Below are 57,671 nucleotides of genomic sequence, written 5' to 3' on the forward strand. Positions count from 1 at the left end.
CCACAAATACTTTTCAGTAATGCAACAAAAATACATTAACGGTGTATTGCATCAATTGTCATTTCGCAAATCTCGTGTGGTAAACGGGAGACGCGTTTACTATAAGAAGCCATTTCCTATATGGCTTCTAGTAGTATAAAAAACTAAGAGGCAGAGATAATTGTCAGGAATTATCTCTTAACCTCTTTTAATCTTACAACATCTATACCAATGATATATGAGACTACTATCTAACATGGAAATTTTTCTTTAACATTCGTGTTCAGGCTTCGTCCAACATTATATAATATGAAAGGGTTTCCAATTTATTGCGTGCAGTAATAAATATTTAGTAGTCTTTTTATTTTTAATAAAACCAAGCACCTAAGTAAGATGCTTGGAAAAAAAATACTTAAAAATTTCAAAAATAGAAAAAGAAAAATACTTTGTATATATTGTTAATGTATTATAATTTTATATATCTATATAATACACTTAAACTAATAAATCTCCTCAAATTCAATTAAATCTTTATATTTTAATCGTCTTCCTATAATCTTTAGAACTTCATTAAATCGTTCACCATCACTTAATGTTCTAGTATTGTATCGAAATGTAAACTCATTACAATACCCTTCCAAATGTTTAAATGATACATAGTGATAAATACCGATGATACCTCGTTTTAATTGACTCCAGAAACATTCAATACTATTTGTGTGATATTTACCTTTAGTGTAAATGCCTTTGTTATGTTCAATTACTTCATGCTTGTAATAATCATTTAATCCTTTGTAACCTTTCCATCCATCAGTTATTAAAGTGCTACCCTCAGCTACATGATTATGAATAATATCTTTTAATGTTGAACCTTTGGCATTTGGTATAACTCGTGTATACACAGAGCCCTCTGATATCATACCAAATACAGGTTTTTTAGTTTTAAGACTACGTCCTTGTGTATTTGCTACTTGTTTATATCTTTTGTTTCTTGTTTTCCCTCCAACATATGTTTCATCAGCTTGAGTATCTGTATCAAACATAAAATCTGTATCTTGAGCGAAATTATAACGAATTCTACTAAGCATAAACCAAGCAGTTTTTTGAGTAACATTTATGAATTTATGCAACTGAATACTACTAATCCCTTTTTTGTTAGAAGCAAATAAATAGATTGCCATAAACCATTTTCTTAATGGAATATGTGTAGATTCAAACATAGTACCTACAGTAATTGTAAATCGACTTTTACAATCTCTACATTTATAAAGACCATTGAAATGGCCTCTATTTTTAAGTTGATAATGCTTATGAGATTGACTGCCACAATGTGGACATACTGGTTCATTATTCCATCTTAAAGATTCTAAAAGTAATCTACAATCGTCATCAGTTTTTAAAGTGTCAATTAAATCAATAATAGATTTGAAAATAATATTATTTGAGTCCATTTTACTGTCCGTTATTAATATTATTATACTAATCGAGGCTTTATTTTTAAGCACTTAAATACAATACTTTATAAAATCAAAATCGACTATATTGTTGATTTATATTGAATTAACTAAAATATATTATTGTATTCAATTTTGAAGCTTTAACTAAAAAATTAACACAAAAAACCCCTTTGCATATAGTGCAAAGGGGTAAAGCAATTAACTTATAATTACTTAAATACAAGAATTAAAAACTTAACGTAAACTTAATATTGAAAACATCGTTTTAGAGATGCTCACTTACTACATATTTGATGAATAACAAAAATGTCAAATTAAGAAGATTTGTTGCTTTAGTAGAGCAGCTACTTCGTAGTAAGTTAGTCAGAGAATGTCTAATAGCTTTGATGTCAAGTCTGCTTTGCGATTTAATAATTAAGTTGTTGCAAATAGTTACTAAAAACTTAACGTAAACTTAATATTGAAATCATCGTTTTATAGATGCTCACTTACTACATATTTGATGTCCAAAACAAATAAAACTAGAAGATTGACTGTTCTGATGAAACAGTTACTTCGTAGTAAGTTAGTCAGAGAATGTCTACTAGCTTTGATATCAAGTATAGTTATTGAGTTGATAAAATTTGTATTATTTTTTATTTATAATACACTTAAGTAAACAAAAATCCAGCATTTGCTGGATTTTTTATGATATTATATTGGTACATTAATGTATATAGAAGCCATAATTATTTCATTATTAATCTTATTATAAACCTGAACTTTATTAATCTTTGGACGATTATATTTATTATTAGGATTATAAGTGAATTCTAGAATATTTCCTTCAATAGCATCTTGTTTTAAAATCTTTTTGCGAATATGTTGTTTTATAACATATCCATAATTTTTCATTTGCAATTCTCCGTATTCTGAAAGAATAACAGCTGAAGCATCTGACTCAAATGGAACATTTGTGTAGTTATATTCTTCTTCGGATATATTTCCGAATTCAAATTTAGTTGATTGGGCTAAACTTAATTGAACCAATAAAAAACTAAAAATAAAATAAATATTAAATTTCATACATAGTGTTATTGTATAAATATAAAAAACAAATCCCGCACTTAGAAATTCAGTGCGGGATTTTGTTTTATTTCTTTTTCATTAAAACTTCTTTCAGAGATTCTGTTTTTATTTTCTCAAAAAACTGTTTCAATTCATTGTATTTATCCGCTTCATAAACACCTTCTGGTAATAAAAATTGAATCGCTAACGTCAATTGTCCATCTTTCACTTTTACTTCTTGATAATATTCTAAACCAAGTTCAGTTTTGTGATGTGCTTTGTATTTTTCATCAATTATCACTTCGTAACCTTCTGGAATCTTAGATTTAACCTGAATATTAAACAAATAAGGATAATTAAATTCTATTTTGCGTTGACGATTAGTATCTTCAAAAGTATATTGTTTTAGAAATTCGCGCAAAGGATTAATAAATGTATAAAATGGAGCATTCGGAATTACAGTTTTTGCTTTATAGTTTTTAACGTAAGAATCAGTATCAAAAATCGTTTTATCATTAATTTCTTCGTCCAAACGCACATCTAAAGATTCAGTCAAATATCTATTCAAAACATTTTTTTCTTCTACATCATCATCATAAAAATAACCATTGAATTTGTCTTTACGATTGAGAACTAAATTTCCATTACTCAAAAAATCATACTTTAATGATGATTCGTAATAAGACAATTTTTGATTCAACTTTACAAACGAAGCATCACCTTTTTTGATGACAATTCCATGATAATTAAACACATCTAAAGGTCCAAATTCAATTTGCTCTTTATTTAATTTTGAAGCATCCAAAATAATATTTGAAGCGCCATTATTCAATTTCACAACCGTCAAAACAGAATTGAATTGATTGACAATTGGATAAGAAAACAAAATTTGTCCATGATGACGACTACTAAACATAACCATCGAAGTTTCGAAACCTTTGGCTGTTAAAATTTCATTCAATAAAAGATTCATATCTGCCGTAGAACCAGACTTTTCTTTCAATAAAGTTTTATTTGAACGCGTTGGAATAATTCCATAAAATCTGTTCCATTTTACATTTGAATCAATATATTCAATCACATTTTTCAAGGTTTCTACCTCATCTTTTCCGTTCGGAATATTTTGCGCAACATCTCTGATTGCAGAAGGATTTCGATACAAATCATATTGTGCATTTATATCTTGAATCAAATCTCTCCACGCGCTCATCGTAGTTTTCTTTGCACCATCTGTATGATAAGTTGCTGCCTGAATTTTGATACGTTCACTTTGATCTTCAGGATTATAAACGTATTTTAATTGATTATAACTTTGGATATTATGTAATAACCATTCTGTTGAACTTGATTTGCCTTTATACTTTGTATTCAAAGCATCACCAATTGTAATAATCGAATACGTACCATAAGCTTGATTATTTAATCGGAACTTGCTCGAGAGTGTAGGTATGTCGTGTTGAAAATTCCATGCATCAATAGAAAAATTGTATTCACTACTTTTGATATAAGTATACTCGATAATAGAACCAACTTTTACGTTTGGAAAAGTGAAACGTTTTGCAGCATACAATTCATTTAGAGAAACATCAAAAATCTCTTTCTCATCAATCGGAGTCATTTGCTCTACTCCATTTACAATATTAATTGTAACTCCCTTAATTCCGCTTATAGATTCATTTCTATTCTTGCTGTAATAATTCAGTTGTATATTTGCTTCATCAAGTCCTTTATCAGTCAGTATTTTGATTCTTCGTTTTACAGTCAAATAATAATTAGACGAAGTTAAATCCATTTTTCCTTCTTCCGAAAGAATAACAGCATCTGCATTTTTCTCAAAAGGAACTTGAGTTAAGTTAATTTCTTGTTCCGAAATTTTTCCGAATTTTAAATCTTTCGATTGCGCATTTGTATATAATGCAATAAATAAAAAGAGTAAAGTAATTTTTAATTTCATTTCAATTTGTAATTCCTGCAAAAGTACGATACACAATAATACATAAAGAATAATCTAAATAAAATTTTCGTTACTTTTCTATCAATTCTTCTAACGCTTTTTCTAAGGTAGGATATTGAAATTTGAAACCTGTTTCTTGAATTTTAGTTGCGTCAATTCTAGATCCATTTAGGACTAAACTACTCATCTCACCTAATGCTAATTTCATAACAAAAGCAGGAATATTTGGCATAAAAAAGGGTTTATTCATTTTTTTCGCTAACGTATGATTGAAAGTTGAGTGATTGATATTTTCTGGTGATGAAGCATTATAACTTCCTTTTATTTTATCATTACCCACAGCTTCCGCATACATTTGTAATAAATCTGCAATATGAATCCAAGGCATCCATTGTTTTCCGTCACCTAGATTTGCTCCTACACCAAGTTGAATAGGCTTCTTCAATAATTTGAAACCTTCGCCGTTTTTTGACAAAACCAAAGAAGTTCTAAGACAAACCACTCTTGCACCTATTTTTTCGAACTGATAAGCAGCATTTTCCCATGCGACACAAACTTTACCTAAAAAATCAATATTCGGTTCATCAGACTCTTTGAAAATCATATTCGAAGTAATTTGTCCATAATAAGCTGTTCCAGACGCGGAGATAAAAAATTTCAAATCAATATTCAATTTTTTGACATACTCAAAAAGTAAATTCGCTGTATCAACTCTACTCGAAAAAATTTCTTTTTTGTAAGAATTTGTCCATCTTTTCGCAATTAAGCTTCCAGCCAAATGAATAATTCCATCTAAATTTTCAAAAACTTTTTCATCAATTGTATCTTTATCCCAATGATAAAAAGGATGTTCAATCTCTTTTTCTCTTGTCAAAATGCGAACTTGATGTCCATTTTCAATTAAAATCTTTGTTAATTCTGAACCAATTAATCCACTTCCACCAGTCAATAGAATATTCATACTAAAATTTTTTCCTAATTTAGCTCATTCCAAAAATATAAACCAATGTTTAAAGGTAGATTTCCTTATCTAAAAAGAATGGGGGCTGATGAAGAAAAGAAGCTAAAACAAAAAATATTCGATATAGTTTTTGAAGCTGATACACCTTATGGAAAACTTTTTGACATCTCGTTATTACTTTTAATTTTATTAAGTGTAGGTTTGGTTATGTTGGAGTCTATTCCAGCAATTAATGCGAGACACCATACAGTTTTAGTATCTTTAGAATGGATTTTAACCTTTTTGTTTACTATAGAATATTTATTAAGAATCTATTGTGTTAAAAATCGTTGGCGATATATTTTTAGTTTTTATGGAGTTATTGATTTATTGTCTATTTTACCATTTTATCTTGGTTTAGTTTTACCTACAAGTAAGTACTTAGCAAGTATTCGTATTTTAAGATTGTTACGTATTTTCAGAATTTTTAACCTTACACGATTTACACGTGGGAAAAATGTGTTGGTGTTAGGGCTGAAAGAAAGTAAAGATAAAATCATCGTTTTCTTATCATTTGTAGTATTAATTGTTGTTGTAATTGGCTCTATCATGTATATGGTGGAACATGATCATCCTGAATCTGGTTTCACAAGTATACCAATCAGTATTTATTGGGCAATTGTCACTTTAACAACAGTAGGTTATGGCGATATTTCTCCTGTCACTGGTTTGGGACAATTTTTAGCGTCTGTTGTTATGATTATAGGTTATGGTGTAATTGCTGTTCCCACAAGTATTGTAACAATGGAAATGAATAAAGCGGCTAGACACAAAGAAGACATTCCTACAAACACACAAAGATGTCGCAATTGTGGCGATGATTATCACCTAGATGGTGCTATTTATTGCAAAACTTGCGGACATCTTTTAAATGAGCCTTAAAATTTATCCAAATTAATAAATCGATTATTGTCAATATGATTAACGTATTCGTAATTTTTGGTGTAATTAATTGACATATTCAATTCATAACCAACCAACATCAAAATCACATTGATGTATACAAAAATCATCATAATCATCACTAATCCAAGCGATCCATACAACAAATCAATGTTTGTAAAATAACTTAAATACGAATTAAAACCAATCACAGTTAACAAGAACAAAACTGAAGTCAAAATAGCACCAGGTAAAACTGTACTACGCGATTTTTTGTGATTTGGTCCGAAATAATACAGCATACACATCGAAACAAAGTAGAAAAGAAATACCGAAAAATAGTTGATTAAATATGAAAATTGACCAAGTTTACTTAGGAATGAAACGTTGGTTAAGTATTTCCAAATAATTGATGTTGAATACGATAAAAACACTTGCAACACGATAAAAGCTGTAAAAAACAAGGTTAAAATTATCGAAATCATTCTCGATTTAGAGTTTTTTCGCTTCACATAAACATCTTGATACGAGACATTAAATCCATTAATAATTCCTTGAATTCCGTTAGATGACATAAAAATTGTAATCAAAATCAAGAAATAATTCACTTTACGTTTTCCTTGTACAGCCGTCGTTTTATCAATATACGAAATCACTTCGTTACTTACATGTTTAGGTAAAAGTTGAGGAAGAAGTTGCGTAAACAGTAAGTTTTTTATCTCTTGGTAATAAGCCAAATGCGGTAAAACACTGAACAAAAAAAGCAAAAATGGAAACATACTAAAAAATAAAATCCAAGAAACTGCTGCCGAACGCAACGGAAAATTACCTTTCATGACGCGAATCCAAAAAACTTTCAAGAAATCATATACCGTGATGCCCGTATTTTTGTTCATCAATTTTGTTTTCGACCAATCTCGAAAATAATTTATTCCTGTATATGTTTTAAAATCTTGTAGAATGCGCATATTTTTGTCTCAATAAATAATTTTGAATGAATATTACGACCATTTGTATCGGTAAAACAGACGAAAAAGCCATCGAAATGCTATTACAAAAGTATGAAAATCGATTGCCTTCGCACATTAATTATCAAAGAATTGAAATTCCTGACATCAAAAATCGTAAAAATTTGTCCGAAATTCAACAAAAACAAAAAGAAGCTGAGCAAATTTTGAGTAAAATCGTCAATACAGATTTTGTGATCATTTTGGATGAAAAAGGAAAACAGCCTACTTCGAAGCAATTTGCAGATGATATTCAAAATTACATGAATCAATCTGTCAAAAATCTTGTCTTTGTGATTGGTGGTCCTTATGGTTTTGACGAATCTGTTTACAATCGTGGAAATAAAAAAATGTCTTTATCCAATATGACATTTACGCATCAAATGGTTCGCTTATTTTTAACAGAGCAAATTTACCGAGGATTTAGTATATTGCAGGGTAAACCTTATCATCATGAATAACACCTCTCCGTTTGAAGAATTTGTTCCAAAGCAAGAAAATAAACTAAGTTTTGGCATTGGAAAAGCACTTTTGTATAGCGCGATTGCAGTGATTATGATGCAATTTGCTGGCGGACTTGTTTCTGCTCCTGCACTTTTTTACAAACCGCTTAATCACGTTCTTTTACCATTAGGATTTTTAACAGGAACGGTTTGTGCAATTGTTATTTTATTGATGTTGACACAAACTAAATTTGCATCAATTTTAAAAGATATCAAACACTCTTTTACACCAATTCAGCTTATATTATCAATAGCTTGTTGGTTATTTCTTTTGCCTTTAGCCGAAGTTGCAACAAGTTTAATCCCAACAACTGGACCTTTAGAAGAAATCTATAAAATTTTTCAAGCTTCTTTTGAAATGATGTTAGATTATAAAATCGCAGGGTTTATTATGATTTGTATTTTAGCTCCAATTTTCGAAGAAATTATTTTTAGAGGAATAATCTTGAAAGGAATGCTAAATTTCAATATAAATCCAACCACTGCAATCTTAATCAATGGATTTATTTTTGGATGCGCACACATGAATCCTTGGCAATTTATAGGCGCTGGACTTTTAGGAATCATTTTTGGAGTAGTTTATTACCGTACAAAATCGTTGTTTTTGCCTATGTTATTACATTTCTTAAACAACACACTTTCTTACTCGTTAATGCTGATACAGGGCGATATGGAAGGCGAAGTTTTTGCGCAAAGAGATTATTTATTAATTGGAGGAATGACACTTATCGGAATTTTATCTGTCTATTTATTAATCAAAAAAACAGAACAAAAAACAATATAAATGGAATTAATTTTTGCCACACATAACAACAATAAAGTAAAAGAAGTTACAAAAATGTTACCTTCTTACCTATCGATGAAATCGTTGACTGATATTAATTTCTTTGATGAAATTGAAGAAACTGGAACAACTTTCGAAAAAAATGCACAACTGAAAGCGAAAACTATTTTTGATAAAACTGGGAAAAATATCTTTGCAGATGATTCTGGATTAGTGATAGAAGCCTTAGATGGCGCGCCTGGTGTATATTCTGCTCGATATGCAGGAACAGGAAAAGACGAAGATAATATTGCAAAAGCGTTGAAAGAATTGGAAGGAAAAACGAATCGAAAAGCGTATTTTATTTCTATTTTCTGTTTAATTTTGGATGGAAAGGAATATTTTTTCGAAGGACGAGTGAACGGAACTATTGCAACTGAAATTATGGGTGACAATGGTTTTGGCTACGATCCGATTTTTATTCCTGATGGTTTTTCAAAATCTTTTGCACAAATGTCTCCTGAAGAAAAAAATGCAATTAGCCACCGAGGAAAAGCTGTCGAAAAATTAAACGATTTTTTAACTAATCTAAACGTAAATTGAGTTTACAACTAACAATATTAGGATTTAATTCGGCATTACCAACAGCTTTTACGCATCCGACCGCTCAATTATTAAATATAGCAGAACGCTATTTTTTGATCGATTGTGGCGAAGGAACACAAGTACAATTGCGAAAAGCGAAGGCTAAATTCAACCGAATAAATCACATTTTTATATCGCATTTGCATGGTGATCATGTTTTTGGATTGATTGGATTAATTTCTACACTTCAATTGCTTGGTCGCGATATGCCTTTGCATATCCATGGTCCGAAAGGAATTGAGGAATTTATTACGACACAATTGCGCTTAACAGAATCTAATAATTCATTCGAGATTATTTTCAATGAATTACATACAAAAGAATCTGTTTTAGTTTTTGAAGATGATAAAGTTGAAGTTTATTCTATTCCACTAAATCACCGAGTTTATACAAATGGTTATCTTTTTCGAGAAAAGCCAAAACCTCGAAAATTGAATATGGATACAATCGAGGAATTTCCTGAAATTGAAATCTGCGATTATCAAAATTTGAAAAATGGAAAAGATTTTACGTTAGAATCTGGAAAAATAATTCCGAATGATTATTTAACGTTTGATGCTCAAAAATCATTGAGTTACGCGTTTTGTTCAGACACAAAATATAAACCGGATATTGTTCCTATTATAAAAGATGTCGATTTGTTGTATCATGAATCAACATTTTTGCATGAATTGAAAGATTTAGCAGTTTACACAGGACATACAACTGCAAAAGAAGCTGGAATGATTGCGAAACAAGCCAATGTAAAAAAATTAATTTTAGGTCATTTTTCTAATCGTTATCACGATTATAAACCTTTATTAATCGAAGCGCAAGAAGAATTCACGAATACCTCTTTACCTGAGTTGTTGAAAACAATAAAAATAGAAAGTCTCTAATCAAAATATAAAAAAATCCGTTCGATGATTCGAACGGATTTTTTGTTTAGGAAACAACTTCTATAAAACTACCTTTTTCTTCATCTTTTGTAATTTGAAGCGCTACTGGAATTCGATCTTTTAATTCGTCAACATGAGAAATAATACCGACAATTCGGTTCTCTTTTTGCAAACTCATCAACGTTTCAAACACGATATTTACCGCATCCGCATCTTGCGTTCCAAAACCTTCATCAATAAAAAAGAAGTTTTTATCTGACTTCGCATTTGTTTGCACACTCTCTGCCAAAGCCAAAGCCAAACTCAACGAAACTTGGAAAGATTGTCCTCCAGAGAGCGTTTTAACACTACGTGAACGACCTTCATTCAAATAATCAATAATCTCAAAATCATTGTTGTCATTCATTTGTAAACTCAATTGATTTCTCGTCATTCGATGAAATCGCACATTTGCGTTATCACATAACTGTTTCAAATAAATAGACGAAACATATTGCACAAATCCTGCTGAATTAAACAAATTTCGCATCGTTTGTAAATTCGTCGCTCGTTTTTTCAATTTTTCCAATTCAATTAACAAATCTTTCTTTTCTGCAAAAGATTTATTCAATCGCTCAATTTCAGTTTTTGTTTTGGTTAAAATTTCGCTCGCTTCTTTCAATTGATTTGTCACAAAAATTAATTTTTCTTCTTGAGTTTTATAAATCGTTTCATCAAAAGAAACTTCCGCTAATTTTTGCTCTAATTCTTGAATTGAACTTTTTAATGTTTCGAACAAAATTCTAAAATCTTCTAATTCTTTTCTGATTTCAGAAACATTAAACTGTTGATTTAAAACTAATTGAACTTCTTCAATATTTTGTATTTGATTTTTTTCTAATGATTTTTCTAATTGATTTTGATTAATAGCCAATTCTTCTTTCAACTCAATGATTTGTTTTTCAATCAATTCGATTGAAGTTTTTTGAGAAGCTAATTTTGGATTTAATTGATTTAAACTTTCTATAAATTGAATATAATTTTGTTCAATTTTCGCATTATTAAGTTTTAAATCATTCAAATTCTGTAGCACATTTTCTGTTGTTTTACTTTGAAAATCTTCAAAATTCAATACTTTTAAATTTGCTTGATTTTGCTTGATTTGCGAAGCTTTTTCAGTTTCTTCTAATCTAAATTTTTCTAAAGCATTTTTATATTTTTCAACAGATTGACGTTCTTTTTCTAAAGTTTCGCGAAAAGTTTCAATCTCTTTATTTTTATCCGAAATTGTTTTATCCAAAGCAATAGCTGCTTTCTTTTTTTCTTCAAACAATTCAACATTTTTTGGATCAAAATCTATCCAAACAAACAAATTCAAATGATTTTCTTGTTCAATTTTCAACTCATTCAAAACTTGATTTTCTTGTTCAATTTGTTTTTCAATAAACTGTTTTTGATCAATATTTTTTTGAACTTCATTTTGTTTTTTCTGAAGTGATTTTAACTTTTCATCAATTTGATTTAATTCATTATCTACAATTTCAAATTTCGTTGAAATATCATCAATCTCAACAATATTTGGATGCTCTAAAGCGCCACAAAGCGGACAAGATTCACCTTCGTGTAAATTATGTGCAAAATGTGCCAACTTTTGCTGAACTTCTAGTTCATTTTTCTGTTTTTCAGTTGATTTTTTAGCTAATTCAAGCTTTTCAAATTCAGAATTAAACCAATTTTCAAAACTTGAAATCTCAATATTTTTTGTTTTTAATTGAGTTTCAAAAACATTAATTTGTTGCTTTTGTTCTTCTATTTTAGATTGTTGTTTCTGAATAGATTGCTGTAAATTTTGATTCTGAACAAACCAATTTCCTACTTCCATCAAAGTCTGAGAATCTATTTTTGACTCAGCTAAAGTTTTGACTTCTTTTTCAGATGATTTGATTGAAGCTTCAATTTTTTGTTCATTTTTCTGAACCTCTTCAACTTCTCTCAAACCTTTTGCTGTTCTCACTTTTAACTTTTCTATTTCCTCTGAAAAAGTTAAAATCTGAACAATTAATTCTAAATCCGTTTCTTCTTTTCGTTTTATTGGTAAAGCTTCATAATCAGTTTTAATCGCTTCAATTTGGTTCGAAATTTCTTTGATTTGATTTTCGATTAAAGCCAATTGTTTTTGTTGATTCTCAACTGAAATTGACTTTTCTTCAATCTGATTTGAAACTTTTTTATGATTTTCTAAAAGTTGAGAAAACACATTAAAAATCAATTCATAGCGCTCTATTTCAACTTTACGTTGATCCATCTCATTTTTCTGAACTGAAACTTTTTCGAATTCAATTTTCTTTTGATTTAACGTCTCAAAATCTGATTTCAACGCTTTTAAACGTTGAAATGATTCATTCAATTGATTATATTCTTCTTGAACTTGATTGGTAACTTTTGTTTGCTCAATCAAATTATCTTCAAGCTCTTTTATTCTTTCTTCCGAAACTTCTTCAAATCCAGATAATTTTCCTTCAAATTGATTCAGATTCGTTAAGTTTTGAGAATTTAAAGCCGCAACTTTATCTTGTAAATCATAACGATGAAGTCCAAAAATTTCCTTCATCATTTGTGTTCGATCTTTAGCGCCCAACTCAATAAACTCCTTGAATTGTCCTTGCGGAATAATAATTGTTCGCTTGAAATTTTCGTAGCTCAACCCAATTATTTCCTCTGCTTTTGAATGATTAAGCGGAATCCATTCATTGTCTTTTTGCTCATAAAAAACAACTGTTGGCGATTTTACATCTTCAAAACGTTTCGAATTTCGTTTAAATTCGCGCGTTGCTCTAAATAATTTTTGTTCAAAATTATAGAAATCAAACTCGATATATGACAAATTCGATTTCAAATTCATCATATTATAAGCGCGTTTATCTTTGGAATTTAAACGCTCTGTTTCTCCATACAAAACGTACATAATCGCTTCCAAAATTGACGATTTCCCTGAACCTACATTCCCAAAAATTCCAAATAATCCTGCTTCAGTTAATTCAGAAAAGTCAATTGTTTGGCGCTCTTGGTATGAATAAAGTCCTTCTATGGTTAATTTTACTGGAATCATTTTTTAAGTTTAAGGTTTAGATTAAGGATAAGATTTCTTGATATCATAATATAACTTCAAAAAATAATCAATTTAACTATTTAAAATTTCGTTAAACAAATCCTTTATTTCGTCGTTTGGTTCTTGATTTCCATTCTTCGATTTGAAATAATCTGTAAACAATTCTTTCATATCTTTTGATTGATCTGCAAACTTATATTCAATCGTTTCAATTTCTTGATTTTTAACTTTCGGAATCAAATGAATAATTCCATCATGTGATTGATAAATCAATTTTCGTTCATCAGCTTTCAAAAAAGAATCACTTTCTAAAGTCAATTCAACCAACGCATTTTGATTTTCATTCAACCATTCTACAGCAATATTTATATCATCAAAAGTTTTTCGAATAAGTGGTTTTCCGTTCTTTAATTCAACTTTATGATAAGAAATAGTTTGATTTGGCTCAGCTTCAATAATCGAAACATATTTGGTTTGACCAGCTTCGGAAAAGCTATAACACAAAGGCGAAGAGCTATACACAACAGGCTTTATTTCCGTTCCGATATTCTTAAAACCATGCAAATGTCCCAAAGCTGTATATTGAATTTGAGGCGGAATAGCTTCGGAAAAAATCATGTCTGCATTTCCAATTTTAATCGGTTTTTCACCTTCTGGTTCCTCTAAAATTTCAGCACCTTTTTGGTTCATATACAGATGCGCCATCAACAAATTAACTCCATTTTCGTCACAATATTCATTCGCAATATTTTTCCAATTTGTCGCTAAAACTTCATTCAAAGCTTCTTCTTTATTCTCTCCAAAATATTGTTTCAAACAGATTTCATTTGCATAAGGCGTATGAATGATTCGAATCGGAAAATCGAAAGAATTTAATTTCAATTCAATCATTCCTTCAACTGATTTCGAAATTTTGAAATCATTTAATTCAAATTCCTGAATTTTTGCATTTGGATAACCAATCAAAATAATTCCACATTCACGTGCCAACGGATCTGGCGCATCAATCAAACTTGGAGAATCGTGATTACCAGAAATCGCTACAACAGGACGTTTTCCGTTATTCGAAAGTCTTTTTAATGTTTTATAAAATAATTCTACAGCTTCTACACTAGGATTAAAATTATCAAATAAATCGCCCGCAATAAGTACCAAATCGACTTGTTGTTGATCTGCAATTTCGACAATTTCATTCATCACTAAAATTTGCTCTTCTAATCGTGAAAAACTATCCAATTTTTTGCCCAAATGCCAATCGGCTGTATGTAGAATTTTTATCATTATTCTTCCGTTTCTGGTTTATTTTTATCGTTAAATTGCTGATTAATTGCTTTCAATCTAGCTTTTCGTTCGGCCTCAGCTTCTTGCGCTTTACGCTTCTTTTGATCTAACTTTTTCTTGTGTGCCTTTTTATTTGCGTCTGTATTTCTACTCATTTCTATTTGGTTTAAAATTAATTATTCTCCACGCCAAATGATGTCGCAAAGTTAGATTAAATGATAAAGAATTGTAAAACTTTTGTCCAACTAAATTGAAATTATTAACTTAGGTAGAAAGTAATCGAATTTATTAATTTTAAAACATTTATAATGGGAAAAGGCGATAAAAAATCGAGAAGAGGAAAAATTGTGAATGGCTCTTATGGTGTAAAACGTCCGAGACATAAGTATTATTATGAGGAAGATGTGGTTGAAGAAAAACCAACCAAAAAAGCTAAAAAGTAATTTTAAAAAGCTGAAAATCATTCTTGATTTTCAGCTTTTTTATTTTATTGAATTTTTAGACATTCTAACAAAAATCATTAAATACAAAATCATCAGCCTCGTTATCTTTGCCGAAACAAAAACAACATGAAAGCAATTTTATTTGCCTTATTTCTATTATTGAATACTACAATTTTTGCTCAATCTCTTGAAATAAAATCACCAAATGAACTTCCTAAAAATGATCAACGTACAAAGATATTTTTGGGAGGAACGATTGATATGGGAAATTCTGAAGATTGGCAAGCAAAAGTTTCAAAAGAATTGAAAAATGAAAAAGTCATCTTGCTAAATCCTCGTCGTGATGATTGGAATACCGCTTGGAAACCTGTAAAAGAAGAGCCCGAATTTCGAAAACAAGTGGAATGGGAATTGAATGCATTGGAAAATGCAGACTATATTATTATGTTTTTTGGGAAAGATTCTAAAAGTCCGATTAGTTTGTTGGAAATGGGATTGTATGCAAAAAGTGGAAAACTTTTGGTGATTTGTCCAGATGGTTTTTGGCGAAAAGGGAATGTTGATATTACGGCAGAAAAATATGGTGTGAAACAATTTGATTCAATAGAAAATGTGTTGGATTATTTAAAAAATATTCTAAAATAAATAATTAAAAAAGAGAGATTTAAGTTGAAACATGAAAGGTTTAACATATAATTTTATTTCTCAAAATCTTATTTTAAAAATTTATGTTTTAGCTTTGAAACCGCTTTAATAGTAAGTTTTAGAGATTATGAAACATAATGATTTGGAAATTAATCGGTTGATTGAACGATTAGAATCTTTAGGAATTTTGGTCGAAAAAATCGAGAGTTCTGGTTTTGGTAGTATGTTAAATTTTGAAATGATTTATCAACTTCCTGAACAAAATATTTCTAACGCTATCAATTTTAGACGTTTTGATATACAAGATGTTTATCTTTATTTCAAAGAAGCTGTTAACCAAAAAGGAGATTTACTTTTTATAGAATAAACGAAAAATGCTCAAGAATTTTGAGCATTTTTTTATTTCAATTTTTGTAAGTCATTAACCGTATAAAACTTCATATCATTATTCTTCACAAACTTGCAAATCTCTTCTAAGGTTTTAAATTCAGTTTCATAATTATTACTTGCTTTTGCAACTGTTTTATGCGCATAAAAAACGACTATCTTATTGTTATCTTTTGCATATTGCAACAACGAAATAAAATAAGGCACACTAAAATGCGCGTAACTATTATCGATTCCTAAACCAAAAAATAACGGTTTATTTTGATAATAACAGTTCTGAAAATTAGGTGCTTCGTTTCCATAAGTTGTTCCTCTTAATGTTTTAAAATGATTGAAAAGTAATTGATCCGATTCTACACTTCGATCGCCATAAGGATAAGAAAAATCGGTTACATCAAGTCCTTTGTTTTTCATCAAACTTAGCATTGGAGCGATTTCTTTATCAATAAATTCTTTTTCTCCAAATTCTTTTATATACTTTGTTGTATGAACGTGATTTAAACCATGCGCAGCAATCTCGTTTCCGTTTTGTTGCAGATAAGTCAACTCACGAATTTCATTCTCCGAAAGCTTATCAAAATGCGTTACATAGAACGTTCCTTTCCAATTGTATTGTTTCAATTTTATATTCGCATTGAACCATTCGTCCACATAATCATCATCAAAAGTAAGCACCACTCCTCCTCTATTTGTAGATTTTTTTGGTTCTTTTATCGCATCTTCTTCGTGTGTACAGCTATTCAACACAAAAATTGAAATTAAGCAAATAAAATAATAGTTAAGTTTTAGCATTCTTTATCAGTAAGTTTTAGTACTTAAATATACCGAAAAAGTAAATCTTAAAATGAGAAACTTTTAAAATTAAGCAAATCTTAATTTTAGATCATTTTGAAGCTATTTTAAACAAAAAAACCACTCAAAATTGAGTGGTTTTTAGAAGCTTATTTTTATCTATTTTAAAAAATATTATATCCTAAGACAAATGAAATCGTAGAATATTTTGAATTCCAATATACATAATCAAATAGATTACGATCAGTTAAATATCTTAATTCAACATTAAATTTATTATTATAATTATAACCTATCCCAAAGGCAAAATTTCTTCTAGATTTTATATCCATCTCTTTATAAGTCTGACCTCCTCTACTAAAATCTATTGATGAATTTAAATCTAAATTAAACATATACTGTGCATTTGCAAAAATTTTTGATTTGTTATCAATAAAAAAATAGTGTCTAAAACCAATTGGAAATTCAATATTTTTATAATTAACAGATGCAACATCATCTAAGTTATTTATCTTATCTTTCTTTTTATCATAAGATTGAAATGTAGGCTCTAAAATAACACTCCATTTCTTCTTATTAAAAGGCAAAATAAATTCTGATTCAATTCCAATCCCAAAAGAAGTTTTATTACCAAAATTAATAGCTTCATTATTACTATTAATATTTAATTTAGAATTATTTAATCTTGGTCTTACCCATAAATTAAAATCAACTCTTTTAGATTCTTTCGTAAAAGTTAAGTCAGAACCTTTACAGATATTAATTTCTGTAAAAAGTTTTATTAATTCACTTTCTCTGTAATTTACTTTTTTAATTCTATCATTAGAAATCGATTCACATTTGAAATTTTGAGCAATTTGTCCTCTAAATGTTCTGTTATAAGCAAATTGATTTGTAGAAACTTCATATTTTTTATACACTAATTGCTCAATATCTCCAGTATTATTTTTGTAAAAAAATCTCTTCAAATTATAATCATTGTAACCATATAATGAAGCATCACCTTCTATCAATACTTTCAAAAATAATTTTTCTTCTTTAAAGTCTGGTTCTTCATTCGAGCTTATTTTATCCAAATCTTCAGAAGATCGATCAATCTTAACATCCGCTCTAACATATTTGGATTGATTATCAATTCCAAATTCTTTTACTTGATTTATTGTTGCAATCTCTACTTTAGAAGTTTCATTATTTTTATACTCTATTGATTTGGGATTATTTAGCCAGTCTACATTTTTGATTAAAACAACTTGTTTTTGATTATTGTTATCAATTAAATAACCTTGTTCAAATCTGATTTGTGCTTGGATAGTAATTGACAATAAGAATACTAAGATTAATTTTAATTCTTTCATAAGTGATTATAGTGTTTAATTTGATACAAACATAAACAAAAAAACCACTCAAAATTGAGTGGTTTAGAAAATACTATATTGTAATTTATATCTGCTGATACATAAAATTTTCACCTAGATAAACGCGACGAACATCTTCATCATTTGCTAATTCTTCTGGCGAACCTTCTTTTAGGATTTTACCTTCGAACATAATATATGTTTTATCGGTAATTGCAAGTGTTTGCGATACATTGTGATCGGTAATTAAGATTCCGATGTTTTTATCTTTTAACGAACGTACAATCTTCTGAATATCCTCAACCGCAATTGGGTCAACTCCAGCAAAAGGCTCATCTAATAAGATAAAATTAGGTTCTGTTGCCAAACAACGTGCAATTTCGCAACGACGACGTTCACCTCCAGAAAGTAAATCTCCACGGTTTTTACGAACATGTTCCAACGAAAACTCTTCAATCAAAGCATCTGTACGCATTTGTTGTTCTTTTTTGGAATGTTTCGTGAATTGTAAAACAGATTTGATGTTATCTTCTACAGAAAGTTTACGAAAAACAGAGGCTTCTTGCGCCAAATATCCAATACCTTTTTGCGCGCGTTTGTACATCGCATCATTCGTGATATCTTGTTTATCTAAAAAAACTTTTCCTTGCGTGGCCTTTACCAAACCAACAATCATATAGAAAGAAGTCGTTTTACCAGCACCATTTGGTCCTAATAATCCAATAATTTCTCCTTGTTCTACTTGAAAAGACACATTTTTTACGACGTGTTTTTTACCGTAATCTTTTACTAAATTCTGACCTTTTAATACAATTCCCATATCGCTTCAAAGATAGGATTTTTGTTATTTAATCGAGTTAATAATATCATATTTTGTGATGATATGATATTTTCCGTTTTCTAATTCTATTAAAACAGCTTGATTATCCTTTGTAATTAACTTCGAAACTTCTTCGATAGATGTTCCTGCTTTAACAACTGGATAAGGTTTTCCCATGATTTCGTGGACAGGTTTTTCAGCAACATTTCTATCTTCTAAAAATGCTTGAAACAAATCTGATTCATCCAAAGAACCAACAATTCCATTCACGTCCATTACTGGAATTTGAGAAATTTTGAAACGACGCATACGATCAATCGCATGAGAAGCCAATTCCTCTGTACGAACCGTTACCAAAGGTTTATCAACATGTTCTTTAATCAAATCTACAGCCGTTTTGATTTCTTCGTCCAAATATCCTCTATCACGCATCCAATCATCATTAAAGATTTTTCCTACATAACGAGAACCTGAATCGTGGAATAAAACCACTACAACATCATCTGGACCAAATTCATCTTTCATTTGCAACAATCCTTTGATCGCAGATCCCGAAGACATTCCAACAAACAAACCTTCTTCTAAAGCTAAACGACGCGTATAAACCGCTGCATCTTTATCAGTCACTTTTGTAAATCCATCAATGATATCAAAATCTACATTTTCTGGTAAAATATCTTCACCAATTCCTTCTGTTACATAAGAATACACTTCATTTTCGTCGAAAATTCCAGTTTCTTTATATTTTTTGAAAACTGATCCATACGTATCAACTCCCCAAATTTTAATGTTAGGATTTTTTTCTTTTAAGTATTTTCCAACACCTGAAATTGTTCCTCCAGTTCCAACTCCAACAATAAAATGCGTTACTTTTCCTTCTGTTTGTTCCCAAATTTCCGGTCCAGTTTGCTCATAATTCGCTTGTGCATTCGATGGATTATCGTACTGATTTACATACCAACCATTCGGCGTTTCTTGTGCCAAACGTTTCGAAACTGAATAATAAGAACGTGGATCATCTGGTTCAACATCTGTAGGACAAACGACAACTTTTGCACCAACAGCGCGCAAAATATCCATTTTCTCTTTCGATTGTTTATCTGTAATCACACAAATTAATTTGTAACCTTTGATCACAGCTGCCAAAGCTAACCCCATTCCTGTGTTACCAGAAGTACCTTCGATAATTGTACCTCCAGGAACTAAACGACCATCTTTTTCGGCATCTTCGACCATTTTCAACGCCATACGATCTTTACAAGAATGACCAGGGTTAAAATATTCAACTTTTGCTAAAACTGTACATGGTAAATCCTTTGTAATCTTATTAATTTTAACCAAAGGTGTATTCCCAATCGTTTCTAATATATTGTTTGCGTATTTCATTTTTTTCTAACTTTTAAATTAAAACATTAAATTTTATCTAAAATTAATCGCTTTTGCAGGTGTAATTTTAGATATCATATACGATGGCAAAAGTAATACAATTGCACAAACTAATAACGCTCCTGCATTCAATAAAACAATTGTGCCAAAATCTAAATAGACTGGAGCTGTTGATAAATAATAGTTTTCTGCCGGAAGTTTGATAATTCCGAAATATTTCTGAATTAATAATAATCCAAGTCCAATTGCATTTCCAGCAATTAATCCTGGCAACATAATAAATAATGCGTAATTGATGAATAATTTTCGGATTCGCCAATTTGTCGCACCAAATGCTTTTAAAATCCCGATTGAATGTGTTCGTTCTAAAATTAAAATCAATAAAACCATTACCATATTAATTACCACAACAAATAGCATGATAAAAAGAATAATGACAATATTTTTATCAAAAATAGAAATCCAATCATTAATCTGAGCAAAAGATGCTGTTGCTGATTCTGCATATAAATTATACGGAATATTTTCTTGCACACGTTTTGCAACTGGATCTATATTTTCGACATCATTTACAAATAATTCAAATCCACCAACAGTTGTCGAATCCCAACGATTAAGACGTTGTACATGCTTGATATCACCAAACATAATTTGATCGTCAAAATTTTTGATGTCTGTTTTGAACAATCCAGAAATGGTAAATCGACGATAAATTGGTTTGGTATCTTCTTGAATAAAATACATCACAAACGAACTATCCACATCTAATTTCATTTCGTCCGCAATCTTTTTCGATAATAAAACCTCATCCATAATCGAATCTTTATTGATTCGTGGAAAATGTCCTTTTACCATAAATTTCTCGAAACGAACCGAATCATAATCTGTTCCAACTCCTTTGAACACAACTCCACTAAAGTTTTCATCCGTTCGGATAACACCACTTTTATTGGCAATTGCTTGTACATGTTCTATTTCTGGAATTGATTTAAACTTTGGATAAAAAGCTTGATGAAGTGATAATGAATCAGAGTTTAATGACGTATTACTATTGTAGTTTCTAATCGTAATATGACCATTAAAATCGGCCAACTTTTCTTTGATCGCTTTTCTTGCTCCAACACCAGTCGAAATCGTCACCAAAGAAACAATCAACCCTAATGCTACCGCAATTTGACCTACTCGAATAATAATACTCGATAAGTTATTTTTAGTATTTTTACCAAGCGCAATTTTTTTTGAAAACCACCAAGAAAAACTCAAATTATATATTTTTTATAAGATTAAAACTAACTTTAGGCTTTAAATTCGCCTAAATTCAAATGATTCAAAACGAAATGAAAAACTTTGTCAAATATACATCAATTGGTTTACTTAGTTCAGTTATTTTTTTCGGCTTTTCTACTCCAATTTTAGCTCAAAATAATACATCAAAAACGATAGATAATCATTCAACTATTTTTGTTGGAGCAGAAAATACAGCTAACTATCTTTCGAAATTAAAGGGTAAAAAAGTTGGATTAATTTCGAACCAAACAGGAATTGCAACCATTAATGGAACAACGATGCATACAGTTGATTTGTTACTAAAACATAAAATCAATGTGGTTAAACTTTATTCGCCAGAACACGGTTTTCGTGGAGATGCTGATGCTGGTGCAAAAGTAAAATCTGGTGTTGATACAAAAACTAACTTGCCAATTATTTCGCTTTATGGTGACAATAAAAAACCGAAAGCAAATCAGATTGCTGATGTAGATGTTTTGGTTTTTGATATGCAAGATGTTGGCGCACGTTTTTACACATACATTTCTACTTTGCATTATGTTTTGGAGGCTGCGGCTGAAAATGGCAAGAAAGTAATTGTGTTGGACAGACCAAATCCGAATGGACATTATGTGGACGGACCTGTAATGAAAAACGAGTACAAATCATTTGTTGGAATGCACAATGTTCCGATTGTTTATGGAATGACGATTGGCGAATATGCGCAAATGATCAACGGTGAAGGTTGGTTAGCAAATGGTATAAAAGCAGATTTGGAAATTATTTCATTGATCAATTATACCCATCAATCCAAGTACAATTTACCAGTAAAACCATCACCAAATTTACCAAATGCTCACGCGATAAATTTATATCCAAGCACCTGTTTGTTTGAAGGAACAAACGTTAACGAAGGTCGTGGAACAGATATTCAATTTCAGGTTTATGGTTCGCCATTCCTAAAAAATATGCCTTATCAATATACGCCAATTTCAAAACCTGGTGCTACAAGTCCAAAATTTAAAGATGAAGTTTGTTATGGTGAGGATTTATCGGATGTTCCGTATCAATCTTCCATCAATTTGAAATGGTTAATCAATGCATATAAAAACAATACGAAGCAACCTTTTTGGACCATGAATGGTAAAAAATTGTGGATTGATCAACTTTTTGGAACTGATGAATTGCGCAAACAAATAGAAGCAGGTTTATCAGAAGAAGAAATAAAAGCAACTTGGCAAAAAGATTTAGAAGCTTTCAAGAAGATAAGAGCAAAATATTTGATTTATAATTAAATTAATGCAAGTTAAAAGAAGCGTTCTTCAAAAACTGTCTACAAATGAATTAAATTCTTACATCAAAGATGATTCTAGATTTGTTCCTGAAGCAATAGAAATGGCTTTCGAAATTTTAAAAAATGAACGAAATGTTCAGTTTTCTGAAATCGAAACAACTCGAATTAAAAATTTAATTTCATCTAAAATTATTTATCACGAAAAAGAAGAAAAGAAGAATTCTTTCGAGCCAAATTTAGTTGAAGATATTGAAGAAAATAATGAGGTTCCGAAACTTCATACTATAACTGAAATTGTTTTTCATTCAAGCGTATTTTTTTCTTTTATTGGAGCTGTATTATTGTATAAAAATCTAAAAAAAATTAAAGACATAATACGCTTTCATTATGTTATTTTAGCTCTTTTTAGCCTTTCGATGTTAGTTTTTGATTATTATTTATACGAATATATTGTTAATCATCAAGAAGAATTATCACATATTAAATACAAACGTTTTGGTAATTTCGGGATATTTATAACAATTCGTGGAATAGCAAATTTGATTCTTATTAGCTTGATATGGAATTACTTTTTTGGAAAAGATTTTAAGTATAGAGAATTAAAATAATAAAAAAACGGAAGTCAAATTTGACTTCCGTTTTTATGTTTTAGAATGATTATTTTTCTCCGACAACCACAGAAATAGATTCACCCAATTCTTTTACTTTTTCATATAATTTTGTAGAACCTTTTTCAAACTCTATCGAAATTTTTCCTTCACGAGCCTTTATTTCTAAAGATTCTCCTTCTCTCCAAACATAGTTTTTTCCTTCAGTCGTTGGCTTTCCAAAAGATTTCTCTATTTCATTTATTGCAGCTTTAGATTTTGGTTTATCAAAAATTGCCGAATACGAATAAACTTCGTTGCTATCGCTCACATTTATCGAAACTGTAGAATGAGTTGTTGTCCCCGATGTTTTTGTTTTCGTGACCGCAGTTGCAGTCTGGGCTTGACAAGTAAAAGCTGTTATCAAAATAGCTCCAATTAATAGTATCTTTTTCATATTTTTATTTTTTATAAAATTCTGAAAAAGATTAATTTGCGTAGGTTAATGAACGGTTAACGAAGCGTTAACACAAAAAAAGCTACAAAATAATTGTAGCTCATTTTTTACGTATTCGTATTATTTATATTTTTTGTCGCAAGAATTTTGTCTCCAAGATTTTTAATTTTATCCACAACTTCTTGATTATCGGTACTTTTTTGAATCTCCATTTTAAGCGAATTATCATTCAAAATAATTTCAAAACTTCCTCGTCCAGTCCAGATATAACCAGAGTCCTCCAAAACTCCTTCGCCAAATTCTTTCTCGATTGTTTTCTTTATAATGTCTTTTTTATCCGAATTAAAAGTTCCTTTCATCGAGTAATAAGACTCCGTATTATTAGCTCTCAATTGTGCAAAAACTGCAAACGTTGATAACAATAAGAACAAGCTTAAATATTTTTTCATATTAATTTATTTAGGTTTATCGATTAAATATCACAAAAAATAAATTAATAGTCGTTTATTAAATACTTAAATTAATAATTCAATGCTTTTGTAATCGTTGTTCCTAATTCTTTTATTTGCTGATAAACGCTTTCTGTATCGCTACTTTTTACAAGATTTATTTTTAACTGATAATCTGACAAGATAATTTCATAACTTCCATTTCGATTCCAAACCAAATTTCCTCCACTCAAATTTCCTTTTCCGAATTGCGTTTCAATCAACTCTTTTACCATATCATTTTGTTGCGGACGAAAAACTGCTTTGTATGTATACGACAACGGATTGTCATTCAACGCATAATTTTTGGTTGTAATCAATGTATTTTTTGGTCCTGGATTGATAATAATTTCAGTTAATTCTTTCTCCAAATTCATAAATTGTTGATAAAATGAATCATCAGAATTATTTTTCATTAGAAAAAATTCTACTTGATCTTTCTTCAACGTGATATCATAATCTTCCGTTTTCCAACCAAAATTATCTGCTTTTAACGTTGGTTCTCCAAAATACTTCTCGATACTTTTCTTGATATTTGCTCGTTTATTCAACGTAAAAACTCCACGATACGAAAATGTATTTGCTTTGTCATTTACAACATAAAATTTCTCTGTAATCAAGCGATGTTTAAAAACGGGTTGACTGACAATTGTCGATAAATCCTTTCCTAATGCTTTTACTTTTTCATACAAAGCCTGATTATCATTGCTTTTTCCGAAGTTTATATTGACATCATTTTCTCGCACAACAATTTCATAACTTCCGTTATAATTCCAAACCAAATCGTTTTTGTTTACTTTTGGCGCTTTAAATTCAGACGAAATTCGATTGATAATTGCTTCTTTGGAACCCGAATCGAAAACCGCTTTGTACGTATAAGAAACTTGCGAATCGTTCTCTATAAATGATTTATTGTAATTTGTTTGAGCTGTGGCAAAAAGAGAAAATGATAAAGAAATTAAAAATAAATATTTTTTCATTTAAGGTTTATTATTAAATGATAAATATCTAAAATTTTCAGCAGAAAAACATCTTATAATTCGTTTAATATTTCAATTGTTAAAAATTCTCCTGTCATCGAATCAAAAGAAAATAAACAATTTAAACGACTATAATCATTTGCCAAACGATTTGGATCATTATTAATAATCCTTTGATAATCATTACTTTTACGAACTTGTGTTTCATCAACATTTCGATTCAAATCAAAAATATTTTGACCTTCGTATACCTTACAAATTGGATTTGGAGAAAGATAAAATTTAATCGAAACAATCATTTCATCAACAATTTTCACCGAAATTCCATGCTGTTTGTACAACACAATTTTTCCTTGAGGAATATTTTGCTCTGAAATATCAGATTCAAATTCAGTTTGAAATGATTGAAATAATTTGTCATTCATCGATTTTCCGATCAAAGAAAAATACTGATTTGGATTGGCTTGAAATAAGTTTGTCATATTTTATAGAATTGATTTCATAAAAAAACCTTTCCAAAAATAGAAAGGTTTTGATTAATTATTGATTTAAAAATCTTAGTTTTCTTTCAAATAAACTCCGTCAGCCTCAAAATTATATTGCAACTGAGGTTTTGTAATTTTCGCAATTTCTTCTTTCGATTGTCCTGCATCTTCTGCATAATGGCGCAATTTCTCAACAGAAATTTCATTTACAAAAGCTTTTCCGTGCACGACAACATTCGCTTTTTCACCATCTAAAGGCATAAAAAAACCATAATCTTTGAAACGCACAAACGACTGTTCTTCGCCTTTTCCAAGATCAACTTTCATCCAACAACCTTTCTTTTTGCAAACAGATTCTATCGTCGAAACAAACTGAACATTTTCCAAAGAATCACCACTTTTCATGTTATCGTATAACTTTCCAAGTTCGTTTTTCGTCAATGTATTTTTGATATCAAACGATTCTCCATACACTTGATACGCATATAAATCGTCTATTTTTGCCGTTCCGTTATCTAAAATTTTTGATTGAGATTTAGAAGCTTTTTCAGTTTTAACCTTGGTATCTTTTTTCGTTTGAGCATTAGTTGTCAAAGCAAAAGATGTTAAGGCACAAAAAGTTAATATATATTTTTTCATATTAATTTTATTTAGTTCAAATTTAAATAATTATCCATCAATAATTTAATATTTGGATAAGAATTTTCTAATAACTCAGGAATTTCATTCTCTTTTTTCCATTCAACCGACTCAATTCCTTCTTCAGTTTGTGGCAAAGGCAATTCAACACCGTCATAAAAAACTTCGAACCAAAATGTTTCTTTGATAATATATTCTCTCAAAAAATAAATGTGAAAAGTTGGCATTAAAAATCGTTTCAACTCCAAATTTGTCAAACTACATTCTTCTTCAATTTCGCGAATTGCAGATTGTTCTCTCGATTCTCCTTTCTCCATTTTACCTTTTGGCAAATCCCATTTTCCAAGTCTAAAAATGAACAAATAATCGTCTTGCGGATTACGAACAATTCCGCCCGCAGCTTGTATATGTTTGTAATATTTTAAGAATTTCGTCCAAACATCATCAATATCTTCACTAAAAATATTGACTAAAGTTGCTGCTTTTGATGATAATAAATGAAAAGATTCATCAAATTGAGCTTCATTTTGAAACAAAATATTTTTTGCTTCTGGATTAGATTGGTTGCTGAAAGTTAACAAACTTTCATTAAAAAAAACTTTGTACATTTGAACGATTTGTTACAAATTTATAAAAAAACTCACAAGGATATGAAGGTAAATACAAATAAAGTCCGTTTTGCAAAAAATCAACAAGAAGCATACACTTTTTTGTTGGATATGAAGAATTATGAGCAATTGATGCCAGAGGATACAAAATCGTTTGAAATTCACGAATCTGGAAAAGGATTTACGGTTGGTGTTGGTGCTTTACCAAAGGTTGGAATGCGTTTGAAAGAGACAGTTGAGCCATCGAAAATTGTTTTCGAATCTCCTGCACCTGCTTTTGAATATACTTTGACAATTTCTATTGATGCTGTTGATGAGAATTCGTCTGATGTTACGTTAGATTTTGATGGAAATTTCAATATGATGATCGAAATGATGGCAAAAAAACCATTAACATCTTTCATTGAAACTATTGCAGAAAATTTAGGAAAAATAGGCTAAGACTATTTTTCGATAAATAAAATTCCTAAAACTGTTAAATAAACTTTATATTTTAAAGTTATTTAGCAGTTTTTTTATCTAAATTATTTTTTATGAAACACTTTTATTCAAAAATAATTCTCCTACTCTTTTTTACTTTTACACTAAATAGTTTTTTATTTGGTCAATATATTCTGGTAGATACATCTTTATCGAAAGAAGAATTAATTGATAAATTTATTGGAACAAACACAGGTTGTATTACTATTTCTAATATTAATATTTCTGGATACAATAGATCTTATGATGAAATAAGCTATGGTTATTTTACAAAAGGAACTAGTAATTTTGATCTTTCCGAAGGAATTATTTTATCTACTGGAAAAGCAAAAGCTGCTGAAGGTCCAAATGCTACTTTACAAAGTTTTTATGGAATTAATTGGGGAGGAGATCAAGACTTAATTGATATTTTGATACAATCTAATTTACCTCATGACAAAATTTTAAATGCTACATCTCTCGAATTTGATTTTGTATCAAACCTTACAACAGATCAAATTAGTTTCGAGTACATGTTTCTTTCAGAAGAATATCGAATTGATAATTGTGATTATTCTGATGCTTTTGCCTTCTTAATCAAAAAAGCAGATAATTCTGAACCTTATCAAAACATTGCATTAATTCCAAATACAACTATTCCTGTAACAACTAAAACAATTAATGGAGCAGATAGATGTAAAAGTTTCCAAGAATATTTTGGAGGGTTTAATTCTAGGAATAGTCCAACAAATTTCAATGGACAAACAAAAGTTTTGAAAGCAAATGCACAAATTGTAGCAGGCGTAAAATACCACATAAAATTGGTAATTGCTGACCATGGAGATAGTTATGGCCTTTATGATTCTGCTGTTTTCTTGAAAGCTGGAAGTTTTGTAGGATCAAAAAGTTTAGGTTCTGATGTTGTATTATGTCCTGGAAAATCTGAAACAATAGATGCGACAACTACAAATGCTACAGCTTATAAATGGTACAAAGATGGTGTGGAAATTAGTGGTGAAACAAATGCAACATTAGTGGTAAATGAAACAGGTTATTACGAAGTAGAAATCACATTGAATACTGGTTGTTCTTTGAAAGGTCATATTAATGTTTCTGTACAAGAAGAACCGCAAATTTATCAAGATCGTTTTTCTATTTGTGATGATGATTTAGATGGAAAAACACAAATAAATTTAGACGAATATACTGATCGAATTGTAGAAGATTATTATTCTGCTCATCAAGTGAAATATTTTGATACCGAACAAGATGCTAAAGATAATATTTCTGCAGGAATAACGAATTTTGAACTAAATGGAATTCAGACATCTAAAGAAGTTTGGATTCGTGTTCAAATCGGGACTTGTGATCCAGTTATAAAAAAAATTACTTTTACATTAAATAATCTAAGTATTGCAAACATAATTCCTCCAATAGAAATTTGTGACGAGGATTTAAGTAACGATGAAGAAATTGTTTTATCCGATTATATTGATGACTTGATTACGAATATATACGGATCTCCAACTTATTATTTAAGCGAAGCTGATGCAAAAAATAGTCGAAATGCAATCAGCGCGACACAAATAATAAATTCAGATCAAACATTTTGGGTAAGATTTAAACAAAATGGTTTATGCGAAAATGTTGCTCCAATTCATTTTATTTTCAAACAATCTGGAAAATCATCAACCTTAAAAGATGTTACAATTTGCAAAGGAACAACGACTACTTTGGATGCAAGTACAGGATTTGACACTTACGAATGGTTGCATAATGGTAATAAAAATCAATCTATTACAAATGTTTCTGTTGGAACTTATTATGTAAAATTAGGATTAAATGGTTGTTTTTATACCCAAGAAGTAAAAGTTATTGAAGCCGAAGATCCAATTATTCAATCCATCGAAATTCAAGGTTCTACGGTGACTATAAAAGTTACTGGATCTACACCGCCATATCTGTATTCGTTGGATAATGGTGCTTTTCAATCTTCAAATATTTTCACAAATGTAACTTTAGGAATTCATACAGTTTATGTAAAATCTGCGGCTAATTGTACGCCTATTTCGAAAGAATTTTCGCTGATTAAACTAATCAATTTTATTTCTCCAAATGGTGATGGTAAAAATGATGTGTTGGATTATTCTCAATTAAAAAGTAAAATCAATCCGAAATTTGTCATTTATAATCGAAAAGGAAAATTATTATTTACAGGTTCTGAAGCTAATAATTATACATGGGATGGAAAACTGAATGGGCAAACACTTCCTTCTGATAGTTATTGGTATATTATCGAATGGACTGAACCAAATTCAACTCAAATCCAAAAATTTGAAGATTGGATTTTATTAAAAAGTACTTATTAATGGATAATTGGATAAATTTCCCAAAAAAGGATTTGGAGCTCGAAATTTATTTTTCGGAACAAAATATGGAAGACGAAACTTTATTATTTTGGAATGAAATTAAAATCTCTCCTGAAATATGGAAATGTAATGATGTTATTGAGGATAATTTTTGGGTCGTTGCTTTATGTGAAAATTATTTGATTTGGTACAATGATATCGAAGAAGGTTTTAATGTTTCGAGATTCAAAATTAAGGGCGAAATAATAGAATATAACGCTTCTAAAAATGAATTAGATTTAGCAATTGAAACTTTAAAAAATATAATCAATAAAAAAGGAACATCAAATTGATGTTCCTTTTTATTATTAATAGAATTTGTTATTATAAACCTCTCATTCTTAAAACTGGGTTCAAATACACTCCTCCACAAGCATCCAATTTTACTTGTAAAGCTAATCGATCTGTAGATTCGCAAGCCATTCCGCTCCCACTATCATATTTACGAGCAACATAATATGTTGTACCGCTTGAAACAATAGTTGTTAAAGGCAATGGTGTAGTTGCTGAATCTGAATTATACCATACTAAAGTAGATCCTGGTAATTGAATATCTCCCAATGTAACAACTTTATTTTTACAGAATTTATCATCAGATAATTCTGTTGGTTTAGTTGGTGTGGGATTGATAATAATTTGATCTGTAATCACACAAGAACCTGCTGTAGTTGGATCATAATTAATTTCTAATTTATATGTTCCATAACCATATAATGACAAATCAATATTTCGAGTAGTGGCAATAAGTATTGATGGGTCTGCATTGTTACCTGTTAACTTATACCACTTATATGTTGTAAATGCGTTTGGATAAAATCCGTCTGCTGACAAGAACGAAGAAGTCGTTAAATCTCTACATGCTGATACAGCTCCAAAACCATAAGTCGAGTCATCTTGAGTTTTATCAAGAAAAGTTACGTAACTTGTATTATTTCCTCCATTTGTACTATAAGTTCCAAAAACTAAAATTTGATAACTAGAATTTGCATCAATATCTTTAACAGTCAAATAATCAAAATTAGTAGGACCACTTGTTATCGTAAATTTAGCTCTAGTTCCAGCTACAGAAGATACAATAGAACGTGTCACATCACAAGCTGTTCCACTTAAATTAGCTTGTTGAGTAACTTTTAGTTCTTTTCCTGCGGCAATAGAAATTTTGTTACTTAAAGAGTTTAAAACCTCTGTTGTGATATTTGAATTTGCATTAAATGTTACACCTCTTGTTGTAATACTTTTAAAGACTAATGCTGCAGTTGTAGGTCCTAGAATTGTATTTGTAGATGCTCTAGCATCAATAAATTCTAACATAGCAGTATTAAAAGCTGTTGTGCTATTTATTGGATTAAAATAGTTAAAACTTGAAGATGAATTTGAACACAACTTAATTATAGCATTATCTGCAGTAACTAAAAAACTTGGAGATTGACTATCAAAACTATTCGTTAAATTAACTTTCGAATTATTGATATTTAATTTACCTGAAGCAATTGGTGCTGCAGTTGCAGCAGTAATATTTGCTAAATTCATTGTAATATTTGAAGCATCAATATCTGAAGTTCCTATAAAATATAAATTATTACTTGTACTTTTATAATCATCAACTAATTTATAATAAGATTCGTCCTGAAAGTTGATACGCATTTTAAGATCTGTCCCTCTTAACTGTATTTTATGTCTTGCTGTACCATCATAAGTAGCATCGGTTTGTTTACCAGAAGTAAGAATACGATTAAATCCTGTAATTATATTATTGTTTAAATACATTGAACCTGATAAATAAATATCTTTAGATCCAATTCCTTTCAGAGACATTCCGGCAGGCGAATCATTTTCAAAAATGATATTATTGATATAAATATCATTGTTAATCGCTACTTCATTTCCTTTCGCGTTTGAATATGATTTGAAATGAGCATTATCAAATTTTGTTGGAGAACATGAAGACGTATTTGCTGTACCATTTGCATTTGTAGTCCAATTGATTGAGTTATGCCACTCATTTGTTGAAGAAGTACTTCCTATCCAATATAAATTTGTAGGAGTCGCAGGATTAATAGATGTATAACCTGTCGAATTTGTTACACTTCCTGATATATTAATGCTATAACCAGCATTCTTCGTAAAATCAATTTTTCGCACATCATAACCTTTTAAAGTTAAAACATTTGGCGTATTTGTTTCATCTGTTACAGTTGATGCGACCTTAAAATTAACATTATATGTTTGTCCATCTAAGATTGTAACCAATTGACATGTTCCTGTATTAATCGTCTGATATTTATCAATAATATTTATTCGATATCCACTATCAAAAGCAATTAAATTACCTGCGTATACTTTCAATTCATTAATATTAACTTGGTTTGCGGCTGTCGAAAAAATACCTGCACCTTCAGTTCTAAAAGTCGCATTTGGCTCTAATTCTATATAACTAGCATCAAAGACACCTGATATTGTTTGACCTATAGTACTATTCGAGTTTTTTAATATAATTTTATTATACTTCAACTTATTATCGATCGTATAATCATTAGTATCACCAGCAGCATTAAAACTTTGATATATATTAAACGTACTAGAACCAGCATTTAACGTAAACTGTCCAGCAGGGTTAGTGGTATTTACATTATTATACGTCCAATATTTTGTATTGACAATACTATTATTTAAATACAAATTCGTTTTAAAAGAAGAACCTTTTGCTATTGTTCCATTGAAATCATTAAAATTTACTGTTGCTGCATCAAATATTAATGATCCATTCTCTAAGACAAATGTATTTCTATTTGCATCTGCAAAATTATAATAAGAAAAATCTGCACCTTTTAAACTTAATGCTCCTCCACCAGTTACAACTAATCTATCTCTATTTGAAGTAGAGCCTTTTAATATTCCATTATTTAATGTAATTGTTTCAGGAGAATTAATATTAGTCGACTTAGGAACAAAATACAAGTTTCTAATACTTAGTGTAGCTCCTACTTGTAATTGTAAAGAACCTCGTATTGTAAATGCATCACTTGCTAAACTAAAAATTTCAAATGTTTTCCCTATAAAATCTGGTAAAACAGTGAAGTTATGAATATCAATTACTCGATCAATATCTATTCTTCCTGAAATAGTAGAATTTGCATTAAAATATACATTATCATTTGAAGATGGTAAAGTAGCAACAGGTGATTGTATTGATCCACTAGAACTCCAGTTAGCTAAATTTGTCCATGTTTTTCCATCACCTTTTCCTCCCCAATAATAATCTATAGCAACTCCACTAGTCACATTTATATTTTTATTCAAATTTTCTAAAACTGAATTAGTAAATGTGACTACATTCTTAGAATAAATACCATTTGCAATCATATTACTGTACGCAGGCATTGAAGTTGTAGGTATATCTAAATGAGCTAAAGTATTATCTTTTGATAAATATGATTTAAACTTTGTAGTTCCTGAAGATAAAGGATTAAAATTAAGATTTGTCACCTTTACATTAGGATTTATACTTGGTGTTGTCTGTGTAGAAGTTCCATAAAATCGATACTCATATCCTTTGTCAATTGTTAAATTAGTCACTAATAAATTAGCCGTATCAAAATATGTACTCGTATTTTTTATCGTTAAATCTGTAATGGTTAATTTATTATTGTTAATAATACTAGAAACTCTCGTTGAATAATTATTAGCATTATCGATGATTACTTTTGGTAAAGTTAAATCTGTTTTTTCTATAGTTAATCCATAATAATATGTAGATATAGATGTATTATGATTCATACTACCAGTAGGGTCATATCCTCCTCCATGAATATATATAGTTGAGTTGGTTAAATCTGATTTTGCTGTACTAAAATCCACAAACCATAAAGATTCTATATTTAAAGTAGTTCCTGCTAATTTAATTCCACTGTTACTGTTCAATACTTTTAACATTCCTGCAGAATCTTCATTATTGTTAGCGTATTTCTTTAAGATAATTGACCGATTCGATAAGTCTAACGTTGTTCCATTATCTACAATAATAGACATTGCATTAAAGTTATTTGTAATAACAATGTTAGTTCCTGAATTGAAAACTAAATAAACAGCAAGTTCATTATTATTCAATATTGGATTATTCTTAAGAATTAAAGATCCAACATAACTAATATCACCTGAAGAACTACTAGAAAAACTAGCTCGAGATGATAAATTCATTACTCCATTAACAGTTAACGTTTTTGCTGATCCACCAGGAGCTGTTAATCTAAATGCAAAATCATTTGTAGTAGAATTAGATGTAAAATTATTAAAAACAATATTTGATTGACTAAAATCAACATTAAACTTTGTTGCTCCATCTGTAAAAAAAACATTATCACTAGCGCCCGGAGCTACTGTAGGTGTCCCTCCATTTACACTTCCTAAAGCCCAGTTTTGTAAAGAATTATAATTACTATTTGAGCCTTTACCTGTCCAATAAAAATCAGCTGCGAATGCTTTCGTACTAAATATACTTAGTACAAAAACAAAAAATAAATAGATTTTTTTCATATCCTATTTATTAATTTCTAACCTTAAAAACTACATTAATAAATGTCTTTTCTGTGATTGTTGGCTTAGCCGGAACAGTGTAAGTTAATTTGCCGTCAGTAGATAAATTTGGAGAAGTAAATACTGTTTCATCTATATAAGTGATAAAATAAGCTAATTGACCAACTGTGTAGGCAGTTAAAGGCGTATCTACATTTGAAGAATATTTTGGTGTGCCAAATTGATTTTTGTATTCCAAATATAAATCCACAGTATGTGCTCCGGGAGTTGTATCCAATGCAATACTTGGAGCATAAAAAACCATAGGCTTAGCTTCATTATCTGTATTCAAAACTCTATTCCATTTTGTTCCAGTCCAAAAATAAAAGCCTGGTGTTACATTATTTGGAGAAGTTCCTGTTGTCGATGTATTATATACAAACAATGATTCTGGAGCTGTAGACGTTCCTGTAATTGGTGCCAATGTCGTTGTAGATGTTAAAGCTACTCTTGGTAATAAAATTCCTTTTGTTGTAGAACTTGCATCTAAAATTGAATTCGTATCTGGCGTGAATGAAGTTGCAGAACTGATTCCAACTTGAGCAAATGAAGCTGTAGATAATAGCAAAGTTATAACACTTGCTAAAAGATAGATTTTTTTCATGGGTAAATAGATTAAAGACTGATTAATAAGCAAATGTAATTCAGTCTATTAAATCAAAAAATCACTAATTATAGTGATTTTTTGATTTAATAAATATTGACCCATAAAAAAACCAGAAGATTAACTTCTGGTTTTTTGTTATATATAATTTCAAATGATTAGCTCATTGATTTTTCGAAACGTTTACGATCTACTTCTTTTAAGTGAATTTTACGTAAACGGATGAAGTTTGGAGTTACCTCGATACATTCATCAGCTTGGATATATTCCATACATTCTTCCAAAGTCATTTCTGTTTTTGGAGCGATAGAAGATGAATCATCTTTACCAGCTGCACGAATATTATTTAATTTCTTAGCCTCAACTACGTTTACTACTAAGTCATTGTTACGAGAATGTTCTCCGATAATCATTCCTTCGTAAACTTCTTCACCTGGCTCGATAAAGAATTTTCCACGATCTTGTAATTTATCAATAGAATAAGGAGTTGATGTACCTTGATCTTTCGAAATAATTACACCTGCAGAACGACCAGCGATTGCTCCTTTGAATGGTTTGTATTCTAAGAAAGTGTGTGCCATTACAGCTTCACCAGCAGTAGAAGTTAACATTTGAGAACGTAATCCGATTAATCCACGAGATGGAATTTCGAACTCTAAGTGTTGCATTCCTTCTTTTGCTTCCATTACTAATAAACCACCTTTACGTTGAGTTACTAAGTCGATTGCTTTAGAAGAATAATCATCTGGAACATCAATTACTAATGTTTCGTAAGGCTCACATTTTACACCATCAATTTCTTTGAAGATTACTTGAGGCTGACCAACTGTCAACTCATAACCTTCGCGACGCATCGTTTCGATTAATACAGATAAGTGCATGATACCACGTCCGTAAACTAATTGTGTATTAGAATCTTCTGTTGGCTCTACACGTAAAGCTAAGTTACGCTCTAACTCATCTTCTAAACGCTCTACTAAGTGACGAGAAGTAACAAATTTACCGTCTTTACCAAAGAATGGAGAGTTGTTAATTCCGAAAGACATATTCATTGTAGGCTCATCGATGTGCATAACTGGTAATGCTTCTGGATTCTCTGGATCTGCAATTGTATCTCCAATTTGGAAACCATCGATACCAACAACAGCACAAATATCACCTGCTTTTACCTCAGTAGCTCTTACTTTACCTAAACCAGCAAATGTATATAATTCTTTGATTTTATGTTTTTTGAATGTTCCATCAGGTTTTGTTAAAGCAACCCAATCTCCTTCTTTAATAACACCACGACTTACTTTACCAACTGCAATACGTCCTAAGAATTTAGAATAATCTAAAGATGTAATTTGCATTTGTAAAGAACCTTCATAAGCTTCTGGAGCAGGAACATGTTCAAGAATACCATCCATTAATGGAGAAATATCGTCTACACGTACATTTTCTGTATTGAACCATCCTTGTTTAGATGAACCATAAAATGCAGGGAATTCCAATTGCTCTTCTGTTGCATCTAAGTTGAAGAATAATTCGAAAACTTTGTCATATACCTCATCAGGACGACAGTTTTCTTTATCAACTTTGTTAATTACAACTAATGGTTTCAATCCTAATTCTAATGCTTTACTCAAAACGAAACGCGTTTGAGGCATTGGTCCTTCGAAAGCATCAACTAATAAGATAACCCCATCAGCCATTTTCAATACACGCTCAACTTCTCCACCGAAATCCGCGTGGCCAGGAGTGTCAATCACATTGATTTTTACACCTTTGTAATCTACCGAAGCATTTTTAGAAAAGATCGTAATCCCTCTCTCACGCTCGATATCATTGTTATCCATGATTAATTCACCAGACTCTTGGTTTTCTCTAAAAACGTTTCCGCTGTGAAGAATTTTGTCAACCAATGTAGTTTTACCGTGGTCAACGTGTGCGATAATCGCAATATTTCTAATGTTTTGCATCCTTGAAAATTATGGGTGCAAATTTACGACAAATTTATTTTTTATTACTATACTTTTGATTTTATTTAATTTTAGCAATAATTAATTTAGAAAAATTTAATATTACTGAATACTTTTTACTAAAACGTTGATTTATTTGCAGATTGATTAATGAAAAACTAGTTTTTTCATTGAAAGATTTTAATGATTTCACTTATAATTCTTCATCATAATTACAAAAAACAAAAAAAATCTGCTACACTTTTGTGTAACAGATTTTTCGTGACTCGTCTGAGGCTCGAACTCAGGACCCCGAAATTAAGAGTTTCGTGCTCTACCAACTAAGCTAACGAGCCAAAATTAATAAACACAACAAACAAAATTATCTTGATTTGCTCTGCAAAGTTCTTTCAGACCAGAGGTTTTATCGAATAAAAACAATTGTATTCTTAAATTTAACCTATAAAGCAAAATGATAATCCTACTATCTTATTTTCGGATTGAGTTTTAACTCATTCTATCTTAATCAAAATTCTAAATTTTAACGTCCATATTGTTGGTAATTATCGGTTGCATATTTCTCAAAACGCTTCAATAACGCAATATTATCTTTCTCGATTGGCGACAATTTATCCTCAACATTTGTATACAACGGCACATACCAATCTACATAATCAAAAAATTGTCGTGCGCCACGATTCGCAAACGAATAGCCATGACGCGCATAAATTGTATTGCGAATAATCTCTAAATCTAACTTATGTAGATTTTTCAATTGTTTTTCCGTCAACTTTTGCGTTGATCCATTTATCTTATAAATTTCATCCGAAGCAGCACGTTGCACATCTACAAAATACTCTTCCCCATCTGATTCGTCGTATTTTTTCTTTTTAGAATTCACCCAATCTACATTATCATATTCATCCGCATACTCTTCATCTACACCATATTTTGGCTGAATTAAAATATTTTTAGGATCATAGTTAAACATTGTTTTTTTCAAACTAAATTTTCGAGAAAGTACAGGTAAATCAGTACGTTTCGAAATCCAAGTTCCATAAATTGAATCATCTTTTTCAGAAATATTAAACTTAAAAGTTCCATCATATTTTTGATCGCCAGGTTCATTCGCCATCACATAACGTGAATTTCCTTCTTTCACCAAATCACCTTTAAATGGTCTGATGTTTCCCGCTGAAACACTATAACCTTCAACCGTATTATCATTATTTATTTTCTGAATAACAATACTAATTCGATTTCGAAGCGACCAATTATCACCTTTATCATAATCAACAGAATCTGCTTCAAAAATTCCAGACCAAAGCCCGACATCTTCTTGCGTTGGCTCGATATGAATCGATGAAATCGTGTCATTAGAATCATTATTCTTAACGGCATTTTTTTTGTCATCTTTACAACTAACAACAACAAGTGTAGTGCAAATAAGTAGTGCTAATTTTTTCATATTTTAGATTGTTTAGTTTTATAAATATAATATTCTACAAGCAATAAATTGGGCACAAATCCCAACCACGCAATTATTTGATAAACATCCATCGGTGCGGGATGAAAAAGATAAACCAAAATCACTTTCCAAGCGCGTAACGTAAGCGCAGAAAGAGCCAACGCATAACTACGAAGCATAAAATTTCGGTGAGATTGAATGTTTTTCTGTTTGATTTTAACAACTGCAATTACCGTAAAAATCCACCAAAGAATACCGAGAATCACAAAAGCTGACTGCGCTATTAATTCTCCATTTGCATAAAAACCAATGTAAATTCCGCTCGGCGCAGCCAATAAAACAGTGATATAAAAATAAAATTTACCGAAAAGTCGATGTATTTTTCTGATTTGTTGATTGGTAATTTTAATGAATTGAACAATTCCAAAAAACAATGTAAATATTGCTGAATAAACGTGAATGTAAAAAATGGTTAAATAACTTGGAATTGTTGTCACCTCATCTTGTTTGATGGCTAAAAATGAAACATCCGACGAAATCGGAATATAACGCAACGTGATTTGCAGCATTAATTCGAAGAAATAAAGCCAAACAAGGAAAAGTAGTATTTTCCACCACGAGGTATTTTTTATAGCAGTTGTAAGTTTCAGATTTGGTTGATTTTGAATCTTAAAAGTACAATTTTATTCATTAACCTTCTTCATTTTTATTAGTAAATAAGCTGCTATTTCTTGCTGATTTTACAATTTCATTCAATTCAAAATATAAAATCGTCCATTCCGAAACGTCTTTCATTGCAACAATGAGATTTAGATACGCCCTCAAATCTTTTTCTAATTCTTTACGAAAAGATGATGCGCTTATCGAAGAGTATTTAAAGTAGTATTATGTGTATTGAATGAATAACTTTTGGGATAATAATCCTCACTTTTTAGTAACTATCCAAAAACTTTTTTATTTCATTTTTATCTATAGGAATTGGCGGTTCTTGCCAACCTTCTGCTGGTGCTTTTGTTATACTATCTGGCACAAATAGGAAAGGAATCAGCATTGAATTCTCAGGATTACCTTCTTCAAATACTACAAAATATCGTTTGCCTACAAAAAGGTTATTTGAGGATGACTCGCTTATTCCTGCAACTAATAGGATATTATTGTAATAATATTCATAATGATAGTAATCATCTCCTTTATAATAATTTATTTTAGAAATATTACCTATAGTATATCTAGATTTTTTTAAAATATTTGTAAATGATTTCTGTTTTTCTCTATATATAAAAGCACATACAATAACTACTGCTAATATTCCTAAAAAATATGATTGTGTTTTAGATAGTTTAATTTTCATTCATTAAGATTTTATATAATATATTTAAGTTCTAATGTTGTATAAAGCTATCCTTCGACAAACTCTGGATGACAAGGACAATGTATTATAAACAAAACGCTGTCAAAAATAAAGGTTGACCCGTTGTGCATTTTGATAATTTTAGCAATTAAACCGTCAATTCGAGTGAAATTCTGCAAGAATTTTGTATCGAGAATAAGGTTTTAGAAGATAAAATTCATCTTAATTCTCGATACTATTTTTATTCATTTCATTTCTAAAAATCACTCGAATTGACAAATTTTAATTAAAAATACACAACGGATTAAAGATAAATTTTCAAAACCTAACCCTTTCTTTTATTATTTGACTTGAGCAGCTTCTTGCTTCGCTTTTTCTTCTTCTAACGATTTTTGATATTCACCAAATTCATCATCCGTTTCGTTTAAATCTTCTTTGTGATATTTTCCCACTTCAACCTCAAACGTATCTGCTGGACCAGTAATTTTGATCGGAATTCCAATAATCCCAAACGGAGGCAAACCAAGTCGCATACCAAGATTCATATAACCATCTAATGTCACTTGACCTTCGATTCGTGGACGAAAACCTGCAATTTTAAATTTCGTACGGTTTATTGTAATTACATTATTTTCAATCTTCGTTTTGAACGTCACTTTCTTCACATTCGCATCATGCAACGCGTCTGTCGACGTTTTTTCCGCAACAGAATTGAATACTTTAAATCCTAAAAATTTAATTTCTTCTAACGTAAAATTCCCTCCACCTTTTATGGTTTTCAATTTTGGGAACATATCTGCGCCCAAATCACCTTCGAGCTGATAATCCATCGAAACTTTTCCATGCGCTTTTTCCGCTGCACTTGCCAATTCTCTAAACAACGTAATTTCGTGATAAGCACGCTGAATATCGAAGTTATTGGCTTTTACAGTAAAATTAAATTTCGCTTTTTTCGCATTTGTTGGCACATAATTTCCGTTCATTGTAAATTCAGAACCAATCAAATTAAACTTCGTATTTTGAAGTTCAAGATTCCCTTGTTTCAAACCTAAATCTCCTTCGAAATTTTGCAACGTAATATCTTTAAATAAAACTTCTTTTGCTTGACCTTTTATCGACAATTCTACATTTTTTGGCAACAAAACCACACCTTCTTCCGCAGCAACCGAATTAGTCGCTGTCGATTCGGTATTAAATGCCATAAAATCATCAATATTGACACGATTTGTTTTGAAATTAATAGTTCCTTTTAATGTTTCATTATCTTTTAACGCATAATTGATGTAATTCGAAACATCTCCATCAAATACAAAAACATTCTTTTTATAACGCGCTTTTACATCTTTAAAAGTCAAATGACTTCCTTCAAATCGGAAATCTCCTTGTTTGATAACAAATTTACTTGGAAAGAATTTTGTATTAATATTAATGTTCTGGATTTTCACAAAACCTTTGTTTTGAAAACTCTCCAAAGGCGCTCCATTATTCCCTTTTACACCAAAATTAGTTTCAATCAACCCATCAACATCTAAACCTTCGATTGGAAATAATTTGTAAATATTGGCTAAATTCAATTCACCTTTTGAATGAATTCGATAATCTAAATTATTTAAATTTTTCAGATTTGCATTCACCATAAATGGTTTTCTTGCCAATGTAAATTTGATTGGTAAAACATCTATTGATAAATCGTTAAACGAACCTCTACCTGATTTTATATGCGTTTCTACCGTAATATTTTCTAAAGGCAAATTCGGATATTCGTGTAATTTTATGTAACCATTTTTCAGAATAACGACCGTATTAGAAACTGGAACTTTTTTACGTTTTGGCTCATACGTTCCGTTTGCTTTCATTTTTACAAACAAATCGCCTCGCATATCAATATTCTTTATTGGATAAATTTTGTAGATATCCTCTAAATGAATTTTAGCACCAAAATCTGCATTAATCGGAAAATTATTCAGATTTTTCAATTCTAATCGTCCAATCATATAATTATCCATCGCTTTTGCATCAATTTTATGAACCAATACAGACGTATTTTTGATATTTCCATCTGTATTTTTCATCGTCAAATCCAAATTAATATGATCCAAAGCAGCGGGCATTTCATTCATTTTGAAATAACCATTTTCAAGATTAGCTTTTAGATAAAATGTTGGAATTTTTTGCAAAGGATTTTTTGCATTCTGAACGATAGAACCTTTCCAACTTCCTTCCATATCAAGAATTCCTTTTGCATCAAATTGGTTGAAACCTGTTGCATTTTTCAAAGCTTCCAAATCAATACTCGATTCGATAACTCCTTCCGAAAACATTGTTTTTCCAGCCCAATACGTGAAATTAGTTTTAGTTGTTCCATCTAACAATTTGAAATCAAGATTCTCGACTTTGACACGCATTTTATCAGGATCCAACGCTTGCAAATCAATTGTAGAAACAAGATTTATATTTTTGATTGGAGAAGATGATTTCTTATAATTCATCCATCCATCATCAATTTTTGCATCAATATGAATATCTGGATTCTGATTTGTTGTCGCATTCATAATACCTTTCATCGTAAAAAGAATCGTAGAAGAACCTTTCAATTCCACATCTTTTGCCCATTCTTGGTACGCTTCTGGAATAATCGCAGGAATATATTGCAGATCATTTTTCTCTGATGAAATCGTCAAATCAAAAACTTTGCTTTCATTTGGCATCAACAAAGAACCTTTCAACGAAAAAGGAAATTGACCTAATTCGAGGTTATTTTCAGTAAAATAAAAGGATAAATTATTTAAATCAATTTTCGAATTAATCTTTCCTTTTAAAGGTAAATTCTTAACATATTTCTCTTCATCAAAACTAAAATTGACATTTTTGATATCCGTTTTTGCATTTAATGTTAATTGATTTTCTGTAAAATCTATCAGTCCATCGTAATCAAATTGATCTAATTTTAGATAAGTTTTAGATGATTTATCGTCATATAAAAAGTTAGAATTCGCGATTTTAAAATTATTCAACGCTAATCCTACACTTGAGTCTTCTTCTTTTTCAACCTCATCAGAAGACTGCATAATATCAAAATTATTACGACCTAAACTATCTATTTTCAGATTGATCGTTGCATCTGTAATAAATAATTCATTGAAAATTATTTTATCATCAAACAACGTTTTGACATCTACACCAAGTGCAATTTCTTTCGCAGAGATTAAATTTTCGGTTTGATATGGTGTAGAACCTTTGATTGAAGAATCCGTTAAAGTAACTGTTAGCTTAGGAAAATGATTGAAAAACGAAATATCCAAATCCTTAAATTCAATTTCAGTTTTTACATAATTTTCGGCAACGCTTTTTATACCTTCGTTAATTTGATCCTTAAAAAAATAAGGCGAAACATACAAAACCAATGCAATTCCACCCAAAGAAAATCCAGTAATCTTGACTACTTTCATTAATTTTGAGAGAACTGTTTTTTTCTTCTTCATAATCACTAAAATCGGTTGAACAAAGTAACTGAGAATAGAAGTTAATCGGAAACAATACGATATTTATTTACCGCAACATTTATCATGTTCACCTCAATTATTTTGCATAAAAAAAGCCAAACATTTCTGTTTGGCGTATCGAATTGTGACCTGGCTGGGGCTCGAACCCAGGACCCCAACATTAAAAGTGTTGTGCTCTACCAACTGAGCTACCAGGTCTCCATTTTGGAGTTGTTATTGTTTTTAGACTTCTCAATAACTAGAAGTTTGTGACCTGGCTGGGGCTCGAACCCAGGACCCCAACATTAAAAGTGTTGTGCTCTACCAACTGAGCTACCAGGTCTCCGTTTTGGAGTGTTATTGTTTTTAGACTTCTCAATAACTAGAAGTTTGTGACCTGGCTGGGGCTCGAACCCAGGACCCCAACATTAAAAGTGTTGTGCTCTACCAACTGAGCTACCAGGTCTCCGTTTTTTCGGACTGCAAATATACGATTATATCTGAGTTTACAAAACGAAAGACGTTTTTATTTTTCTTATATAAAAAAGAACGTTTTGACTAAGTGACCTGGCTGGGGCTCGAACCCAGGACCCCAACATTAAAAGTGTTGTGCTCTACCAACTGAGCTACCAGGTCGGTTTCTTAAATCGAGTGCAAATATAGGGCGTTTAATACTAATTTAACAAACGTTTTGTGAAGTTTTTTACAATTTATTAATTAATCATTTCGGTTTTAAGAACTTAAATTTAGATAAATTTTTAGTTTTTTTTTGAAAGATAGAATTTCGAGTAAGAAAACTGAAAAAATAAGCCATAGAAACATCATTTTATACATTTGATAAATGATTTATATACTATATTTGTCAACCAGCAAATCTAAATCTATGTGAACCGAAATTATTTTCGGAACGCTATTTAAAGATTGAAATTTTAGAATGAAGAAGAATATACTATATATTATTATTGCTTTGTTTTCGGTAGTGTCGTGTAAAAAATCTGATAATCCAGAGGCAGACGTACCCGATTCTGAATATGCAAACAATTGTAATCAAGAAACAAAAGATGCACATTTGTCTAATTTTGCATTGAAAGAGTTAAAGGAATTGATAAAAGATCAACCACAGATTATTCATCAAAAATTGAATGATCGTTGTTTCAAAGTTTCTAAACTTGGGAAAAATTTATACATTCAAAATTCTGATCGTTTAGATTCTTTGAAAATCAAAAACAATAATCAAGGAACGATGTTTTTGAATAAAATAACAGCAATACAGGTTTCGCAAGAGATTGTTTACAAATTAACGTATTCTTTTCCGATTAAATTCTTGAATCAATATAGAGCAGAAATCAAAAAAGATGCGCCAAAATCTAAATATCATCATTCAAATTCTATTGTTACCAACGAAGATTATCAGGTAACATATAATGTAGAGCGTTATGATGCAAGACGTTTGGAAAATACGTATTCGTATCAAATTGATACGTTTGATGGATATGCGAGATTAACTATTTTTTATTCAGAAGACTTACCAGTAGACTAATCATGATTATTTCTTTAGTAGGATATATGGGTAGCGGAAAATCGACTACCGGAAAAGATTTAGCCAAAGCACTTGGTTTCGAATTTATCGATCTTGATGATTTTATCGAAAATAAATATCAAGCAAAAATTAGTGAGATTTTTGAAAAAGAAGGCGAATTAGGTTTTCGAAAAAAAGAAAGAGAAGCCTTAAAAGAAGTTTTGACTTCAACAAATATTGTGCTTTCTTTAGGCGGTGGAACTCCTGTTTATTACGATAATATGGATGAGATTGCCAACAATTCAATTTCAATTTTCATGCGTGTGCAATTACCGCAATTGGTCAAACGATTGGAAAATAAAAAAGAAACTCGACCTTTGATTGCTCATCTTTCTGATGAAGAAATGATGGAGTTTATTGCGAAACATTTGTTTGAGCGCAATCAGTTTTATGAAAAGGCAAAATATACAATCAGTATTTCAAACCAAAGTACATTAGAAATTTTGGACGAAATTATGAAACATCTTAAAAAGGAGAAGATTTGGAATTAATCCAAATCTTCTCCTTTTATAATGATACCTTCTGCATCTTCTCCACCTTCTTCTAAATAATCATCCAAATCTCGCCGATCTTTTTTCGTTGGTCGACCTTCACCTCTTTCACGATAATAATCTTGCGAAAGCTTTCGAAGCTCTAAAACTTCATATTCTTCTTTTGGCGTTGTATCCACAATATGCAAGGTTAACAATTTAGCTCCAATTCTATTATTTGGCACTTGCAATACTTTAAAAGATAAATTAATTTGATCTTTTCTCACCTCAATCGCATCACCCGGAATTATATCTCGCGACGCTTTTGCTACATCTCCATTCACTTTTACACGATTCTTTTTTACCGCATCAGCCGCTAAAGATCTCGTTTTATAATATCTAACACTCCAAAGAAATTTATCTAATCTCATTTAAAACTGAATATTTGTTAGGTTAAACTAATATTTTTTCTAAATTCGCAATATAAATCGAAATAACATGATAAAGAAATTCTTCGTTACTTTAATTGCATGTTCTGCTGTTTTAGTAGGATGTAATAATGATGATGATAACGGTGTAAGTAAAGAAACTAAAATTCCAGTTGAAGAACGTAATGCATTAGATGATGAGGCTATTCAACAATACATGGAAGATTTCTATTTCAATCCTAAAAATGGAAAACTTACAAAGTTTGATGACGTAAAAGATAATGAGGACGATAAATATCCTTCTTTAAAATCTTTAGCAAAACAAGATAACTTAGGAATTTGGTATGCCGAAAACCCTAATCATAAAGGAACTGGAGAAACTATTCTTTCTAATGATAGTACATCTATTTATATTTCTTATAATATTGGAACTTTTTTAGCGACTAATAGTACAGATTATAAAAGAAAATATGGATCTATATCTACAGGAGGAACGCCAAATTCTGGTGATGGATCGGCTGTGAAAGATCCTAGTTTTTATTATTTTATCCCAACTGAAACAGAAGCTAAAAATGGAGTAAAAAGAGAACATTTAGAATTAAAGAATTTTATAGAAGGATTAAAACATTTCAAAACAACAAACCGTTCTACAAATGACTTATACAACTTTCAAGGTGTAATTATATTACCTTCTCGTTTAGCTTACGGTAGAAACAAAGTATATTCTTCGGGCATAGGAATTTCTGACCAATTAAGCGCATATAGAGACATAAGTTATATTTTCAATTTCGAATTACCTAAAATCGAAAAAAGAACAACAGAATAATTATCTTCAAAATAAGATAATCTTACAAAAACCATCTGTATTGATGGTTTTTTTTTATCTTTAAATTTCAAAATGTATTAGAATTAAACCTAAAAAATGAGTATAATAAAATCTATTATCGATAACGATTTCTATAAATTCACCATGCAATTTGGCGTTACAAAATTGTATCCAGATGTAATGGCGCGCTATAAATTCATTAACCGTGGTGAACATCAATTTCCTGAAGGTTTTGCGGAAGAACTGCAAAAAGAAATCAATGCAATGGCTTCGCTTTCTTTAACCAAAGACGAAAAAAATTTTTTCACAATAAATTGCCCTTATTTAAGTCCTGCTTATTTAGATTTTTTGCAAGGTTATCGCTATGATCCAAATGAAGTAAAAATCACTCAAAACGGTACTGATGTAGAAGTTCACGTAGAAGGATATTGGTATCGTACTATTTTATGGGAAGTTCCAATCTTGTGTTTGATTAGTGAAATTTTCTATAAATTAACAAATGCGCAACGCATTTCTAACGAAGAAATCACAAAACGTACAAGCGATAAAGTTGATTTATACAATCGTCTTGGCGTTACAGTTGCGGAATTTGGTACCCGTCGTCGTCACAGTTACGAAGTTCATGATGTGGTAATGAAAGAATTAACAAACCATAAAGGAAAAAGCTTTGTTGGAACTTCGAATGTTCACTTTGCGCATAAATATGGTGTAAAACCAATTGGAACACACGCTCACGAATGGTTTATGTTTCATGGTGCACGTTACGGATTCAAAATTGCGAATTCAATCAGTTTAGATCGTTGGGTAAAAGTTTATTATGGTGATTTAGGAATTGCTTTGACTGACACTTATACGTCGGATGTTTTCTTTGGACAATTTGATAAAAAATTATCTAAATTATTTGATGGTGTTCGTCATGATTCTGGAGATCCAATTGAATTTGGAGAAAAAACAATTGCGCATTACGAAAAAATGGGCATCAATCCTTTATTCAAAACGATTATTTTCTCGGATGGATTAAATTCAGAAAAAGTGGAAATGATTACAAAAGCTTTCAAAGGAAGAATTGGATTATCATTTGGAATTGGAACCAACTTAACAAACGACACTGATTTAAAACCAATGAATATTGTAATGAAATTAACCGAAATTTCTTCGATAGATATAAAATGGACTGGTGTTGTAAAACTTTCGGACGAAAAAAATAAACACACAGGAACTCCACGTATGATTGCTCTTGCAAAAGAAATGTTAGATTTAGATGATATTCCATCGCATGATGCGCCAGAAAATGATTAAGAATTTTCTTTTAAAATAAAAAATGGAACTCAATATTGAGTTCCATTTTTGTTATCATTTAATATAATGAAAGATTATTTATTCATTAAATCTTCGATTTCTTCTGCTTCTAACGGAATATTTTGCATCAAGTTGAAAGGCTTTCCTTCTTTTTGAATTACATAATCATCTTCCAAACGAATTCCAAACCCTTCTGCAGGAATATAGAATCCTGGCTCGTTTGTGAAAACCATTCCAGCCACAAAATCATCAGTCAATAAACCATAATCATGTGTATCTAATCCCATGTGATGAGACGTTCCGTGCATCATGTATTTTTTGTAAGCTGGCCAAGCTGGGTCTTCGTCTTGTACATCTGCTTTATCCAACAAACCTAAACCTAACAATTCAGAAGTATAAACTTTCCCTAATTCTTCGTGGTATTTGTACCAATTATTTCCAGGAACTAACATCGTTTCTGCTTCTTTTTTACAACGTAAAACCGCATCATATACTTCTCGTTGACGTTTTGTATATTTTCCATTAACTGGAATTGTACGTGACATATCTGATGAATAATTTGCATATTCAGCTGCAACATCAAACAAAATCAAATCACCATCTTTACATTCTTGATTATTTTGAATATAATGCAACACATTTGCATTATTTCCAGACGCAATAATTGGCGTGTATGCAAAACCTTTCGAACGATTACGTAAAAACTCGTGAACAAACTCAGCTTCGATTTCGAATTCCCAAACACCAGGTTTTACGAAATTTAAAATACGACGAAAACCTTTTTCGGTAATATCACACGCCTGTTGAATCAATTGAATTTCTTCTGGTTCTTTTACAGAACGTAAACGTTGCAAAATAGGATTTGAACGTAAATAAGTATGTCCAGGATAATCTGCTTTCAATTGTTTTACAAAACGATCTTCGCGCGTTTCTACTTGTGGCGCTTCCGTTACACGATAATGTTCGTTTTTGTTCACATAAACATTATCTGCTTCTACCATCAATTTGCGCAAAACATTTGGTAAATCATGTAACCAAAGTACAGTTTTGATTCCAGAAACTTCTGTTGCTTGCGCTTTTGATAATTTTTCTCCTTCCCAAACTGCAATATGATCATTTGTTTCGCGAACAAATAATACTTCTTTATATTTTGGATCGTAAGCATCAGGGAAAATCAATAAAATAGATTCTTCTTGATCAACGCCAGATAAATAAAAAATATCACGATGTTGTGCAAATGGTAACGTAGAATCTGAAGAAATTGGATAAATATCGTTAGAATTGAAAATAGCAAGTGAACGAGGTTTCATTGCTTTTACAAATTTCGCTCTATTCTTTACGAATAATTCGCTTGGAATAGGATTGTATTTTGTTGTCATAAAATTTTACATTAATTATTATGACCAAATTTAAGAAGATGTTTTTAGAAAAAAAAGGAAAACCCTCGCAGAAACGAGGGTTTTAACCTTAACCAACCTAAACCTATGAAAAAGCCATTAGCCTTTTATGTTGACAAATGTAAGCTACTTTTTTTAAACTGCAATTTTTTTTTTAAAAAAAGTCAATATTTTTTTAACGTCAATATGATAAAACGATAATATTCAACAAATAAGCTATCTATAAAAATTCAATAATTATTCATTTGCGATATTCAAATAATTATTCTTATATTTGCACCTCGAATTTTAGTATAAATAATAACTTAAAAGAAGTTAAAAATGACACATTACGAAACTGTTTTCATTTTGACTCCCGTTCTATCTGATTCTCAGGTAGAGGAAGCAGTTAATAAATTCAATGACTTTGTTACTGCTAACGGTGGTGAAATCGTAGCAAAAGAGAACTGGGGCTTAAAAAAATTAGCTTACCCAATTCAAAACAAAAGAAATGGATTCTACCACTTAGTAGAATTTAAATCAGACAATAACGAGTTAGTTTCTCAATTAGAAGTTGCTTACAAACGTGATGAGCGTGTAATCCGTTTCTTAACTGTGAAATTAGACAAACACGGTATGGACTGGGCAGAAAAACGTAGAACAAAATTAAAGTCTAACTCTAACAAATAAGCAAAGCTATGGCAATTGACGATTTAGCAAAAAAAGCAGCTGGAGGTAGCGAATCAGAAATCCGTTATTTATCTCCTTTAGATATCGAAACACAATCAAACTCAAAATATTGTCGTTTCAAAAAATTTGGAATCAAATACGTTGACTATAAAGACGCTGATTTCTTAATTCAATTCGTGAATGAGCAAGGTAAAATTTTACCTCGTCGTTACACAGGAACATCTTTAAAATACCAAAGAAAAGTTTCTAAAGCGATCAAAAGAGCTCGTCACTTAGCATTAATGCCATTTATTGGTGATCAATTAAAATAATAACCTAAATATTAAAATATCATGAACGTAATTTTAAGACAAGATGTAGAAGGTTTAGGTTTTGAATTTGAAGTTGTTTCAGTAAAACCTGGATACGCACGTAACTTCTTAATCCCTCGTGGATTAGCATCAGTTGCAACTCCAAAAAATGTACAAGAATTAAATGAAGTTTTAGACGCTCGTAAAGCAGAAGAAGCTACATTAATCTCTGCAGCGAAAGAAAAAGCGGCTAAATTAGATGGTTTAGTTGTTAAAATCGACGCTAAAGTTGGTTCTGGAGACAAATTATTTGGATCTATCAACAATGCAGATTTAGCAGAAGCTTTAGTAAAAGCTGGTGTTGAAATCGAGAAGAAAAACATTAGAATCCCTGGAAATACTATCAAACGTTTAGGAAAATACGAAGCTAAAGTTCGTTTCCACAGAGATGTTGAAGTAGATTTCGGATTTGAAATTGTACCAGATGCTGCATCTATCAAAGCTGCTGAAGAAGCTGCTAAAACTAGAGCAGAATTAGCTAAATTAGATGCTCAAAAAGCAGCTAATGCTACTAAAGAAGAAGGTTCTTTCTTCAACTATGATAACCCAATTTACGCTAACGACAAGAAAGCGAAAAAAGAGGAAGTATCTGAAGAAGTTGCTACAGAAGAAACTCCATCTACAGAAGAATAATTATTATTCAACTATATATAAAAAAACCTCGCAGTTTGCGAGGTTTTTTTATGCTTTTATTTTAGATAATCTAACGTATTTACTTCTTTAAACTTTGGCGAACGTCGTAAGAAATCTTTAAAGAAAGCCGTATGTGTAGCTCCCATTAATACAAAAATACGATCGTCTTTTGTTATTGGCACATTGTTCATATTCGCAAACATCCACAAATTTCTTTCATAAAACTTTGCTGCTTGTTCCGCTCCCAATGGATAACCATTTACTGAAACAGTCGTTAATAAATCTGCATTATAGTTAATCAATGCATCCAAATAATCAGGTTGATTATTCAACCAAAACAATTCTGCAACATTCATTTTATCTTCATTAATCTTATTCTTTTTCTCATTCAGAGAAAACAACTCACCATATTTTTTATATGTTATGGTATCTTGTTGATCTTTTAATGCAAAAGAAAGCGGATAATAATAATCTTTCTGATAATCAATTCCATAAATCTGTTTCGTTCCGCTTAATCGCCCAACTTCATAAGCCAATAACTCAATCTCGGTAGGTTTTTCAAATTTCATTTTTGGATTCTTTAAATAATCTGAATAAGCCGCAGCAATTCTCTTATTCTTATACGGCTCTTGTTCAACCAAAATAATTGTTGGTTTAAACTCCGCAATTTTCTTTGCTAATTCATGTACTTGTCGAATATTCTCTTTGTTATGTTCGTCAAACTCTGTCGAATTAGCATCTGTTGTATAACCCATGTGAAAAGTCCCAACATTGAGAACAGGAATAGCATCATCAAATTTTGTTTGAAAATTATATTTTGCCTGAGCAGATAAATTAACAGAACCTAAAACGGTAATGATTGTGATAAATAAGTTTTTCATTTGAATTAATTTTTAATAATGATTCAAATTTCTGTGATTCTGAAAAAATTGACTTCTATTTATCGACTAACCCATTTGATTTATCGACGAATCACTTCACTTTTATCTAGAAAAGAATCTAATTTTACAAAAAACAAAAACAATGGAGAGTGATAAAAAAAATTTAAGTTTCTCGAAACAAAAAATTGCATTAATCCTTATTTTTTTCTGGATTGTTTACATTCTATTTGATTATGTAACAACTGCCTTAATTAGATTTAGTTACGGAAAACCTTTTTTTAGCTCAATTAAATTGTTTGGAACAACGATGTATATCATCCAATTAATTACGATTTTCATTGTTTATTTCATCATCGCTCCAAAATTCCTCAAAAAAATAAATTGGAAATCAATTCTAATTGCGCTCGTCTTTTCTTTTAGTACATTTATAATCATTCGATATTTAATCGAACAAATTATTACTGATTATCTTTTTGGCTTGGTTAATTATCCAACGAAAACCGCAATTAGTTATTATATCTACGACAATTTACATTATGGTTCTTTTATCGTTTTTTCGTCACTTTTTTTATGGATGACACTTCATTCAATTCATACACTAAAACAAAATAACATTATCGAGAAAGAGAAAAAAGAAGCTGAAATCAATTTTCTGAAATCTCAAATTAATCCTCATTTTTTATTTAATACCCTTAATAATATCTATAGTTTGGTGAGTGTAAATTCTCCTCATTCGCTGAAAGCTATCGAAAATTTGAGTGCAATTATGCGTTTCACAACCTACGAAACCAATAAAGATAAAATAGAAATTGAACGAGAAATTGATTACATCAACCAATATTTAGATTTGGAGCAGATTCGTTATGGAGAAAAATTTTATGTTGAAAAAGAATTTTTGATCGAAAATTCAAAAAAATTAATTCATCCCTATATTATTTCGCCTTTAATCGAAAATGCAATAAAACATGGAGTTGTAAAAGACATTAATCATCCAATTAAAATCAATTTAAAAACCAATTCTGAATACCTTGAGATTTCCGTTTCAAATAAAATTAACCAACATCAAAAAGATGAAACTTCTGGAATTGGATTAACAAATTTGAAAAAAAGATTGAATTATTATTTCGGAAATAATTATAATTTCGAGATTAAAAACGATTATGAAACCTTTCATATTTACCTAAAAATTCCTTTAAATGACGAAAATTAAGTGTATTATTTTAGACGATGAACCTTTGGCTGTTGAATTATTAAAAAAACACGCTTCTGAAAATGAAAATTTAATTGTTTCACTTGCTACAACCGAAGTTTTTGAAGCAATTGATTTTCTCAAAAATAATAAAGTTGATCTTATTTTCACAGATATTCAAATGCCCGAATTAACAGGAATTCAATTGATGAAAATCCTTGATCATTCTCAGAAATTTATTGTTACAACTGCTTATCAAGATTATGCTTTAGAAAGTTTTAATTTTCATGTGGTTGATTATTTATTGAAACCTATTACGAAAGATCGTTTTGATTCATCAGTAAAAAAGTATGTTGATTTTTTTCAAATGACATCAACTAAAAATCAGTCAACTTATTTGTTTGTAAAAGCAGATGGAAAGCAAGTGAAAATTAATTTTTCGGACTTAATATACATTGAAGGTTTGAAAGATTATATTCGAATTCATACCAAAACTGAAAAAATATTAGTCTTAGAAACCATGAAATCTTTCGAAGAAAAATTACCAAATCATTTCAAAAGAATTCATCGTTCGTATATCATCAATCTTGATTTTTTAACTTCAATAGATGGTAATTCTGTTTATCTCAATCAGAAAATTTTACCAATTGGAGAAACATACAGAAAAGAAATGAAGGATTTTGGTTAAATGCGTTATGCGTTGATTTTGGTTAAATGCGTTATGCGTTATGCGTTATGCGTTATGCGTTATGCAAAACAAAAAACTCCAACTTTAAAAGTTGGAGTTTTTTGTTTTTTATATATTTCTTGTTCGTTGTATCAGCAACATATCAGCCAAAACCATCGCAGCTAAACTTTCTACAATAGGAACGGCTCTTGGAACAACACAAGGATCGTGACGACCTTTTCCATGCATTTCTACCATTTCGCCATCAGCATTCAATGTCGTTTGTTCTTGCATTAATGTCGCAACTGGCTTGAAAGCAACTTTGAAATAAATATTCATTCCATTCGAAACTCCACCTTGTATTCCTCCAGAATAATTGGTCTTTGTTGTTCCGTCTTGATTGAATTGATCATTCATTTCTGAACCTTTCATTGATGTAGAAGCAAAACCTTCGCCGTATTCAAAACCTTTCACCGCATTTATCGACATCATTGCTTGCCCTAAACGCGCGTGCAATTTATCAAAAATTGGTTCACCTAAACCAACTGGCACATTTTGAATAACGCAAGTCACTTCACCTCCAATTGTATCTCCTTCTTTGCGAATTTCTTTGATACGATCAATCATTTTTTCTGCCATTTCTAGATCTGGACAACGTACTGCCGTATCTTCAATTTTAGAAAAATCTAATGTAGAATAATCATTATCCAACTTCAACTCACCCACTCCGCTTACATAAGCCGTAATAGTGATATTTGGAATCACATGTTTTGCAACAGCGCCACCTACAACCCAATTCGCCGTTTCGCGCGCAGAAGTTCTTCCTCCACCTTTATGATCGCGAACACCATATTTGGTTTCGTATGTAAAATCGGCATGAGAAGGACGAAAAACGCCTTTGATATGATCGTAATCGTGAGATTTTTGATTATCATTCGGAATAATAAACCCGATAGAAGCACCTGTTGTTTTTCCTTCAAAAATACCTGAAAGAAATTGTACTGTATCTGGTTCTTTTCGTTGTGTCACAATTGCAGATTGCCCTGGCTTACGACGATCTAATTGTGCTTGTATCCAATCAAAATCTAATTCGATTCCACTTGGAACGCCATCAATTACACCTCCAATCGCTACACCATGACTTTCGCCAAAAGTTGAAATTTTAAATAGTCTTCCGAATGTATTCACAATAGTATATGAGTTTTTGTTTTTATTTTTCGAATTGATAAATCACTGCATTAACATTCATTGTAGCTCCAACAGAAGCTAAAATAATTTTATCATTTGCGTGAAATTGATGAGGAGCTAATTCTCCTTTTTTGATTAAATCAAACATTGTAGGAACCGTTGCTACAGATGTATTTCCTAAGAATTGAACCGTCATTGGATCAATTTTTTCTGGAACAGCCACACCATATAATTTGTATAAACGCTCTATCATCGCATGATCCATTTTTGCATTTGCTTGGTGCAATAAAATTTTATCAATATCAGTAATTGATAAATTTGTTTCGTCTAACAATTCTTTTATTGCTGGTGGAACATTTTTTAATACGAATTCGTAAACTTTACGACCTTTCATATTAATTGTTTTGATTGAACCTTTATAGTCTGGATTAGCAGAACGTCCATTTGTCAAATAAGCCAATTCATCACCTGTATAACTTAAAGTTTCATGATTGATGATTCCATATTTATAGTCAGCTTCTTTTGCTTCCAAAACCACTGCTCCTGCTCCATCTGCAAAAATCATCGCAGAACGATCATGTGGATCTACAGCACGAGATAACGTATCAGAACCAATTACCAAAACTTTCTTTGCAATATTTGCTTGAATAAATTGATGTCCTAAAATCAATGATTCTATCCAACCAGGACAACCAAATGTCATATCATAAGGCTTACATTTTAGGTTTTTGATTCCTAAATTGTGTTTCACTTTTGCCGAAATTGACGGCATAATATCAATTTGATGACCAACAGGATCAATATCTCCAAAGTTGTGCCCAACGATTATATAATCTAATTCTTCTGGATTAACGCCAGATTCTTCAATTGCTTTTTTAGCTGCAAAAGTTGCGATATCAGAATTTAATAAATCATCTTCTACATATCTTCTTTCTCTGATTTCTGTAATTTCCTCAAATTTACGCGTAATTTCTTCACCAGTTTTATCCAAACGATTTCCACTTTCGTCATAAAATTCGTGGTTAACAAAATCTTCGTTCGTAACAATTCTATTTGGTAAATAGTGTCCAGAACCTGTAATTACAGAGTTTATCATATTAATATTGTTCAATTTTAATAAAAAAATAATAGCGACAAAGTTACACATTTCATTAAAATAGTCATGAAAAATATGTAATAACTCATACCGAAATTAATAAAGTATAATTAATTTAGCAGCATGAAAAAAAATCCTTCATTAATTGGTCTTTTAATCGTCTGTGGATTAGCTGCTTTGATCGTTGTTATTTATAACACTTTTTTGAGCAAAAAAGATGGGTATGTGATTGACAATCCATCAAACAAAACCTTGACAATCAAAATTAACGATAAAGATTTTACAATTGCACCGCAACAAAATGCACGAGTAGACCTGAAAAAAGGAAAAGCGCATATCGTTTATAGTTTTAATAATAAAAATGTAGATACGGTTGTAGATATTACAAGAGCAAATGGTTTTATAAATCCTACACACCAAGAATATTATACATTTACACGACCTTATGGTGTTAGAAAAAACAAAGATTCTATCTTTTTATCAAACAACATTGCAATAGATAACAAGGTTTATCACGGAATTATCGAAAAATCTTCTCAATTATACATCGAAAACTTTTACTATAACATTGATCAGGATTATCCTAAAATGTTCATAAAAAGTGGCGGAAGCGAGAAAGCAACTGATTTATCGAAAATATTTAACAAAGAAGATTTTAAACAATTTTATTTCGAGAATTACGAATAAGATTTAGATTTTATAACTTTACAAAATGGCAAATCATCAACACGATGCAGTAACTCCTTACGAAGCATCAGATCTAAATAAAAAGAAACAAGTCGAGCAAATGTTCGATAATATTTCGCCAAAATACGATTTATTAAACCGTGTTTTATCAATGGGAATCGACATTCAATGGCGAAAAGATGTTATCAAAATGGTAAAAGCTTCTCAACCAAAAACGATTTTAGATATCGCGACTGGAACAGGAGATTTGGCGATTATGATGGGTAAAAATACTGATGCAAAAATTACTGGATTAGATTTATCTAACGGAATGTTGGAAGTTGGTCGCAAAAAAGTAAAAGAAGCTGGATTAGAAAATCGTATCGAAATGGTACAAGGTGATTCGGAAAATTTACCTTTTCCTGATAACACTTTTGACTGTGTAACCGTTTCTTTTGGTGTTCGTAATTTTGAAAACTTAGAGAAAGGTTTAGCAGAAATCAACCGTGTTTTAAGACCTGGAGGAACTTTCGTTATTTTAGAATTCTCTTATCCAACGGCTTTCCCTATGAAACAATTGTACACGTTTTATTCTAAAAATATTTTACCTGCAATTGGTAAAATGGTTTCGAAAGATCAAAGTGCTTATACCTATTTACCAGATTCAGTTCGTGCTTTTCCACATGGAGAAGAAATGAAAAATATCTTGAAAAGTGTAAAATTTACACAACCTATTGATAAAAAACTTACTTTTGGTATTGCAAGCATTTATAAAAGTATAAAATAAATTTGCTTGTTATTCGTTGAAAGTCTATGAGAAAAAATCTAATCATCGCATTATCGTTAACTGTTGCAAGCATTGCAAATGCACAGTTTCGCCCTAATAATGACAGAAGCGAAAACAGAACTGAAACTGATCAGAAAAAATTTAGT

General features: G+C 30.4%; 55 protein-coding genes, 5 tRNA genes and 1 pseudogene (1 of these 61 running past the window's edge). 25 read left to right on the forward strand and 36 right to left on the reverse strand.

Going from position 1 to position 57,671, the window contains the following annotated elements:
* Positions 1-479: 479 nt before the first annotated feature.
* The 4 genes from N5D90_RS11535 to N5D90_RS11550 all read right to left on the reverse strand — a co-directional run bounded on the left by N5D90_RS11535 (position 480) and on the right by N5D90_RS11550 (position 5,398).
* Positions 480-1,430, reverse strand: coding sequence for an IS1595 family transposase (locus N5D90_RS11535; RefSeq protein WP_280062526.1), 951 nt, complete (start codon positions 1,428-1,430; stop codon positions 480-482).
* Positions 1,431-2,129: 699 nt separating this feature from the next.
* On the reverse strand, positions 2,130-2,501 hold the full coding sequence (locus N5D90_RS11540; RefSeq protein ID WP_280062527.1) for a hypothetical protein: 372 nt from the start codon (positions 2,499-2,501) through the stop codon (positions 2,130-2,132).
* A gap of 67 nt (positions 2,502-2,568) precedes the next feature.
* Positions 2,569-4,437 (reverse strand): DUF3857 domain-containing protein, encoded by a 1,869-nt coding sequence (locus N5D90_RS11545; RefSeq protein ID WP_280062528.1) that lies wholly within the window; start codon positions 4,435-4,437, stop codon positions 2,569-2,571.
* 70 nt (positions 4,438-4,507) lie between these two features.
* Complete coding sequence (locus N5D90_RS11550) at positions 4,508-5,398, reverse strand: TIGR01777 family oxidoreductase (protein ID WP_280062529.1); 891 nt, start codon at positions 5,396-5,398, stop codon at positions 4,508-4,510.
* Positions 5,399-5,443: 45 nt separating this feature from the next.
* Here N5D90_RS11550 and N5D90_RS11555 point away from each other — a divergent pair, with 45 nt between their 5' ends.
* The gene (locus N5D90_RS11555) at positions 5,444-6,319 is read left to right on the forward strand and encodes an ion transporter (protein WP_180904933.1); all 876 of its coding nucleotides are present in this window, start codon (positions 5,444-5,446) and stop codon (positions 6,317-6,319) included.
* Here N5D90_RS11555 and N5D90_RS11560 read toward each other — a convergent pair.
* On the reverse strand, positions 6,316-7,287 hold the full coding sequence (locus N5D90_RS11560; RefSeq protein WP_280062530.1) for a YihY/virulence factor BrkB family protein: 972 nt from the start codon (positions 7,285-7,287) through the stop codon (positions 6,316-6,318). The genes N5D90_RS11555 and N5D90_RS11560 overlap by 4 nt on opposite strands.
* A gap of 26 nt (positions 7,288-7,313) precedes the next feature.
* Here N5D90_RS11560 and rlmH point away from each other — a divergent pair, with 26 nt between their 5' ends.
* The 4 genes from rlmH to N5D90_RS11580 are packed head-to-tail and all read left to right on the forward strand — an operon-like array spanning position 7,314 to position 10,115.
* On the forward strand, positions 7,314-7,787 hold the full coding sequence (gene rlmH / locus N5D90_RS11565) for a 23S rRNA (pseudouridine(1915)-N(3))-methyltransferase RlmH (protein WP_038334530.1): 474 nt from the start codon (positions 7,314-7,316) through the stop codon (positions 7,785-7,787).
* A complete protein-coding gene (locus tag N5D90_RS11570; RefSeq protein WP_280062531.1) occupies positions 7,780-8,613 on the forward strand; it encodes a CPBP family intramembrane glutamic endopeptidase in 834 nt (277 codons plus the stop codon). The genes rlmH and N5D90_RS11570 overlap by 8 nt, the downstream gene beginning before the upstream one ends.
* Positions 8,614-9,195: an RdgB/HAM1 family non-canonical purine NTP pyrophosphatase gene (rdgB, locus tag N5D90_RS11575; protein ID WP_280062532.1), complete on the forward strand. Its 582-nt coding sequence runs from the start codon at positions 8,614-8,616 to the stop codon at positions 9,193-9,195. It abuts the gene before it with no gap.
* Positions 9,192-10,115, forward strand: a complete 924-nt coding sequence (locus N5D90_RS11580; protein WP_115001353.1) for a ribonuclease Z — start codon at positions 9,192-9,194, stop codon at positions 10,113-10,115. The genes rdgB and N5D90_RS11580 overlap by 4 nt, the downstream gene beginning before the upstream one ends.
* Positions 10,116-10,161: 46 nt before the next feature.
* Here the strand turns inward: N5D90_RS11580 and N5D90_RS11585 are convergent, their stop codons facing one another.
* The 3 genes from N5D90_RS11585 to N5D90_RS11595 form a co-directional block, all read right to left on the reverse strand.
* A complete protein-coding gene (locus N5D90_RS11585) occupies positions 10,162-13,203 on the reverse strand; it encodes an SMC family ATPase (protein WP_280062533.1) in 3,042 nt (1,013 codons plus the stop codon).
* A 72-nt stretch (positions 13,204-13,275) separates the two neighbouring features.
* On the reverse strand, positions 13,276-14,481 hold the full coding sequence (locus N5D90_RS11590; protein ID WP_280062566.1) for an exonuclease subunit SbcD: 1,206 nt from the start codon (positions 14,479-14,481) through the stop codon (positions 13,276-13,278).
* Positions 14,482-14,483: 2 nt separating this feature from the next.
* Positions 14,484-14,639 (reverse strand): hypothetical protein, encoded by a 156-nt coding sequence (locus N5D90_RS11595; protein ID WP_162835350.1) that lies wholly within the window; start codon positions 14,637-14,639, stop codon positions 14,484-14,486.
* A 153-nt stretch (positions 14,640-14,792) separates the two neighbouring features.
* Between N5D90_RS11595 and N5D90_RS11600 the strand changes: the two genes are divergently transcribed.
* The 3 genes from N5D90_RS11600 to N5D90_RS11610 all read left to right on the forward strand — a co-directional run bounded on the left by N5D90_RS11600 (position 14,793) and on the right by N5D90_RS11610 (position 15,939).
* On the forward strand, positions 14,793-14,927 hold the full coding sequence (locus N5D90_RS11600) for a 30S ribosomal protein THX (RefSeq protein WP_219033578.1): 135 nt from the start codon (positions 14,793-14,795) through the stop codon (positions 14,925-14,927).
* A 126-nt stretch (positions 14,928-15,053) separates the two neighbouring features.
* A complete protein-coding gene (locus N5D90_RS11605) occupies positions 15,054-15,572 on the forward strand; it encodes a nucleoside 2-deoxyribosyltransferase domain-containing protein (protein WP_125348795.1) in 519 nt (172 codons plus the stop codon).
* A gap of 127 nt (positions 15,573-15,699) precedes the next feature.
* Positions 15,700-15,939 carry a hypothetical protein gene (locus N5D90_RS11610; protein WP_038334521.1) on the forward strand — a complete coding sequence of 80 codons (240 nt, stop codon included), beginning with the start codon at positions 15,700-15,702 and terminating at the stop codon, positions 15,937-15,939.
* A 32-nt stretch (positions 15,940-15,971) separates the two neighbouring features.
* On the opposite strand, the gene N5D90_RS11615 is transcribed toward N5D90_RS11610, so the two are convergent.
* The 5 genes from N5D90_RS11615 to N5D90_RS11635 all read right to left on the reverse strand — a co-directional run bounded on the left by N5D90_RS11615 (position 15,972) and on the right by N5D90_RS11635 (position 21,575).
* On the reverse strand, positions 15,972-16,751 hold the full coding sequence (locus N5D90_RS11615; RefSeq protein ID WP_280062534.1) for a polysaccharide deacetylase family protein: 780 nt from the start codon (positions 16,749-16,751) through the stop codon (positions 15,972-15,974).
* Between the two features lie 164 nt (positions 16,752-16,915).
* Positions 16,916-18,106: a tRNA modification GTPase gene (locus N5D90_RS11620; RefSeq protein ID WP_280062535.1), complete on the reverse strand. Its 1,191-nt coding sequence runs from the start codon at positions 18,104-18,106 to the stop codon at positions 16,916-16,918.
* An 85-nt stretch (positions 18,107-18,191) separates the two neighbouring features.
* Positions 18,192-18,920 carry an LPS export ABC transporter ATP-binding protein gene (gene lptB, locus N5D90_RS11625; protein WP_125348857.1) on the reverse strand — a complete coding sequence of 243 codons (729 nt, stop codon included), beginning with the start codon at positions 18,918-18,920 and terminating at the stop codon, positions 18,192-18,194.
* 30 nt (positions 18,921-18,950) lie between these two features.
* Positions 18,951-20,312 (reverse strand): pyridoxal-phosphate dependent enzyme, encoded by a 1,362-nt coding sequence (locus N5D90_RS11630; RefSeq protein WP_280035549.1) that lies wholly within the window; start codon positions 20,310-20,312, stop codon positions 18,951-18,953.
* A 33-nt stretch (positions 20,313-20,345) separates the two neighbouring features.
* Positions 20,346-21,575 (reverse strand): ABC transporter permease, encoded by a 1,230-nt coding sequence (locus N5D90_RS11635; RefSeq protein ID WP_280062536.1) that lies wholly within the window; start codon positions 21,573-21,575, stop codon positions 20,346-20,348.
* A 74-nt stretch (positions 21,576-21,649) separates the two neighbouring features.
* Here N5D90_RS11635 and N5D90_RS11640 point away from each other — a divergent pair, with 74 nt between their 5' ends.
* Together N5D90_RS11640 and N5D90_RS11645 are read left to right on the forward strand one after the other, a co-directional pair.
* A complete protein-coding gene (locus N5D90_RS11640; protein ID WP_280062537.1) occupies positions 21,650-22,873 on the forward strand; it encodes a DUF1343 domain-containing protein in 1,224 nt (407 codons plus the stop codon).
* A 4-nt stretch (positions 22,874-22,877) separates the two neighbouring features.
* Entirely contained in the window at positions 22,878-23,480 is a 603-nt protein-coding gene (locus N5D90_RS11645; RefSeq protein WP_038334516.1) for a hypothetical protein, read from the forward strand.
* Between the two features lie 49 nt (positions 23,481-23,529).
* On the opposite strand, the gene N5D90_RS11650 is transcribed toward N5D90_RS11645, so the two are convergent.
* The 6 genes from N5D90_RS11650 to N5D90_RS11675 form a co-directional block, all read right to left on the reverse strand.
* On the reverse strand, positions 23,530-23,916 hold the full coding sequence (locus tag N5D90_RS11650; protein WP_038334515.1) for a hypothetical protein: 387 nt from the start codon (positions 23,914-23,916) through the stop codon (positions 23,530-23,532).
* A 107-nt stretch (positions 23,917-24,023) separates the two neighbouring features.
* The gene (locus tag N5D90_RS11655) at positions 24,024-24,365 is read right to left on the reverse strand and encodes a hypothetical protein (protein ID WP_280062538.1); all 342 of its coding nucleotides are present in this window, start codon (positions 24,363-24,365) and stop codon (positions 24,024-24,026) included.
* Between the two features lie 71 nt (positions 24,366-24,436).
* Complete coding sequence (locus tag N5D90_RS11660) at positions 24,437-25,384, reverse strand: hypothetical protein (protein ID WP_280062539.1); 948 nt, start codon at positions 25,382-25,384, stop codon at positions 24,437-24,439.
* Between the two features lie 53 nt (positions 25,385-25,437).
* Positions 25,438-25,866 (reverse strand): hypothetical protein, encoded by a 429-nt coding sequence (locus N5D90_RS11665; RefSeq protein WP_280062540.1) that lies wholly within the window; start codon positions 25,864-25,866, stop codon positions 25,438-25,440.
* A gap of 75 nt (positions 25,867-25,941) precedes the next feature.
* Entirely contained in the window at positions 25,942-26,508 is a 567-nt protein-coding gene (locus N5D90_RS11670; protein WP_280062541.1) for a DUF4920 domain-containing protein, read from the reverse strand.
* 11 nt (positions 26,509-26,519) lie between these two features.
* A complete protein-coding gene (locus N5D90_RS11675) occupies positions 26,520-27,116 on the reverse strand; it encodes an NUDIX hydrolase (RefSeq protein WP_280062542.1) in 597 nt (198 codons plus the stop codon).
* Between the two features lie 42 nt (positions 27,117-27,158).
* On the opposite strand from N5D90_RS11675, the gene N5D90_RS11680 reads away from it, so the two are divergent.
* From N5D90_RS11680 to N5D90_RS11690, 3 genes are all read left to right on the forward strand, one after another.
* Positions 27,159-27,557 (forward strand): hypothetical protein, encoded by a 399-nt coding sequence (locus tag N5D90_RS11680; RefSeq protein WP_038334509.1) that lies wholly within the window; start codon positions 27,159-27,161, stop codon positions 27,555-27,557.
* A 92-nt stretch (positions 27,558-27,649) separates the two neighbouring features.
* Positions 27,650-29,944, forward strand: a complete 2,295-nt coding sequence (locus N5D90_RS11685) for a choice-of-anchor L domain-containing protein (protein ID WP_280062543.1) — start codon at positions 27,650-27,652, stop codon at positions 29,942-29,944.
* On the forward strand, positions 29,944-30,276 hold the full coding sequence (locus N5D90_RS11690; RefSeq protein ID WP_280062544.1) for a hypothetical protein: 333 nt from the start codon (positions 29,944-29,946) through the stop codon (positions 30,274-30,276). Before N5D90_RS11685 ends, N5D90_RS11690 begins: the two co-directional genes overlap by 1 nt.
* Before the next feature lie 31 nt (positions 30,277-30,307).
* Here the strand turns inward: N5D90_RS11690 and N5D90_RS11695 are convergent, their stop codons facing one another.
* From N5D90_RS11695 to N5D90_RS11750, 12 genes are all read right to left on the reverse strand, one after another.
* Positions 30,308-34,516: a hypothetical protein gene (locus N5D90_RS11695; protein WP_280062546.1), complete on the reverse strand. Its 4,209-nt coding sequence runs from the start codon at positions 34,514-34,516 to the stop codon at positions 30,308-30,310.
* 10 nt (positions 34,517-34,526) lie between these two features.
* Positions 34,527-35,159 carry a hypothetical protein gene (locus N5D90_RS11700; protein ID WP_115001378.1) on the reverse strand — a complete coding sequence of 211 codons (633 nt, stop codon included), beginning with the start codon at positions 35,157-35,159 and terminating at the stop codon, positions 34,527-34,529.
* 158 nt (positions 35,160-35,317) lie between these two features.
* Positions 35,318-37,120 carry a translational GTPase TypA gene (gene typA, locus N5D90_RS11705; RefSeq protein WP_280062547.1) on the reverse strand — a complete coding sequence of 601 codons (1,803 nt, stop codon included), beginning with the start codon at positions 37,118-37,120 and terminating at the stop codon, positions 35,318-35,320.
* 262 nt (positions 37,121-37,382) lie between these two features.
* Positions 37,383-37,455 (reverse strand) — tRNA-Lys (locus tag N5D90_RS11710).
* Between the two features lie 185 nt (positions 37,456-37,640).
* A complete protein-coding gene (locus N5D90_RS11715; protein WP_280062548.1) occupies positions 37,641-38,567 on the reverse strand; it encodes a YARHG domain-containing protein in 927 nt (308 codons plus the stop codon).
* Positions 38,564-39,136: a DUF2306 domain-containing protein gene (locus N5D90_RS11720; protein ID WP_280062551.1), complete on the reverse strand. Its 573-nt coding sequence runs from the start codon at positions 39,134-39,136 to the stop codon at positions 38,564-38,566. The genes N5D90_RS11715 and N5D90_RS11720 overlap by 4 nt, the downstream gene beginning before the upstream one ends.
* 362 nt (positions 39,137-39,498) lie before the next feature.
* Positions 39,499-39,918, reverse strand: a complete 420-nt coding sequence (locus N5D90_RS11725) for a hypothetical protein (RefSeq protein WP_280051045.1) — start codon at positions 39,916-39,918, stop codon at positions 39,499-39,501.
* Positions 39,919-40,259: 341 nt separating this feature from the next.
* Positions 40,260-43,367, reverse strand: a complete 3,108-nt coding sequence (locus N5D90_RS11730; protein WP_280062553.1) for an AsmA-like C-terminal region-containing protein — start codon at positions 43,365-43,367, stop codon at positions 40,260-40,262.
* Between the two features lie 179 nt (positions 43,368-43,546).
* Positions 43,547-43,619 (reverse strand) — tRNA-Lys (locus N5D90_RS11735).
* A 51-nt stretch (positions 43,620-43,670) separates the two neighbouring features.
* Positions 43,671-43,743: transfer RNA gene (locus N5D90_RS11740), tRNA-Lys, on the reverse strand.
* A 50-nt stretch (positions 43,744-43,793) separates the two neighbouring features.
* Positions 43,794-43,866, reverse strand: a tRNA-Lys gene (locus tag N5D90_RS11745).
* Positions 43,867-43,963: 97 nt separating this feature from the next.
* Positions 43,964-44,036 (reverse strand) — tRNA-Lys (locus tag N5D90_RS11750).
* A 298-nt stretch (positions 44,037-44,334) separates the two neighbouring features.
* Between N5D90_RS11750 and N5D90_RS11755 the strand changes: the two genes are divergently transcribed.
* Both N5D90_RS11755 and N5D90_RS11760 read left to right on the forward strand, forming a co-directional pair.
* Positions 44,335-44,940: a hypothetical protein gene (locus tag N5D90_RS11755; RefSeq protein ID WP_280050413.1), complete on the forward strand. Its 606-nt coding sequence runs from the start codon at positions 44,335-44,337 to the stop codon at positions 44,938-44,940.
* A 2-nt stretch (positions 44,941-44,942) separates the two neighbouring features.
* A complete protein-coding gene (locus N5D90_RS11760; RefSeq protein ID WP_280062554.1) occupies positions 44,943-45,470 on the forward strand; it encodes a shikimate kinase in 528 nt (175 codons plus the stop codon).
* Here the strand turns inward: N5D90_RS11760 and N5D90_RS11765 are convergent.
* A complete protein-coding gene (locus N5D90_RS11765; RefSeq protein WP_115001391.1) occupies positions 45,467-45,880 on the reverse strand; it encodes an RNA-binding S4 domain-containing protein in 414 nt (137 codons plus the stop codon). The two genes, N5D90_RS11760 and N5D90_RS11765, sit on opposite strands and share 4 nt — an antisense overlap.
* Before the next feature lie 67 nt (positions 45,881-45,947).
* Between N5D90_RS11765 and N5D90_RS11770 the strand changes: the two genes are divergently transcribed.
* Both N5D90_RS11770 and pncB read left to right on the forward strand, forming a co-directional pair.
* Positions 45,948-46,703 (forward strand): hypothetical protein, encoded by a 756-nt coding sequence (locus tag N5D90_RS11770; RefSeq protein ID WP_280062555.1) that lies wholly within the window; start codon positions 45,948-45,950, stop codon positions 46,701-46,703.
* Between the two features lie 96 nt (positions 46,704-46,799).
* Positions 46,800-48,002 carry a nicotinate phosphoribosyltransferase gene (pncB, locus tag N5D90_RS11775; protein WP_280062556.1) on the forward strand — a complete coding sequence of 401 codons (1,203 nt, stop codon included), beginning with the start codon at positions 46,800-46,802 and terminating at the stop codon, positions 48,000-48,002.
* Between the two features lie 74 nt (positions 48,003-48,076).
* On the opposite strand, the gene N5D90_RS11780 is transcribed toward pncB, so the two are convergent.
* Entirely contained in the window at positions 48,077-49,381 is a 1,305-nt protein-coding gene (locus tag N5D90_RS11780) for an aminopeptidase P family protein (RefSeq protein WP_280062557.1), read from the reverse strand.
* Positions 49,382-49,720: 339 nt separating this feature from the next.
* On the opposite strand from N5D90_RS11780, the gene rpsF reads away from it, so the two are divergent.
* From rpsF to rplI, 3 genes and pseudogenes are all read left to right on the forward strand, one after another.
* Entirely contained in the window at positions 49,721-50,068 is a 348-nt protein-coding gene (rpsF, locus tag N5D90_RS11785; RefSeq protein ID WP_038334492.1) for a 30S ribosomal protein S6, read from the forward strand.
* A gap of 8 nt (positions 50,069-50,076) precedes the next feature.
* Complete coding sequence (gene rpsR / locus N5D90_RS11790; RefSeq protein WP_019976570.1) at positions 50,077-50,379, forward strand: 30S ribosomal protein S18; 303 nt, start codon at positions 50,077-50,079, stop codon at positions 50,377-50,379.
* Positions 50,380-50,400: 21 nt separating this feature from the next.
* Positions 50,401-50,898: pseudogene (gene rplI, locus N5D90_RS11795) on the forward strand (50S ribosomal protein L9); the annotation flags it as partial.
* A gap of 209 nt (positions 50,899-51,107) precedes the next feature.
* Here rplI and N5D90_RS11800 read toward each other — a convergent pair.
* Positions 51,108-51,932: a DUF5694 domain-containing protein gene (locus N5D90_RS11800; protein ID WP_280062558.1), complete on the reverse strand. Its 825-nt coding sequence runs from the start codon at positions 51,930-51,932 to the stop codon at positions 51,108-51,110.
* A gap of 142 nt (positions 51,933-52,074) precedes the next feature.
* On the opposite strand from N5D90_RS11800, the gene N5D90_RS11805 reads away from it, so the two are divergent.
* Positions 52,075-53,142 (forward strand): sensor histidine kinase, encoded by a 1,068-nt coding sequence (locus tag N5D90_RS11805; RefSeq protein ID WP_280062559.1) that lies wholly within the window; start codon positions 52,075-52,077, stop codon positions 53,140-53,142.
* The gene (locus tag N5D90_RS11810; protein WP_280062560.1) at positions 53,129-53,809 is read left to right on the forward strand and encodes a LytTR family DNA-binding domain-containing protein; all 681 of its coding nucleotides are present in this window, start codon (positions 53,129-53,131) and stop codon (positions 53,807-53,809) included. The genes N5D90_RS11805 and N5D90_RS11810 overlap by 14 nt, the downstream gene beginning before the upstream one ends.
* 108 nt (positions 53,810-53,917) lie before the next feature.
* Here N5D90_RS11810 and aroC read toward each other — a convergent pair whose 3' ends face one another.
* Both aroC and N5D90_RS11820 read right to left on the reverse strand, forming a co-directional pair.
* Positions 53,918-54,976: a chorismate synthase gene (aroC, locus tag N5D90_RS11815; RefSeq protein WP_280062561.1), complete on the reverse strand. Its 1,059-nt coding sequence runs from the start codon at positions 54,974-54,976 to the stop codon at positions 53,918-53,920.
* 22 nt (positions 54,977-54,998) lie between these two features.
* Positions 54,999-56,072 carry a 3-oxoacyl-ACP synthase III family protein gene (locus tag N5D90_RS11820; protein ID WP_038334667.1) on the reverse strand — a complete coding sequence of 358 codons (1,074 nt, stop codon included), beginning with the start codon at positions 56,070-56,072 and terminating at the stop codon, positions 54,999-55,001.
* Positions 56,073-56,195: 123 nt separating this feature from the next.
* On the opposite strand from N5D90_RS11820, the gene N5D90_RS11825 reads away from it, so the two are divergent.
* The 3 genes in view from N5D90_RS11825 to N5D90_RS11835 are tightly spaced (at most 26 nt apart) and all read left to right on the forward strand, a layout consistent with a single transcriptional unit that may run on beyond the window.
* Complete coding sequence (locus N5D90_RS11825) at positions 56,196-56,759, forward strand: hypothetical protein (protein WP_115001408.1); 564 nt, start codon at positions 56,196-56,198, stop codon at positions 56,757-56,759.
* Positions 56,760-56,784: 25 nt separating this feature from the next.
* Positions 56,785-57,525, forward strand: coding sequence for a bifunctional demethylmenaquinone methyltransferase/2-methoxy-6-polyprenyl-1,4-benzoquinol methylase UbiE (gene ubiE / locus N5D90_RS11830; protein ID WP_038334486.1), 741 nt, complete (start codon positions 56,785-56,787; stop codon positions 57,523-57,525).
* Positions 57,526-57,551: 26 nt separating this feature from the next.
* A protein-coding gene (locus tag N5D90_RS11835) for a porin family protein (RefSeq protein WP_280062563.1) crosses the window boundary here: on the forward strand, positions 57,552-57,671 show its 5' portion. It continues 669 nt past the right edge of the window; the window shows 120 of its 789 coding nt (coding positions 1-120); it begins with the start codon at positions 57,552-57,554; its stop codon lies off the right edge, out of view.

The sequence above is a fragment of the Empedobacter sp. GD03797 genome (assembly GCF_029842105.1).
Lineage (GTDB): Bacteria > Bacteroidota > Bacteroidia > Flavobacteriales > Weeksellaceae > Empedobacter > Empedobacter falsenii_C.

Bases quoted from the DNA above. Each gene is read 5' to 3' on its own strand.
- N5D90_RS11545 (WP_280062528.1), bottom strand. From the start codon at position 4,437: ATGAAATTAAAAATTACTTTACTCTTTTTATTTATTGCATTATATACA.
- N5D90_RS11765 (WP_115001391.1), bottom strand. From the start codon at position 45,880: ATGAGATTAGATAAATTTCTTTGGAGTGTTAGATATTATAAAACGAGA.
- N5D90_RS11610 (WP_038334521.1), top strand. From the start codon at position 15,700: ATGAAACATAATGATTTGGAAATTAATCGGTTGATTGAACGATTAGAA.
- N5D90_RS11550 (WP_280062529.1), bottom strand. From the start codon at position 5,398: ATGAATATTCTATTGACTGGTGGAAGTGGATTAATTGGTTCAGAATTA.
- rpsF (WP_038334492.1), top strand. From the start codon at position 49,721: ATGACACATTACGAAACTGTTTTCATTTTGACTCCCGTTCTATCTGAT.
- N5D90_RS11595 (WP_162835350.1), bottom strand. From the start codon at position 14,639: ATGAGTAGAAATACAGACGCAAATAAAAAGGCACACAAGAAAAAGTTA.
- N5D90_RS11760 (WP_280062554.1), top strand. From the start codon at position 44,943: ATGATTATTTCTTTAGTAGGATATATGGGTAGCGGAAAATCGACTACC.
- N5D90_RS11810 (WP_280062560.1), top strand. From the start codon at position 53,129: ATGACGAAAATTAAGTGTATTATTTTAGACGATGAACCTTTGGCTGTT.
- N5D90_RS11560 (WP_280062530.1), bottom strand. From the start codon at position 7,287: ATGCGCATTCTACAAGATTTTAAAACATATACAGGAATAAATTATTTT.
- N5D90_RS11660 (WP_280062539.1), bottom strand. From the start codon at position 25,384: ATGAAAAAATATTTATTTTTAATTTCTTTATCATTTTCTCTTTTTGCC.
- N5D90_RS11725 (WP_280051045.1), bottom strand. From the start codon at position 39,918: ATGAAAATTAAACTATCTAAAACACAATCATATTTTTTAGGAATATTA.
- N5D90_RS11655 (WP_280062538.1), bottom strand. From the start codon at position 24,365: ATGAAAAAATATTTAAGCTTGTTCTTATTGTTATCAACGTTTGCAGTT.
- N5D90_RS11540 (WP_280062527.1), bottom strand. From the start codon at position 2,501: ATGAAATTTAATATTTATTTTATTTTTAGTTTTTTATTGGTTCAATTA.
- ubiE (WP_038334486.1), top strand. From the start codon at position 56,785: ATGGCAAATCATCAACACGATGCAGTAACTCCTTACGAAGCATCAGAT.
- N5D90_RS11620 (WP_280062535.1), bottom strand. From the start codon at position 18,106: ATGAAAGAATTAAAATTAATCTTAGTATTCTTATTGTCAATTACTATC.
- N5D90_RS11640 (WP_280062537.1), top strand. From the start codon at position 21,650: ATGAAAAACTTTGTCAAATATACATCAATTGGTTTACTTAGTTCAGTT.
- N5D90_RS11780 (WP_280062557.1), bottom strand. From the start codon at position 49,381: ATGACAACAAAATACAATCCTATTCCAAGCGAATTATTCGTAAAGAAT.
- N5D90_RS11755 (WP_280050413.1), top strand. From the start codon at position 44,335: ATGAAGAAGAATATACTATATATTATTATTGCTTTGTTTTCGGTAGTG.
- N5D90_RS11535 (WP_280062526.1), bottom strand. From the start codon at position 1,430: ATGGACTCAAATAATATTATTTTCAAATCTATTATTGATTTAATTGAC.
- N5D90_RS11800 (WP_280062558.1), bottom strand. From the start codon at position 51,932: ATGAAAAACTTATTTATCACAATCATTACCGTTTTAGGTTCTGTTAAT.
- rlmH (WP_038334530.1), top strand. From the start codon at position 7,314: ATGAATATTACGACCATTTGTATCGGTAAAACAGACGAAAAAGCCATC.
- N5D90_RS11690 (WP_280062544.1), top strand. From the start codon at position 29,944: ATGGATAATTGGATAAATTTCCCAAAAAAGGATTTGGAGCTCGAAATT.
- N5D90_RS11605 (WP_125348795.1), top strand. From the start codon at position 15,054: ATGAAAGCAATTTTATTTGCCTTATTTCTATTATTGAATACTACAATT.
- N5D90_RS11720 (WP_280062551.1), bottom strand. From the start codon at position 39,136: ATGCTGCAAATCACGTTGCGTTATATTCCGATTTCGTCGGATGTTTCA.
- N5D90_RS11555 (WP_180904933.1), top strand. From the start codon at position 5,444: ATGTTTAAAGGTAGATTTCCTTATCTAAAAAGAATGGGGGCTGATGAA.
- N5D90_RS11645 (WP_038334516.1), top strand. From the start codon at position 22,878: ATGCAAGTTAAAAGAAGCGTTCTTCAAAAACTGTCTACAAATGAATTA.
- N5D90_RS11700 (WP_115001378.1), bottom strand. From the start codon at position 35,159: ATGAAAAAAATCTATCTTTTAGCAAGTGTTATAACTTTGCTATTATCT.
- N5D90_RS11670 (WP_280062541.1), bottom strand. From the start codon at position 26,508: ATGAAAAAATATATATTAACTTTTTGTGCCTTAACATCTTTTGCTTTG.
- N5D90_RS11570 (WP_280062531.1), top strand. From the start codon at position 7,780: ATGAATAACACCTCTCCGTTTGAAGAATTTGTTCCAAAGCAAGAAAAT.
- pncB (WP_280062556.1), top strand. From the start codon at position 46,800: ATGAGTATAATAAAATCTATTATCGATAACGATTTCTATAAATTCACC.
- typA (WP_280062547.1), bottom strand. From the start codon at position 37,120: ATGCAAAACATTAGAAATATTGCGATTATCGCACACGTTGACCACGGT.
- N5D90_RS11695 (WP_280062546.1), bottom strand. From the start codon at position 34,516: ATGAAAAAAATCTATTTATTTTTTGTTTTTGTACTAAGTATATTTAGT.
- N5D90_RS11600 (WP_219033578.1), top strand. From the start codon at position 14,793: ATGGGAAAAGGCGATAAAAAATCGAGAAGAGGAAAAATTGTGAATGGC.
- N5D90_RS11650 (WP_038334515.1), bottom strand. From the start codon at position 23,916: ATGAAAAAGATACTATTAATTGGAGCTATTTTGATAACAGCTTTTACT.
- rpsR (WP_019976570.1), top strand. From the start codon at position 50,077: ATGGCAATTGACGATTTAGCAAAAAAAGCAGCTGGAGGTAGCGAATCA.
- N5D90_RS11680 (WP_038334509.1), top strand. From the start codon at position 27,159: ATGAAGGTAAATACAAATAAAGTCCGTTTTGCAAAAAATCAACAAGAA.
- N5D90_RS11615 (WP_280062534.1), bottom strand. From the start codon at position 16,751: ATGCTAAAACTTAACTATTATTTTATTTGCTTAATTTCAATTTTTGTG.
- N5D90_RS11585 (WP_280062533.1), bottom strand. From the start codon at position 13,203: ATGATTCCAGTAAAATTAACCATAGAAGGACTTTATTCATACCAAGAG.
- N5D90_RS11685 (WP_280062543.1), top strand. From the start codon at position 27,650: ATGAAACACTTTTATTCAAAAATAATTCTCCTACTCTTTTTTACTTTT.
- N5D90_RS11770 (WP_280062555.1), top strand. From the start codon at position 45,948: ATGATAAAGAAATTCTTCGTTACTTTAATTGCATGTTCTGCTGTTTTA.
- N5D90_RS11715 (WP_280062548.1), bottom strand. From the start codon at position 38,567: ATGAAAAAATTAGCACTACTTATTTGCACTACACTTGTTGTTGTTAGT.
- rdgB (WP_280062532.1), top strand. From the start codon at position 8,614: ATGGAATTAATTTTTGCCACACATAACAACAATAAAGTAAAAGAAGTT.
- N5D90_RS11825 (WP_115001408.1), top strand. From the start codon at position 56,196: ATGAAAAAAAATCCTTCATTAATTGGTCTTTTAATCGTCTGTGGATTA.
- N5D90_RS11805 (WP_280062559.1), top strand. From the start codon at position 52,075: ATGGAGAGTGATAAAAAAAATTTAAGTTTCTCGAAACAAAAAATTGCA.
- N5D90_RS11675 (WP_280062542.1), bottom strand. From the start codon at position 27,116: ATGTACAAAGTTTTTTTTAATGAAAGTTTGTTAACTTTCAGCAACCAA.
- N5D90_RS11630 (WP_280035549.1), bottom strand. From the start codon at position 20,312: ATGAAATACGCAAACAATATATTAGAAACGATTGGGAATACACCTTTG.
- N5D90_RS11665 (WP_280062540.1), bottom strand. From the start codon at position 25,866: ATGACAAACTTATTTCAAGCCAATCCAAATCAGTATTTTTCTTTGATC.
- N5D90_RS11820 (WP_038334667.1), bottom strand. From the start codon at position 56,072: ATGATAAACTCTGTAATTACAGGTTCTGGACACTATTTACCAAATAGA.
- N5D90_RS11730 (WP_280062553.1), bottom strand. From the start codon at position 43,367: ATGAAAGTAGTCAAGATTACTGGATTTTCTTTGGGTGGAATTGCATTG.